At 66.2% G+C, this 57671-nt stretch carries 44 protein-coding genes, 3 tRNA genes and 1 pseudogene (2 of these 48 running past the window's edge); 31 read left to right on the forward strand and 17 right to left on the reverse strand.

The genetic code is table 11. The features are described from left to right. The 9 genes from dnaN to EGT50_RS11545 form a co-directional block, all read left to right on the forward strand. On the forward strand, window positions 1-1080 hold the 3' portion of the coding sequence (gene dnaN, locus EGT50_RS11505) for a DNA polymerase III subunit beta (RefSeq protein ID WP_127954617.1). Its footprint begins 105 nt before the window's first position; 1080 of the gene's 1185 nt are visible here — the last part of the coding sequence; the start codon falls outside the window, past its left edge; the stop codon is at window positions 1078-1080. 72 nt (window positions 1081-1152) lie between these two features. Continuing rightward, window positions 1153-2064, forward strand: coding sequence for a phosphogluconate dehydrogenase (NAD(+)-dependent, decarboxylating) (gene gnd / locus EGT50_RS11510; RefSeq protein ID WP_127954927.1), 912 nt, complete (start codon window positions 1153-1155; stop codon window positions 2062-2064). Window positions 2065-2074: 10 nt separating this feature from the next. Then, window positions 2075-3301 (forward strand): DNA replication/repair protein RecF, encoded by a 1227-nt coding sequence (recF, locus tag EGT50_RS11515; protein ID WP_127954620.1) that lies wholly within the window; start codon window positions 2075-2077, stop codon window positions 3299-3301. Then, window positions 3298-3864 (forward strand): DUF721 family protein, encoded by a 567-nt coding sequence (locus EGT50_RS11520; RefSeq protein ID WP_127954623.1) that lies wholly within the window; start codon window positions 3298-3300, stop codon window positions 3862-3864. The genes recF and EGT50_RS11520 overlap by 4 nt, the downstream gene beginning before the upstream one ends. Before the next feature lie 263 nt (window positions 3865-4127). Further along, window positions 4128-6170: a DNA topoisomerase (ATP-hydrolyzing) subunit B gene (gene gyrB / locus EGT50_RS11525; protein WP_127954626.1), complete on the forward strand. Its 2043-nt coding sequence runs from the start codon at window positions 4128-4130 to the stop codon at window positions 6168-6170. Between the two features lie 81 nt (window positions 6171-6251). Next, window positions 6252-8762, forward strand: coding sequence for a DNA gyrase subunit A (gene gyrA / locus EGT50_RS11530; protein WP_127954629.1), 2511 nt, complete (start codon window positions 6252-6254; stop codon window positions 8760-8762). Further along, window positions 8763-9983, forward strand: coding sequence for a DUF3566 domain-containing protein (locus tag EGT50_RS11535; RefSeq protein ID WP_127954636.1), 1221 nt, complete (start codon window positions 8763-8765; stop codon window positions 9981-9983). It abuts the gene before it with no gap. 75 nt (window positions 9984-10058) lie between these two features. Continuing rightward, window positions 10059-10132, forward strand: a tRNA-Ile gene (locus EGT50_RS11540). Between the two features lie 162 nt (window positions 10133-10294). Beyond that, window positions 10295-10367, forward strand: a tRNA-Ala gene (locus EGT50_RS11545). A gap of 184 nt (window positions 10368-10551) precedes the next feature. On the opposite strand, the gene EGT50_RS17340 is transcribed toward EGT50_RS11545, so the two are convergent. Beyond that, complete coding sequence (locus EGT50_RS17340) at window positions 10552-10680, reverse strand: hypothetical protein (protein WP_268960679.1); 129 nt, start codon at window positions 10678-10680, stop codon at window positions 10552-10554. Between the two features lie 134 nt (window positions 10681-10814). Further along, a complete protein-coding gene (locus EGT50_RS11550; protein ID WP_127954639.1) occupies window positions 10815-11189 on the reverse strand; it encodes a nuclear transport factor 2 family protein in 375 nt (124 codons plus the stop codon). 189 nt (window positions 11190-11378) lie between these two features. On the opposite strand from EGT50_RS11550, the gene EGT50_RS11555 reads away from it, so the two are divergent. Beyond that, window positions 11379-12002 carry a hypothetical protein gene (locus EGT50_RS11555; protein ID WP_127954642.1) on the forward strand — a complete coding sequence of 208 codons (624 nt, stop codon included), beginning with the start codon at window positions 11379-11381 and terminating at the stop codon, window positions 12000-12002. A 565-nt stretch (window positions 12003-12567) separates the two neighbouring features. Continuing rightward, entirely contained in the window at window positions 12568-13830 is a 1263-nt protein-coding gene (locus tag EGT50_RS11560; RefSeq protein WP_235870708.1) for a TetR/AcrR family transcriptional regulator, read from the forward strand. A 121-nt stretch (window positions 13831-13951) separates the two neighbouring features. On the opposite strand, the gene EGT50_RS11565 is transcribed toward EGT50_RS11560, so the two are convergent. Next, the gene (locus EGT50_RS11565; RefSeq protein ID WP_127954646.1) at window positions 13952-14128 is read right to left on the reverse strand and encodes a hypothetical protein; all 177 of its coding nucleotides are present in this window, start codon (window positions 14126-14128) and stop codon (window positions 13952-13954) included. Window positions 14129-14187: 59 nt separating this feature from the next. On the opposite strand from EGT50_RS11565, the gene EGT50_RS11570 reads away from it, so the two are divergent. Continuing rightward, window positions 14188-14709, forward strand: coding sequence for a peptidylprolyl isomerase (locus EGT50_RS11570; RefSeq protein ID WP_127954648.1), 522 nt, complete (start codon window positions 14188-14190; stop codon window positions 14707-14709). A gap of 10 nt (window positions 14710-14719) precedes the next feature. Beyond that, window positions 14720-15685 carry a rhomboid family intramembrane serine protease gene (locus EGT50_RS11575; protein WP_127954650.1) on the forward strand — a complete coding sequence of 322 codons (966 nt, stop codon included), beginning with the start codon at window positions 14720-14722 and terminating at the stop codon, window positions 15683-15685. A 13-nt stretch (window positions 15686-15698) separates the two neighbouring features. Here EGT50_RS11575 and EGT50_RS11580 read toward each other — a convergent pair whose 3' ends face one another. Then, on the reverse strand, window positions 15699-16169 hold the full coding sequence (locus EGT50_RS11580) for a PH domain-containing protein (protein ID WP_127954652.1): 471 nt from the start codon (window positions 16167-16169) through the stop codon (window positions 15699-15701). A gap of 108 nt (window positions 16170-16277) precedes the next feature. Then, on the reverse strand, window positions 16278-16541 hold the full coding sequence (gene crgA, locus EGT50_RS11585) for a cell division protein CrgA (protein WP_127954654.1): 264 nt from the start codon (window positions 16539-16541) through the stop codon (window positions 16278-16280). A gap of 227 nt (window positions 16542-16768) precedes the next feature. Here crgA and EGT50_RS11590 point away from each other — a divergent pair, with 227 nt between their 5' ends. Both EGT50_RS11590 and EGT50_RS11595 read left to right on the forward strand, forming a co-directional pair. Next, window positions 16769-17476, forward strand: a complete 708-nt coding sequence (locus EGT50_RS11590) for a DUF881 domain-containing protein (RefSeq protein WP_408014639.1) — start codon at window positions 16769-16771, stop codon at window positions 17474-17476. A gap of 44 nt (window positions 17477-17520) precedes the next feature. After that, window positions 17521-18186, forward strand: coding sequence for an aminodeoxychorismate/anthranilate synthase component II (locus tag EGT50_RS11595; RefSeq protein ID WP_127954656.1), 666 nt, complete (start codon window positions 17521-17523; stop codon window positions 18184-18186). Between the two features lie 83 nt (window positions 18187-18269). Here the strand turns inward: EGT50_RS11595 and pknB are convergent, their stop codons facing one another. The 7 genes from pknB to EGT50_RS11630 all read right to left on the reverse strand — a co-directional run bounded on the left by pknB (window position 18270) and on the right by EGT50_RS11630 (window position 27873). Next, window positions 18270-20207, reverse strand: coding sequence for a Stk1 family PASTA domain-containing Ser/Thr kinase (pknB, locus tag EGT50_RS11600; RefSeq protein WP_127954658.1), 1938 nt, complete (start codon window positions 20205-20207; stop codon window positions 18270-18272). After that, entirely contained in the window at window positions 20204-21574 is a 1371-nt protein-coding gene (locus EGT50_RS11605) for a serine/threonine-protein kinase (protein WP_127954660.1), read from the reverse strand. The genes pknB and EGT50_RS11605 overlap by 4 nt, the downstream gene beginning before the upstream one ends. 3 nt (window positions 21575-21577) lie before the next feature. Beyond that, entirely contained in the window at window positions 21578-23065 is a 1488-nt protein-coding gene (locus EGT50_RS11610; RefSeq protein ID WP_127954662.1) for a peptidoglycan D,D-transpeptidase FtsI family protein, read from the reverse strand. Next, window positions 23062-24498, reverse strand: a complete 1437-nt coding sequence (locus EGT50_RS11615) for an FtsW/RodA/SpoVE family cell cycle protein (RefSeq protein WP_127954664.1) — start codon at window positions 24496-24498, stop codon at window positions 23062-23064. Before EGT50_RS11615 ends, EGT50_RS11610 begins: the two co-directional genes overlap by 4 nt. Next, a complete protein-coding gene (locus EGT50_RS11620) occupies window positions 24498-25877 on the reverse strand; it encodes a PP2C family protein-serine/threonine phosphatase (RefSeq protein ID WP_127954666.1) in 1380 nt (459 codons plus the stop codon). Before EGT50_RS11620 ends, EGT50_RS11615 begins: the two co-directional genes overlap by 1 nt. Then, the gene (locus tag EGT50_RS11625; RefSeq protein ID WP_127954668.1) at window positions 25874-26338 is read right to left on the reverse strand and encodes an FHA domain-containing protein FhaB/FipA; all 465 of its coding nucleotides are present in this window, start codon (window positions 26336-26338) and stop codon (window positions 25874-25876) included. Before EGT50_RS11625 ends, EGT50_RS11620 begins: the two co-directional genes overlap by 4 nt. A gap of 167 nt (window positions 26339-26505) precedes the next feature. Then, entirely contained in the window at window positions 26506-27873 is a 1368-nt protein-coding gene (locus tag EGT50_RS11630; protein WP_127954670.1) for an FhaA domain-containing protein, read from the reverse strand. Window positions 27874-28059: 186 nt separating this feature from the next. Here EGT50_RS11630 and EGT50_RS11635 point away from each other — a divergent pair. The 8 genes from EGT50_RS11635 (at window position 28060) to EGT50_RS11670 (ending at window position 43414) form a co-directional block, all read left to right on the forward strand. Then, window positions 28060-28145, forward strand: a tRNA-Leu gene (locus tag EGT50_RS11635). A gap of 551 nt (window positions 28146-28696) precedes the next feature. Further along, on the forward strand, window positions 28697-33283 hold the full coding sequence (gene gltB, locus EGT50_RS11640) for a glutamate synthase large subunit (protein WP_127954671.1): 4587 nt from the start codon (window positions 28697-28699) through the stop codon (window positions 33281-33283). Continuing rightward, entirely contained in the window at window positions 33276-34742 is a 1467-nt protein-coding gene (locus EGT50_RS11645; RefSeq protein ID WP_127954673.1) for a glutamate synthase subunit beta, read from the forward strand. Before gltB ends, EGT50_RS11645 begins: the two co-directional genes overlap by 8 nt. 297 nt (window positions 34743-35039) lie before the next feature. Next, window positions 35040-36734 (forward strand): Ig-like domain-containing protein, encoded by a 1695-nt coding sequence (locus EGT50_RS11650; protein ID WP_127954675.1) that lies wholly within the window; start codon window positions 35040-35042, stop codon window positions 36732-36734. Window positions 36735-36766: 32 nt separating this feature from the next. Further along, complete coding sequence (locus EGT50_RS11655; protein WP_235870709.1) at window positions 36767-38482, forward strand: Ig-like domain-containing protein; 1716 nt, start codon at window positions 36767-36769, stop codon at window positions 38480-38482. A 220-nt stretch (window positions 38483-38702) separates the two neighbouring features. Further along, window positions 38703-40448 carry an Ig-like domain-containing protein gene (locus tag EGT50_RS11660; protein ID WP_127954679.1) on the forward strand — a complete coding sequence of 582 codons (1746 nt, stop codon included), beginning with the start codon at window positions 38703-38705 and terminating at the stop codon, window positions 40446-40448. Window positions 40449-40480: 32 nt separating this feature from the next. Then, complete coding sequence (locus tag EGT50_RS11665; RefSeq protein ID WP_235870710.1) at window positions 40481-42211, forward strand: Ig-like domain-containing protein; 1731 nt, start codon at window positions 40481-40483, stop codon at window positions 42209-42211. A gap of 288 nt (window positions 42212-42499) precedes the next feature. Continuing rightward, a complete protein-coding gene (locus tag EGT50_RS11670; protein ID WP_127954684.1) occupies window positions 42500-43414 on the forward strand; it encodes a cutinase family protein in 915 nt (304 codons plus the stop codon). 3 nt (window positions 43415-43417) lie between these two features. Here EGT50_RS11670 and EGT50_RS11675 read toward each other — a convergent pair whose 3' ends face one another. The 3 genes from EGT50_RS11675 to EGT50_RS11685 are packed head-to-tail and all read right to left on the reverse strand — an operon-like array spanning window position 43418 to window position 46533. Beyond that, window positions 43418-44221, reverse strand: coding sequence for an SDR family oxidoreductase (locus EGT50_RS11675; protein ID WP_127954686.1), 804 nt, complete (start codon window positions 44219-44221; stop codon window positions 43418-43420). After that, window positions 44218-45879 (reverse strand): FAD-binding dehydrogenase, encoded by a 1662-nt coding sequence (locus tag EGT50_RS11680; protein ID WP_127954688.1) that lies wholly within the window; start codon window positions 45877-45879, stop codon window positions 44218-44220. The genes EGT50_RS11675 and EGT50_RS11680 overlap by 4 nt, the downstream gene beginning before the upstream one ends. A gap of 3 nt (window positions 45880-45882) precedes the next feature. Further along, window positions 45883-46533 carry a TetR/AcrR family transcriptional regulator gene (locus tag EGT50_RS11685; RefSeq protein ID WP_127954690.1) on the reverse strand — a complete coding sequence of 217 codons (651 nt, stop codon included), beginning with the start codon at window positions 46531-46533 and terminating at the stop codon, window positions 45883-45885. Between the two features lie 99 nt (window positions 46534-46632). Here EGT50_RS11685 and EGT50_RS11690 point away from each other — a divergent pair, with 99 nt between their 5' ends. The 4 genes from EGT50_RS11690 (at window position 46633) to EGT50_RS11705 (ending at window position 49799) form a co-directional block, all read left to right on the forward strand. Next, window positions 46633-47112 (forward strand): hypothetical protein, encoded by a 480-nt coding sequence (locus EGT50_RS11690; protein WP_235870711.1) that lies wholly within the window; start codon window positions 46633-46635, stop codon window positions 47110-47112. Between the two features lie 57 nt (window positions 47113-47169). Continuing rightward, window positions 47170-47463 carry a putative quinol monooxygenase gene (locus tag EGT50_RS11695; protein WP_127954694.1) on the forward strand — a complete coding sequence of 98 codons (294 nt, stop codon included), beginning with the start codon at window positions 47170-47172 and terminating at the stop codon, window positions 47461-47463. Between the two features lie 149 nt (window positions 47464-47612). Next, window positions 47613-48116, forward strand: a complete 504-nt coding sequence (locus EGT50_RS11700) for a hypothetical protein (RefSeq protein ID WP_127954696.1) — start codon at window positions 47613-47615, stop codon at window positions 48114-48116. A 222-nt stretch (window positions 48117-48338) separates the two neighbouring features. After that, on the forward strand, window positions 48339-49799 hold the full coding sequence (locus tag EGT50_RS11705) for a multicopper oxidase family protein (RefSeq protein ID WP_164873395.1): 1461 nt from the start codon (window positions 48339-48341) through the stop codon (window positions 49797-49799). Between the two features lie 46 nt (window positions 49800-49845). Here EGT50_RS11705 and lysX read toward each other — a convergent pair whose 3' ends face one another. Further along, the gene (lysX, locus tag EGT50_RS11710; RefSeq protein ID WP_127954698.1) at window positions 49846-53211 is read right to left on the reverse strand and encodes a bifunctional lysylphosphatidylglycerol synthetase/lysine--tRNA ligase LysX; all 3366 of its coding nucleotides are present in this window, start codon (window positions 53209-53211) and stop codon (window positions 49846-49848) included. Between the two features lie 83 nt (window positions 53212-53294). On the opposite strand from lysX, the gene EGT50_RS11715 reads away from it, so the two are divergent. From EGT50_RS11715 to EGT50_RS11725, 3 genes and pseudogenes are all read left to right on the forward strand, one after another. Continuing rightward, complete coding sequence (locus EGT50_RS11715; protein ID WP_127954700.1) at window positions 53295-53525, forward strand: RNA-binding S4 domain-containing protein; 231 nt, start codon at window positions 53295-53297, stop codon at window positions 53523-53525. 128 nt (window positions 53526-53653) lie between these two features. After that, window positions 53654-55228: a molybdopterin-dependent oxidoreductase gene (locus EGT50_RS11720; RefSeq protein ID WP_235870712.1), complete on the forward strand. Its 1575-nt coding sequence runs from the start codon at window positions 53654-53656 to the stop codon at window positions 55226-55228. A 141-nt stretch (window positions 55229-55369) separates the two neighbouring features. Continuing rightward, a pseudogene (locus EGT50_RS11725) lies at window positions 55370-56337 on the forward strand (IS481 family transposase). Here the strand turns inward: EGT50_RS11725 and EGT50_RS11730 are convergent. Further along, the gene (locus tag EGT50_RS11730; RefSeq protein ID WP_127954703.1) at window positions 56334-57155 is read right to left on the reverse strand and encodes an SDR family NAD(P)-dependent oxidoreductase; all 822 of its coding nucleotides are present in this window, start codon (window positions 57153-57155) and stop codon (window positions 56334-56336) included. The pseudogene EGT50_RS11725 and the gene EGT50_RS11730 overlap by 4 nt on opposite strands. A gap of 100 nt (window positions 57156-57255) precedes the next feature. Here EGT50_RS11730 and EGT50_RS11735 point away from each other — a divergent pair, with 100 nt between their 5' ends. Continuing rightward, window positions 57256-57671, forward strand: the 5' portion of a protein-coding gene (locus EGT50_RS11735) for a MarR family winged helix-turn-helix transcriptional regulator (protein ID WP_127954705.1). The gene runs 4 nt beyond the window's last position; only the first 416 of its 420 coding nucleotides appear in the window; the start codon lies at window positions 57256-57258; its stop codon lies off the right edge, out of view.

The following is a 57671-nucleotide window of genomic DNA, read 5'->3' on the forward strand; positions in this document are numbered from 1 at the left end:
GGCGGTGTGCTGCTCGGCGCTGACGACCAAGGACTGACCGTCTCCGGCTTCGACTACGAGGTCTCCGCGCAGGTCCGCGTCTCCGCTGAGGTCGCTGGCCCCGGCCAGGTGCTCGTGTCCGGCAAACTGCTCGCTGACATCACTCGAGCGCTACCCAACAAGCCGGTCGATGTGACCGTCGACGGCACTCATGTGCTCATCACCTGCGGTAGCGCCAAGTTCTCGCTGCCGACCATGCCGGTCGAGGACTACCCACAGCTGCCCGCGATGCCGCAGCAGACCGGATCGCTGCCCGTGGATCTGTTCGCCGAGGCCGTCAGTCAGGTCGCCGTTGCCGCCGGCAAGGACGACACGCTGCCCATGCTCACCGGCATCCGCGTCGAGATCGAGGGCACCAATGTCGTGCTGGCCGCCACCGACCGATTCCGGCTCGCGGTTCGTCGACTCGAGTGGATGCCGACCGCGGGTGACACTTCGGCCGCGGTGCTGGTCCCGGCCAAGACACTGTCCGAGTCCGCGAAAACGCTCGGTGGAAGCACGCTCTCGCCGGTCGAACTGGCACTCGGCGCCGGTTCGACGGTGGGTACCGAGGGCATGCTCGGCATCGTCGCCGACGGCCGCCGCACCACGACGCGTCTGCTCGACGCCGAGTTCCCCAAGTTCCGTCAGTTGCTGCCGGCCGAGCACACCGCGATGGCGACCGTAGAGGTCGCACCGCTGGTCGAGGCGATCAAGCGCGTGGCTCTCGTCGCCGAGCGCGGCGCCCAGGTGCGACTCGAGTTCAACGAGGACGGCCTGCTGCTCTCGGCGGGCGGGGACGACGCCGGTCGCGCCGAGGAGTCCCTCGAGGCCGCCTTCCAGGGCGAGCCGCTGACGATCGCGTTCAACCCCGGCTACCTCATCGACGGTCTGACATCGCTGCATTCGGACCGTGTGTCCTTCGGCTTCACTACGTCGAGCCGACCTGCGGTGCTGCGTCCAGTCGGCGAGGAAGAGCCTGTGCAAGGCGAGTCCGGCACCTTCCCGGCCCCCGATAGCGAGTACACCTACCTGCTGATGCCGGTGCGTCTGCCGGGCTGACGGGCGTCGACCGCTATTTGGAGGAGGCCGCGAAGCCAGCTCGAATCACCACTAGTGGAGGGACATCTCACGATGCAGCTCGGACTGGTCGGACTCGGCAAGATGGGTTTCAACATGCGGGCCCGGCTGCGGGATCGGGGCCACGAGGTCGTCGGCTATGACCCTCGCCCCGAGGTCACGGATGTCGGTTCGCTCGCTGACCTGGTGGCGTCGCTGACCGCACCCCGGCTCGTGTGGGTGATGGTGCCGGCCGGGGAGATCACTCGGAACACGATCAGTGAACTGGCGTCCGTGCTCGAGTCCGGGGATCTGGTGATCGACGGCGGGAATTCCCCCTACACCGACGATCCCGGTCACGCGGACCTTCTCGCCGCGTCGGGCGTCGGCTATCTGGATTGCGGTGTCTCCGGTGGAATCTGGGGGCTCGCGGAGGGATACGGCTTGATGGTCGGAGGCTCGGACGCGGATGTCCGCCGGGCGATGCCGATCTTCGACGCACTGCGTCCCGAAGGCGAGCGTGCCGGAGGTTTCGTCCATGCCGGCCCGGTCGGGGCCGGTCACTACGCCAAGATGGTCCACAACGGCGTCGAGTACGGGCTCATGCAGGCGTACGCCGAGGGGTACGAACTCCTGGAGGCCGAGGACTTGGTCACCGACGTCCACGGCGTGCTGCAGGCCTGGACGCACGGCACCGTCGTGCGGTCCTGGCTGCTCGAGCTGCTGGTGAAGGCGCTTGCCGAGGATCCTGGGTTCGCGGAGATTTCCGGGTACACAGAGGATTCCGGTGAGGGACGGTGGACGGTGCGGGAAGCCCTGGACCACGCGGTTCCGGCGCCGGTCATCTCGGCGGCACTGTTCGCACGTTTCGCGTCACGACAGCCGGACGCGCCAGCGATGAGGGCCGTGTCGGCGCTGCGCAATCAGTTCGGCGGACATGCCGTCCGGCCAGCCGGCCAGTCTGATACCAACGGTCGGGAACGGTGACCGAAACCTAGTGTTCGTTCGCAAGTTCTCTCTCCGTGATTTCCGGTCGTGGGACGCCGTCACGGTCGATCTCGCGCCCGGCTGCACCGTGTTCGTCGGGCGCAACGGGCACGGCAAGACCAACCTGCTCGAGGCGCTGGGCTACCTGTCGACGCTGTCGTCGCACCGGGTGTCGAGCGACGCACCGCTGATCCGCGTGGGCGCGGCGCAGGCCTACGTGGGGGCGCTCGTGGTCAATCAGGGCCGAGAACTTGGCGTCGACATCGAGATCAATGACGGCAGGGCCAACCGCGCCAGGGTCAATCAGTCACCGACGGGGCGGCCGCGGGAGATCGTGGGCATCCTGCAGACGGTGCTGTTCGCGCCGGAGGATCTGTCACTGGTGCGCGGCGACCCGGGAGACCGCCGGCGCTTCCTCGACGAGTTGCTGATCACTCGGATCCCCCGCATGGCCGCGGTCCGGGCCGACTACGACAAGGTGCTCCGTCAGCGGTCGGCGCTGCTCAAGACCGCGAGTGGTGCGCTCCGTCGGGGATCCCGGTCGTCTGAAGGGGCGAGTGTTCTTGCAACGCTCGATGTCTGGGATGGCCACCTGGCTGCACACGGTGCCCAACTACTCGAGGCCCGTCTACGACTGGTGCACGACCTGGCCCCGCACCTGGAGACGTCGTACCGGTCGCTGGCTCCCGAGTCGCGTCCGGCGTCGGCACGCTATCGCAGCAGTCTGGGGACCTCGCTACCGCCCGAGCTCCTCGATCCGGCACGGAAGCCTCAGCGTGACGACGCCGCACTGCTGGAGGCGAGCTTCCTCCACGAACTGTCGGTGATGCGCTCGAGGGAGATCGAGCGCGGGGTGTGCCTGGTCGGCCCGCACCGAGACGACCTCGAACTGCACCTCGGCGATCAGCCTGCAAAAGGCTTTGCGAGTCATGGAGAATCGTGGTCGTTCACGCTATCGATGCGGTTGGGTGCGTTCTTCCTGTTGCGTGCGGACGGCGGTGACCCGGTCCTGATGCTCGACGACGTCTTCGCCGAGCTGGACGGCAAGCGTCGGACCGCGCTCGCGGAGGTTGCAGCCGGTGCCGAGCAGGTGCTCATCACCGCAGCGGTGCCGGAGGACGTGCCCGACGAGCTGTCGGCCACCAGGTTCGGTGTGGCGGCTCACGACACTGAGCGTGGACGGATCTCGCTGATCACCGGGATGGAAGGCCCCATCACCGTGGGAGGTGACCGATGACCGAAGAGCAGCCCGAGACGGAGGGCCCCGACTCGGAGGGCCCCGAGCTGAAAGGCGTAGACCTGGCCCGGCGCGCGCTTGAGGAGGCGCGGGCGGCCGCGAAGGCGAGCGGCAAGTCAGTGGGCCAGGGGAGGGCGTCGCCCCGCACCGGGGGCATTCGTGCCCTTCGGTCACGGCGCCGGTCGTGGTCTGGGTCGGGCCCCGACGATCGTGACCCACAGCCGTTCGGTGTGGTCGCCGGTGCTGTCGCCAAGCAACGCGGCTGGTCGGCGCGCGTGTCGGAGGGCACCGTGATGGGGCGGTGGGTGGACGTAGTGGGACCGGATATCGCATCCCACGCCGAGCCGACCGGCCTGCGGGACGGGGTGCTGAGCGTGTCGGCGGAGTCGACGGCGTGGGCGACGCAGCTGCGCATGATGCAGTCGGAAATCCTCCAGAAGATCGCTGCGGCGGTCGGGCAGGGCGTCGTGAAATCGCTGCGGATAACTGGCCCTACTGCGCCTAGCTGGCGTAAGGGCGAGCGGCACATCCCGGGTCGTGGCCCGCGTGATACCTACGGCTGATCCGGGCGAGCACAAGACAGCGCATCCGCGAGTGTCTCTCAAGCAATTCACTCGCCCCGGGCCGAGAAATCGCGCCTACGGGGCAGCCAGGGGTGTGTTAGGTGCCCTGTATGTCGTACCTACAAGTAAGATGGCCGGGTAACTAGCGGCGAATCTCGACACACCGCTCGCGGGGCGCGGTGGCCACACCGTCTGGCCACCCTCTTTCGAGGCGCAGTGTGGAGCCGTGTCGGCCCTGGACGGAGAAGGAGAGCTACCAACCCGTGGCTGCCCAGAAGTCAAACAAGAGCACTTCCAACAAGAACTACGGCGCTTCCTCCATCACTGTCCTAGAGGGGCTGGAAGCCGTCCGTAAACGACCGGGCATGTACATCGGTTCCACCGGTGAACGCGGCCTACACCACCTGATCTGGGAGGTCGTCGACAACTCGGTCGACGAGGCGATGGCCGGTCATGCGAGCAAGGTCGAGGTGACCATGCTCGAGGACGGCGGCATCCAGGTCGTCGACGACGGCCGTGGCATCCCGGTCGGGATGCACGCCTCCGGTGCCCCGACTGTCGAGGTCGTCATGACCCAGCTGCACGCCGGTGGCAAGTTCGACTCCGATGCGTACGCGGTATCCGGTGGTCTGCACGGTGTCGGTATCTCGGTCGTGAACGCGCTGTCCACCAAGGTCGAGGTCGAGATCATGCGCGACGGCTACAACTGGTCGCAGATATACGACTACGCCAAGCCGGGCGAGCTCGAGAAGGGTGCGCCGACGTCGGAGACCGGCACCACCGTCCGATTCTGGGCAGACCCGGCCATCTTCGAGACCACGATCTACAACTTCGAGACGGTCGCGCGTCGTCTGCAGGAAATGGCGTTCCTCAACAAGGGCCTGACCATCACCCTTACCGACGAGCGGGTCGCCGAGGAGGAGATCACCGACGAGGTCGTCAGCACGATGGCCGAGGCACCCAAGACAGCGACCGAGGCCGAGGCCGAGGCCGCCGCGCCGACACCCAAGGTCAAGTCCCGTGTGTACCACTACCCGGGCGGGCTCGAGGACTACGTCCGGTACATCAACCGCACCAAGCAGCCGATCCACAACTCGGTGGTCGGGGTCACCGCCAAGGGCACCGGCCACGAGCTCGAGATCGCGATGCAGTGGAACGCCGGCTACTCGGAGTCGGTGCACACCTTCGCGAACACCATCAACACCCATGAGGGTGGAACCCACGAGGAGGGCTTCCGTGCCGCGCTCACCTCGGTGGTGAAGAGGTACGCGAAGGAGAAGAAGCTCGTCAAGGACAAGGATCCGGAGCTCACCGGCGACGACATCCGTGAGGGGCTCGCCGCGATCATTTCCGTCAAGGTCGCCGAGCCGCAGTTTGAGGGGCAGACCAAGACCAAGCTCGGCAACACCGAGGTCAAGTCCTTCGTGCAGAAGGCGTGCAACGAGAACATTTCGCACTGGTTCGAGTCCAACCCCGCGGATGCCAAGACCATCGTGACCAAGGCGGTGTCGTCGGCCCAAGCGCGCACCGCGGCCCGCAAGGCGCGTGAGTTGGTCCGCCGCAAGAGCGCCACCGACATCGGGGGACTGCCCGGCAAGCTCGCCGACTGCCGATCGAATGATCCGAGCAAGTGCGAGATCTACATCGTCGAGGGTGATTCCGCCGGTGGTTCGGCCAAGTCCGGCCGCGACTCGATGTACCAGGCGATCCTGCCGCTGCGCGGCAAGATCATCAACGTCGAGAAGGCGCGTATCGACCGTGTTCTCAAGAACACCGAGGTCCAGTCGATCATTACGGCGTTCGGCACCGGCATCCACGACGAGTTCGACATCAACAAGCTGCGGTACCACAAGATCGTGCTGATGGCCGACGCCGACGTCGACGGCCAGCACATCGCGACGCTGCTGCTGACGCTGCTGTTCCGCTTCATGCGTCCGCTCGTCGAGCAGGGGTATGTGTATCTGGCGCAGCCGCCGCTGTACAAGCTCAAGTGGCAGAAGGGTGCCGCTCCGGAGTTCGCGTATTCCGATCGTGAGCGAGACGGTCTCCTCGAAACGGGTCTGGCCGCTGGCAAGAAGATCAACAAGGAGGACGGCATCCAGCGCTACAAGGGTCTGGGCGAGATGAACGCCAAGGAGCTGTGGGAGACCACGATGGATCCGACCGCCCGCGTGTTGCGCCAGGTCAGCCTTGACGACGCTGCGGCCGCCGACGAGCTGTTCAGCGTCCTCATGGGCGAGGACGTCGAGGCCCGTCGTAGCTTCATCACCCGCAACGCCAAGGACGTCCGCTTCCTCGACGTGTAGGGCGGCCGGGCCCGTGCACTCTTACGGACCGCTCGCACGGGCCCTCCCCGCTCGCGAAGTCTTTGATCAGAAAGTGAGCTCATGACCGACACGACGTTGCCCCCCGACGAGCCGTCGCACGACCGCATCGAACCGGTCGACATCCAGCACGAGATGCAGTCCAGCTACATCGATTACGCGATGAGCGTGATCGTGGGTCGGGCGCTGCCCGACGTGCGTGACGGCCTCAAGCCCGTTCACCGCCGCGTGTTGTACGCAATGTACGACAACGGCTACCGCCCGGACCGCGGGTACGTGAAGTCCGCCCGTCCGGTCGCGGACACCATGGGTAACTACCATCCGCACGGCGACTCCTCGATCTACGACACCCTTGTGCGTATGGCGCAGCCGTGGTCGCTGCGCTACCCGCTGGTCGACGGCCAGGGCAACTTCGGTTCCCGAGGCAACGACGGCGCGGCCGCGATGCGGTACACCGAGTGTCGACTCACGCCGCTCGCGATGGAGATGACGCGTGAAATTGACGAGGAGACAGTCGATTTCGCTCCGAATTACGACGGCAAGACGCAGGAGCCGACGGTCCTGCCGTCCCGCGTGCCGAACCTGCTGATCAACGGATCCGGCGGCATCGCCGTCGGTATGGCCACCAACATCCCGCCGCACAACCTCAACGAGGTCGCCGAGGCCATCTACTGGGCTCTCGACAACCACGAGGCCGACGAGGAGGCCACGCTCGAGGCCGTCATGGAGCGGGTCAAGGGACCGGATTTCCCGACCTCGGGCCTCATCGTGGGCGGACAGGGCATCCAGGATGCCTACCGCACCGGCCGTGGTTCGATCCGCATGCGCGGTGTCGTGGAGGTGGAAGAAGCCGATCGCGGCGCCACCCAGATCGTCATCACCGAGTTGCCGTACCAGGTCAACCCGGACAACCTGATCACGTCGATCGCCGAGCAGGTGCGCGACGGCAAGATCGCCGGCATCTCCAAGATCGAGGATCAGTCGTCCGACCGCGTGGGCATGCGCATCGTCGTCGTCGTCAAGCGCGACGCCGTCGCGAAGGTGGTGCTCAACAACCTGTACAAGCACTCGCAGCTGCAGACGAGCTTCGGTGCGAACATGCTGTCGATCGTCGACGGCGTGCCGCGCACCCTCCGGCTCGACCAGATGATCCGCCTGTACGTGACCCATCAGCTCGAGGTCATCGTCCGGCGCACCCGCTATCGGCTGCGTAAGAAGGAGGAGCGGGCCCACATCCTGCGCGGTCTGGTCAAGGCGCTCGACGCCCTCGACGAGGTCATCGCGCTGATCCGAGCGTCGCAGACCGTCGAAGACGCCCGGACAGGCCTGATCGAGCTGCTCGAGATAGACGAGGTCCAGGCGCAGGCCATCCTCGACATGCAGCTACGCAAACTGGCGGCCCTCGAGCGACAGAAGATCATCGATGAGCTGGCCGAGATCGAGCGCGAGATCGCCGACCTGAAGGACATCCTCGACAAGCCCGAGCGGCAGCGCGCGATCGTCCGCGACGAACTCACGGAGATCGTCGACAAGTACGGCGATGACCGGCGCACCCGGATCATCGCGGCCGACGGCGACGTCACCGACGAGGACCTCATCGCCCGCGAAGACGTGGTCGTCACGATTACCGAGACCGGGTACGCCAAGCGCACCAAGACCGACCTCTACCGCTCACAGAAGCGCGGTGGCAAGGGCGTCCAGGGCGCCGGCCTCAAGCAGGACGACCTGGTCAAGCACTTCTTCGTCAGCTCGACGCACGACTGGATCCTGTTCTTCACAACCAAGGGTCGGGTGTACCGCCTCAAGGCGTACGAGCTGCCCGAGGCCAACCGCACCGCCCGCGGCCAGCATGTCGCGAATCTGTTGGCGTTCCAAGCGGACGAGCGGATCGCGCAGATCATCCAGCTCAAGTCTTACGAGGATGCGCCGTACCTGGTCCTCGCGACCCGCAACGGCCTCGTCAAGAAGTCGAAGCTGACCGATTTCGACTCCAACCGCAGTGGCGGCATCGTCGCGGTCAATTTGCGCGGCGAAGACGAGCTGGTGGGCGCCGTGCTCTCTTCGGCCGACGACGATCTACTGCTCGTCTCGGCCAAGGGCCAGTCGATCCGCTTCTCCGCGACCGACGACGCGCTGCGCCCGATGGGCCGCGCGACGTCCGGTGTGCAGGGCATGCGGTTCAACCAGGACGACGAACTGCTGTCGCTCAACGTGGTACGCGACGGCACATACCTACTGGTGGCAACGTCCGGCGGGTACGCCAAGCGCACCCCCATCGAGGACTACGTCGCACAGGGTCGCGGTGGAAAGGGTGTTCTGACAATCCAGTACGACGCGAGACGTGGCACCCTGGTTGGTGCGGTCATCGTCGACGACGACGACGAGCTGTACGCGATCACCTCGGGTGGCGGCGTCATTCGCACCGCGGCCAGGCAGGTGCGCAAGGCCGGCCGACAAACGAAGGGCGTGCGCTTGATGAATCTCGGGGAGGGTGACACCCTGCTCGCGATCGCACGAAATGCAGACGAGCCAGAGGAAGGTGCTTCAGGTTCCGATGGAGCGAAGGAGTCGTAGTTGAGCACTCCCCAAAAGTCCGGTGAGCAAGACAGGGGCGACAAGCCGGACCAGCAGTCGGAGGAGTCCGTCGAGCCCCAGGCGTCGCAGCGTCCTGGCGACCAGGAGGCCGACGGGAAGCCGGGCCAGCAGTCGGAGGAGTCCGTCGAATCCCAGGCGTCGCAGCGTCCTGGCGACCAGGAGGCCGACGGGAAGCCGGGCCAGCAGTCGGAGGAGTCCGTCGAGGTGAACGACGGGAAGCCCGTCGCCGGTCCGGCAGACGTGGAGGCCGGTCCGGCCGACGTCGAGGACGGACCGGAACCGAAGCGCCCGCAGGCCGAGACGTCCGGGCAGCCGGCGCAACCTGAGGCGAAGGAGGCCGACGGAAATCGGCTGGGCCAGCCGGCTCCGGGCGGTCCGGCAGGAGGGCCCAAGCCTCCCGTCGTACCCTCCCAGCCGGGTACGAACGGTGCGGCGAAGCCGCCCGCCGAGACCCGGCCGGTCGTGACCGGCACGGCGGCACCGAAGCCTCCGTCGACGCCGGCACAGCCTGCGCCCGCCCAGACTGGCAGCGCCGACACGCCCATCGTTGCCGGCGCGGCCGCGCCCAAACAGCCGACTCCGGCACCCGGCGGCGGCGCCGAGACCGGAGGCAGGGGTGCGGCAAAGGCGGAAGCCAGGGCAGCTGCCCAAATGAAGGCTGCGGTCATCGACGGGCCGACCCGGAACATCGCGCGCACCGACTTGGCGAAGGACATGCCGGACCTGTCGTCGGTCAAGCATCCGGCGCCCAGTCGAGCCACAGCACCTACCGGATCCTCGGCGCCGGCCGGGGTAAGCAAGCCGACCGCAGCCCCGCGCACCGTCTCCGCGCCCGCGGAGGGGAAGAAGCTGCGAGCTACCGTTCAGGTGCGCCGCATCGACCCGTGGTCGACACTCAAAGTGTCGCTCGTGATCTCGATCGCGTTGTTCTTCGTGTGGATGGTGGCCGTCGGTCTCCTGTATCTCGTGCTTGACGGCATGGGTGTCTGGGACCGACTCAACACTGCCTTCAATTCGATCGTCACCGACGCGAGCAGTGGCGGACTCGTGACGTCCGGACAGGTGTTCGGTTACTCGGCCTTGATCGGGCTCATGAATATGGTGCTGTTGACAGCACTCGCGACAATTGGTTCGTTCATTTACAACCTATGCTCCGACTTGGTCGGCGGTGTGCAGGTTACGTTGGCGGACCCGGACTGATCAGGAGGAACAGTGCTCCGCCGGACTCGTTTTGGTGTCCACCGCTCCGGTGGGGTACTGTTCTGCCTGGTTCGAGGGCCTATAGCTCAGGCGGTTAGAGCGCTTCGCTGATAACGAAGAGGTCGGAGGTTCAAGTCCTCCTAGGCCCACTCCACGTGCCGACGAAGGGGTACCACATGAAGGTTGTCCTGATAGTAGGAGCCGGATTGCTGGTTGCGTTCGGAATCGCCAAGTTGCTCGACAAGCGACGCGGTACCGACGTCTGGCACGAGGTCACAAGTCGCTGATCCGGCTGCCGGAGCAGTGCAGACGGGGCCTTAGCTCAGTTGGTAGAGCGCTGCCTTTGCAAGGCAGATGTCAGGAGTTCGAATCTCCTAGGCTCCACAAGTTGATCCGCAGAACAGAGCCACTTACTCGGTAGCGAGTAGGTGGCTCTTTCTCGTACGTGTGCTTGGGCGCTCCGGTGGTTCGGATCGCCCGCTGCGACAGTGCCCCACCGCCGCGTGAGACGGTGGGGCACTGCTCCAGAATTTCGGAGTCCGCGCGAGCGCGCAGGCGATCTCTCAGATCACAGGATTGTGGCCACCAGGCTGATCAAGCCGAGAGCCGTGCCGATACCCGAAATTGCACTGCCGACGTTGCCGAGAAAATCAGCGGCCCGATCGATCTGATCGATTTGGTCTGGTGATGAGCCCATGGCTACTCCTCTTCGAGATGTGGTGGACGCGCTCCGCGCTATGGCAAGCTACCGCAGACCACCTCGATTTGCACCAATTCGTTATACGAGAGGGCTCGTGTTCGAGATTTCTCGAGGCTGCGATCAGACCCGGTTCAACCGGTGATCATGTCTTCCTGGGACCACACAGCACGCATGCTGAGGATCTTGCCGTCGTCGTCGAACTCCATGACGTCGATGGGCGCGATCTCGAACGTCTGGTCCCCCATCTTGGTGATCAGACGGAAATGGAACGCTGCCGTGTTGGCCGCGATGCGCAGGGTGACCAGCTCGGCCTCCTGCTCGAGCGGCTCGATGATCTGGTAGAACTCGCGGATCGACTCGCGGGTGGTGCGAACCGGGGTACCTACCGGATCCTCGACCGTGGCGCCCTCGGCATAGAGCGCCAGGATGTCGTCCGCGGTGCCTGTCGCCACGCCCTTGATGTAGCGCTCGACGGTATTCCGGATGCTTTCGGGTGACGCAGGCATTGTGACCCTCCATAGGTAGAACGTGTTTCAGTTGAGGGTATCCCAGTGACATTCCTCGGAACACACCCTTTCGGTACCCACTCATACCGCTCGTTCGGTGTGGGAATGGCCCCGAAAGTGGGTTGACATCACATCCTGTTGGCTAATGTGACGCAAGGCCCACTTCGACAAGTCATGTCGGGAGCTGCGATGAAGCTCGGGAAGATAGTCGCCACAGCCGCATTCGCCACGATGGCCGTCGCCGTGGGATCGGGAACCGCCTCCGCCGATCCCGCCGCGATCGTCGGCACCCCCTCCATGGCACAAGGCAGCGCGCAGGGAGTGGAATACGCCGCGACCGCAGAGCCGTCGAATGGAACGGTCACCACCGTGCTCGATACCGGAACATTCCGCATCGAGGCCGACGGCCGTCAGGTTTCCGTCGTGCGGAGCGATGGTGCCGTCGTCGGCGCGCTCCCGCTCAGCTATCGCCTCGACGGTCGGATGTTCCCCATCGCAGGCAGCGTAGGAAACGACGGTCGGACACTGACGTTGACGCCGCAGCAGAATCCGCTGCCTATTGAACAGGTTCGCATCGACGATCCAGCCGCACAGCAGAAGCTGATGGAAGAAGTACAGAAGAACCAGGCGGGCGCGATCATTGGCAACGTCGTCGGATCCATCGTCGGACTCGCTGTGGGTTGCGTCATCGGCGTCATCGGCGGCTGTATCCCGGGACTGATCGTGGGTGGCGTCGTCGGTGCGGTGATCGGAATGGACATCCAAGGTGGCCCGCCCATGCGAGAGGCCTTCTTTGAGTTCATAAGTCCGTGAAATCTGGCCTTCTTCGCCGCACATCCGTACTCGAGGGCGCCGATCGATGTGGAAGCAGGTGTATTCCAGCGAAAACGGGGACACGAACGTTCGATTGGCGCTCCAATGAACACGTGGGTGTGGACGAACTGCCACGCAGCAGACTCCGGAGGAGCTCTCGCGGAGTTACGGAGGGGCGCCACATCGGGATCGGCTCGGGCACCGTCGGTGCACTGAGGGTCGTGCTCACCCCGAACACCCGTGTCGGGCGAACCAAATCGAAGTTCCCACTCTACGCGCACGTGCGCTCAAATGATCCGGCTGAAGCGGGCTGCAGGATCGCGGCGAGGGGGCCCTAGTCCGGTGTTGCGACAGGGTGGTCGATCCAACCGACGTACGCTGTCTTCGATCGGGCTGACGTTCGGGGAGGTTGAGGTCGATCGCGGCATGTGGCAGGGGGTGCCGACATTGGTGCGTCCGTTGGTGATCGGGCGCGCCGAATACGGAAACCAGGCAGTGGGTGTCTGAGCACACGACGGACTGGTCTGACTAGGGGCCGTTTGGCCATAGAAGCAGGGGGATGGGAATGACTCGAATGGGAAGCGCCGCGTTGGCGCCCGACACTGGTAGGCGTGGCAAGCAGGACAAGCGCACCGAGATCCTCGCGGTGTCTTCGGATCTGTTCGCCGCCAAGGGATACACGGGCACGTCGATGCGGGACATTGCGGCTGACACCGGAATGCTGGCCGGCAGCCTCTACTACCACTTCGCTTCGAAGGAGGTGCTGGCCGCGACGATGGTCCGCGCGCTCCGTGACGACGTCGTGGCGGCCACACAGAGCCCTGAGGTTCCGACGGACTCGCCGCTGGATGCGATCCGCCGGTTCGCACGGAGGATCGCGGAGGTGTCCGCACGGCACCCTGGTGCACTGCAGGTGTGTCATGGCGTGCCGGAGATGCGAAACGCGGAACTGGAGACGCTACTCAGCTCCGAGCCGCGATGGTCGGACAAGAAGTGGCAAGCGTTGGTTGGCGACGCCGAGAATGCCAGTCTGGTTCGCCCCGAGGTAGATACGCGGATACTGCGTGAGGTCTTGCGGGTGGCGCTGACTTACAGTGCGACGGTTGCGCCGACCGGATCATCGGCCCGCAGGGTCGCGGATTGCATGGTGGACATGCTGTTCCACGGTCTCGCGACCAAGCCGGCGGATGATGACCTTTCCGACTCCGAGGCAGCTCGGGTTGCTCGTGAAGTGATCACCTCGTGGGATCGCGGAGACTCCAGAATGCTGTCCGACAGACGAGATCGCATTCTCGAGGCCGCCCGGCACGTCTTCGCCGAACGTGGCTGCGACGCCACGACCACTCGCGACATCGCGAACGCGGTCGGCTTGACCCAGGGCAGCCTCTACCACCACTTCGATTCTCGTGACGCGATTCTCGTCGCGATCCTCGAGGGGTTCTCGTCCCGCATGAGGGAGGCGCACGAGGCGATCGGGGCAGTAGCCGGCACCCCGCTCGAGACCATCGATGCGCTCATCCGGGTACGTACTGCTGCAGGCAAGCGCTTCGAACCCGAGGTGTCGATCCTCAAGTCGTGGGCGATGCTCGTCGCCACCGGAAAATTCGACTTCCTCGAGCAAGACCGTCGGAAGACGCACCGAGTGTGGGAACGGGCGTGCGCGGCGGGCGTGCGTGACGGCAGCATCACGATGCCCGCCTCGACCCGACTGGTGATTCAGTGCCTCGGGGAGATCCTGTGGTCCACCCATGCAGTGTCGCGGATCTCAACCGAACGCCTGACCAGGTACAACCTCGAGACCGTCCTGTGGGGCGCCTCACCGAAGTAGCGGAACCATAGGGGGAGGACGTCCGGGGCGTCCCCGATTCTGCTGGAGTAGCGGGTCGGGGATCTCCGGGCTACAGCTGAATCATGTATCACGGCAACGGCATTCACCGTCCCGCGGAGGGCTACTGCGGTCGTGGATCCTTCAGTGACGGCGGACGCGGCGCCACCGGCGGCATCTCGGGGCGCCGTGTGAGTGCGATCGCCGCGGCACCGGCCGCGGCTACGGCGACACCGACGCCGATCAGCACTCGGCGACCTGCCGACGTCGGGGTAACAGCACTCTTGGTGGTACGCGTCATGACATCACTTTTGCACACGTCGTGGGCGGGGCGACCGAGGGCAGTGGCACGATAGAGGGGTGACTTCACAGACTGCTACCGCAACGCTGCACACCAACCGTGGCGACATCAAGATCGCGCTGTTCGGTAACCATGCGCCGAAGACCGTCGAGAACTTCGTCGGCCTCGCGAACGGCTCAAAGGAGTACACCACGCAGAACGCAAAGGGAGGCGCCGACGGCCCGTTCTACGACGGCGCAATCTTCCATCGGGTCATCGACGGCTTCATGATCCAGGGCGGCGACCCGACCGGTACCGGCCGCGGGGGTCCGGGCTACAAGTTTGCCGACGAGTTCCACCCGGAGTTGCAGTTCGATCGCGGCTATCTGCTGGCGATGGCGAACGCCGGCCCGGGCACCAACGGCTCGCAGTTCTTCATCACCGTCGGCCCGACGCCGCATCTCAACCGGCGCCACACCATCTTCGGTGAGGTGCAGGACGAGGACTCGAAGAAGGTTGTCGACGCCATCGCGACCACAGCAACGGACCGGGCCGACCGCCCGGTCGACGACGTCGTGATCAACAGCATCACCATCGCGTAAGGACTCACGGATGACGAACCCCGGCTGGGGTGGTGCGGCTAGCGAGGGCACCCCGCCACCTCAGTCGAGGTGCGCGCGCCACCCAGATCGCCCCACCGTACTTTCCTGTAGCCGATGCGGGCGTCCCGCCTGCCCGGACTGCCTGCGCTCGGCGCCTGTCGGGCATCAATGCGTCGACTGCGTCGCGGCCGGACGGCGGGACAGGCCGTCGGCGCGCACTGTCGCCGGCGCGACGATGCGTTCCGGGTCCCCGATGCCGGTCGTCACGTATGCGCTGATTGCGCTGAACGTACTTTTCTTCGCGGTCACCGCCATCCAGGCGGGATCCCTGATGAACAACGGCGCGGGCGTCGTCAACCGGTTCACCGGCGCGGCCACGTTCGACTCGTCGCTGTTCGGCCACTTGGTTCTCGACCCGCTCGCCGTCGCGCAGGGGGAGTGGTACCGCATTGTAGGGAGCGGATTCCTGCACTTCGGTCTCATCCACCTGGCCATCAACATGTTGGTGCTGTGGATTCTCGGCCGCGACACCGAGATGGTCCTTGGCCGCAGCCGCTATCTCGCGGTCTATCTCGTCGCGTTACTCGGTGGCTCGGCGTCGGCGCTGGCCTTCGAATCCCTCGGGGCTTTCACCGCCGGTGCCTCCGGTGCCATCTTCGGCATCATGGGTGCGCAGGCAGTCCTGCTCGTTCGAATGCGCCGCAGCGCCGGGCCGGTCCTGACGATCATCGGCTTCAACATCGTCATCAGTCTCACCGTGCCCGGTATCTCGCTGTGGGGACACCTCGGCGGGCTTGTCGCCGGTGCCGCCGCGACTGCGGTATTGGTGTACGCACCCACCGGGCAGCGAACGCCCGCCGACGTCGCACGCGCGCGGCAACTCGGCTGGGCTGGAATCGCCGCCATCGGCGTTCTAGTCGTCGGCGTCATCGCGTTGCGGGTTGTCGGCCTGCGCGATCAGCTGAACATCGCCTGACCGGCCCAGGCCCTCACCTCTCCTGGGGGATTAGTCCACGCACGGACAGGGCGTCGAACACCGCCGTCGGGTCGGTGCCCAGGTCCCATCGTCCGAAGATCAGGAGTCGCTCGGTGCCATCAGGGTCGATGGCGTCGATCTCGAGCATCGGCACCCGCCTGCCCAGCCGCGGATACCGAACGATCCGGATCCGAGCGATGTCGCCGCGGGCGTAGACGCGCGGTCCCCGCAAGCGCGTGGCGGTGATCGCTGGTTCGCCCCCGGCGTCCACGATCGCGAGTTTCGGACGCTGACGGGCAGCGAGTCCTGCGAGGACGAACAGGGCCAGCGACGCCAGAATCGCCAGGAACCGCCCCGGCGCATCGACGTCTAGCAGCAGCGCGCCGGCGAGCATTGCGACGCCGCCGACCGTCAGTGCCGCTACTGCACTGAGGGGAGTGGACCACTCCAGTGATGGTTCGTGATCCACTTCATCCTCAGGCATGTGCACAGCCTTCCTTGGTTATCCACAGGTGTTATCAACGCTGGGGATGAATGACATGTGTGTAATTGCAGAACTGTGCGTAACGCGGGATGGTCGCGAAACGGCAGGTCAGCGCCATCGCATGGTCATGATCAGGCCCACGATCATGAATCCGAAGCCGATGGCGAAGTTGTAGGACCCGAGGCTGTTCATCCACGCGAGGTTTTCGCCGGCCAAGTAGAACACAATGATCCACAGCAGGCCGAGGAGCATCAAACCGAGCATCACCGAGATGTACAGCGTGCTGGACGGGCCGGCCTTGATCTTGACCGGGGTGCGGTTCGCCGGGTTGATCGTGTAGTCGGTCTTCTTCCTGACCTTCGACTTAGGCATGACGTCCTTGTTCTCGTGTGGATGTTCTTGTGTGGATGGGGAACGTGGTCGGGTACCCGTACCGGGCGGACAGGGTACATTCGCACTGTCTGTCGTGAATTACACGCTATCTCAAACAAGCGCAGCCAGGACCGGTCGCGTACCAATAGTCCGTCGTGGGGGTGGTCAACGTGCCGGACGTCGAATCGCAACCCGAGGCCGCGAACCCGAAGTTCGGCTTCTGGCCGGTGTCCGTACTCGTGGTCTGCCTGGTCGTTGGACTGCTGCTGGCGACGACGCGGCAGGTGTCCCACGGCGACGAGCTGCGAGCGGCCGATTCGACCCGCCTGTCCGACCTCGTCCGCGGCGCGCAGGACGATGTCGACGATGCCGCAGCCATCCACGACAGCCTCTCCGCCCGGGTACAGGAACTCCAGGAGACTGCTGCCGGCACGGACAGCCGGGTCGCCGAGGTACTGGCCGACAGCCGTGAACTCGCCGATACCTTGGGCCTGACCTCGCTCAGTGGGCCCGGTGTCGTCGTCACCCTGACGGATGCGCCGCGGGACGCGGACGGCAACTACCCCGCAGGTGCGTCGCCCGACGATCTCGTCGTGCACCAGCGGGATGTGCAGAGCGTCCTCAACGCGCTGTGGACCGGCGGGGCTGAGGCGATCGCCATGCAGGACCAGCGGCTCGTGAACACATCCGCGCCGCGATGCATCGGCAATACCCTGCTGCTACACGGACGCACCTACAGTCCGCCGTATGTGGTGACGGCAATAGGTGACCCCGCTCGTCTCGTGGCGACTCTCGCCAATGAGCCCGGGATCAAGACGTACAAGCAGTACGCCGTCCGGTACGGCCTCGGATACACCCAGCAGGAATCGGACCGCCTGGCCGTTCCCGCCTACACCGGCCAGTTGCACACGGAGCACGCGGACGCGGGCGCCTGATCCCGACGCACCGTGCAGGGTCCCGCAGGCACTACCCTCGTCACATGCGCATTCTGGTCGTCGACAACTACGACAGCTTCGTGTTCAACCTGGTCCAGTACCTGGGCCAACTCGGAACGCACGCCGAAGTGTGGCGCAATGACGACCCCCGACTGACCGGGGCTGATGCGATCGCGGTCGCCGCGGACGAATTCGACGGCATCCTGCTCAGCCCTGGACCGGGCACCCCACAGCGCGCCGGCGCGACGATGCCGCTGGTCGGCGCGTGCGCCATCGCGAAGACCCCGCTGCTCGGTGTGTGCCTGGGACACCAGGCGATCGGCGCCGCGTTCGGTGCCACCGTCGACCGAGCACCCGAACTGCTGCACGGCAAGACGAGCATCGTCCACCACAACGACGGAGGGGTCCTCGCCGGACTGCCCGATCCGTTCACGGCCACCCGCTACCACTCGCTGACGGTTCTCGAGAACACCATCCCTGGCGAATTGGAGGTCATCGCCCACACCGACAGCGGCATCGTGATGGCGATGCGGCACCGTGAGCTGCCCATCCACGGCGTGCAGTTCCACCCGGAGTCGGTACTCACCCAGGGCGGTCACCGAATGCTCGCGAACTGGCTCGGGGTGTGCGGGCAGGCGCCGGCCGAGACTCTCGTGGCGGCACTCGAAGACGAGGTCGCCCGGTCGCTCGGAGATTCACTCGTTCGCTGACGTTTGCTGATCAGACCGCTGAGCGGGTCCCCGGCACGCGGGGACCCGCTCAGCGCTTTCTGTCGTTGCGGCTTCTGGGGCGCCTAGCGCGGAATTCCCAGCTCACCCACCATCACCTGCAAAGTAGCGTCCTTCGCCACCTCGGTGCCTGCCGTCTGCTGCTGAGCGGTGATCTTGCCCACCTCAGAGGGGTCGAGCGTCGGGTCATCCCTCTCGGTCAGCCGGCTCGACGACCCCGTCCAACCGGCCTGGCGTAGGGCCTGCAGTGCCTCCGACCTCGACATCCCGCTCAGGTTGGGCATCTCGAACAGCTCGCTGTTCGACACCCGGATCTGGATTGTGTCGCCCTTCGCGGCATCTTCACCGCCTTCCGGAGAAGTCGAGACCACCTGGCCTTCGGGCTTGCTCGAGTCGATCTCCTCGACCTCCACCTTGAAACCCGCGCCTTCGATATTGGGCTGCGCGACCTCGAGGGACTGACCCACAACGTTGGGAACCCGCACTTGCTCGGGGCCCTCGCCGAGGGTGATCGCCACAGTCGAGTCCAAGCTGACCCTCGCGCCAGCAGCCGGAGCCTGCTCGGTCACCTTGTCCACCTCGTCCTCCTCGGACGGGCCTCGGGCGACTTCGGGTTCGAGGCGCAAACCGGCGGCACCGAGAGCCTTCTCGGCTTCTTCCTGCGTCAAGCCGTCAAGCCTGGGCACCTGCACCTGCTCGGGGCCCGACGACACCAGCAGGGTGACCCTGGCCTGCTCGTCCACCGAGGTGCCGGCCGACGGGTTGGTCCCGATGACGTTGCCAACGGCGACCACAGGGTCGGGTCTCGACTGGATGGTCGAATCGAGGGATACGTTGCGCAGCTCTGCCACGGCCTCCTGCTGGCTGAGACCCGCGACGTTCGGGATGGGCACCTTCGACGGCGTAGACAAGTACGACATGGCGAAGGCGCCGACGATGCCGACTACCACGAGCGCCGCGACCGCGAGGAGCACGTTGCGGGCCGTGTGGCTCTTCTTCGGCGGCTTCTTCGGCGGCACGATCGTCTCGGGAGTGGCGGTCACGGTCGCCGTGCCGGCCGGTTCGGGTCGGTAGCCGGAGGCGGTATTCGCGGTACCGTCGTCGACGGTGCCGAACATCGTGGTGCGTTCCTCGTCGGTCAACACCATCGGCGCGCTCGGCCGCTGGCCGCTCAATACGCGCACCAGATCGCTGCGCATCTCGGCGGCGCTCTGGTAGCGGTTGGCCGGGTTCTTACTCATCGCCTTCAGAATCACCGCATCCAGCGCCTCCGGAATCGCCGGATTCACATGTGACGGCACCCGGGGATCCTCCCGGACGTGTTGGTATGCCACCGCGACTGGAGAATCGCCCTGGAACGGAGGCTCACCCGTAAGCACCTCGTACAGCACGCAGCCCAGCGAGTAGACGTCCGAGCGGGCATCCACCTGGTCGCCGCGGGCCTGCTCCGGCGACAGGTACTGTGCCGTGCCGATTACCGCGGCGGTCTGAGTCATCGAGCTCGAGCCGTCCGCGATGGCCCGCGCGATACCGAAGTCCATCACCTTCACCGCGCCGGCGCGGTTGATCATGATGTTGGCGGGCTTCATGTCCCGGTGCACGATGCCGTGGCGATGACTGAAGTCGAGCGCCGCGCACACGTCGGCGATGATCTCGATCGCCCGTCGCGGCGCCAACGGACCCTCGGTGCGGACGATGTCACGCAGTGTCTCGCCGTCGACGTATTCCATCACGATGTACGGCAGCGGCCCCGCGTCCGTCTCGGCCTCGCCGGTGTCGTAGACCGCGACGATTGCCGGATGGTTCAGCGCGGCCGCGTTCTGAGCCTCGCGCCGGAAACGTAGGTAGAACGTGGGGTCGCGGGCCAGGTCGGCGCGCAACACCTTGATCGCGACGTCGCGGCTCAGCCGCAGGTCTCGCCCGAGATGTACCTCGGACATGCCGCCGAAGCCCAGAATCTCGCCCAGCTCGTACCGGGAGGAGAGGTTACGCGGCGTCGTCATGGTTGTCCTTGCGGGGCTGTGGTGGTCGTGGTCGTGGTGGGTTCGGTCGTCGTGGTGGTGGTCGTGGTCGGTTCAGTGGTCGTGGTCGTGGTGGGTTCGGTCGTCGTGGTGGTGGTCGTGGTCGGGGTGGGTTCGGTTGTCGTGGTCGTAGCCGGCGGCGGTGTCGTCGTGGTCGTCGTCGGCTCGATTGTGGTGACCGTCGCCCGCTCCGTCGCCTCCGGGGTGGTTGTCGTTACAGGCGCCGGCAAGGTCGTCGTCACGGCAGGCAGACCGGGCGGTTCACTCGATCCATCATTATTGAGCAGCACGAGGCCGGCCGTGGTCGCTGCCGCGAGTGCAAGAAGGCTACCGCCAGCCCAGGCGATCGCCCTCTGGCCGGGTGTCCAGCCGGAACCGCCGTCGTCCTGCGGCTGATCCGGGTCATCGCCGTCGCCGTGGTCTTGCGTCGGCATCATCGCAGTCGGCGCACCCGGCGGGACCGGCAGGTTCCCTCGCGTCGCACCAGCCGCCGCCCGGCCGGGCGGCGGCGGACGGCGCCCGGCCCGAACAGCCGCGACGGCGTCGGCGAACTCACCGCCGCTGGCGTAGCGGCTGGCGGGGTCCTTCGTCAACGTGATCTCTATGAGTTCACGAATCGGCGCGGGCAGATCGGCGGGCAGCGGCTCCGGCGGATCCTGCACGTGCTTCATCGCTACCGTGATGGTTCCGCCGCGGCCGAACGGGCGACTGCCCGACAACACCTCGTAGCCTACGACACCGAGCGAGTACACGTCGCTCGCCGCGGTGGCCTCCTGGCCAAGCGCCTGTTCGGGGGCGATGTACTGCGCGGTGCCCATCACCACGCCGGTCCGGGTGACGGGGGATGCGTCGACCGCCTTCGCGATACCGAAATCGGTGATCTTCACCTGCCCTGTGGGGGTGATGAGGATGTTGCCGGGCTTGACGTCCCGGTGCACGACACCCGCCGAATGTGCGACCTGCAGGGCGCGTCCGGTCTGCTCGAGCATGTCCAGGGAATGCTCGATCGACAGCCGGCCCACGCGCGCGAGCACCGCGTTGAGCGGCTCGCCCGACACCAACTCCATCACCAGATAGGCGGTGGGTGCGCCGGACGTGTCAGTGGTCTCGCCGTAGTCGTAGACGCCCGCGATGCCGGGGTGGTTGAGCTGGGCGGTGGTGCGGGCCTCGGTGCGGAATCGCTCCAGGAATTCCGGATCCGATGAGAGTTCGGCTTTGAGGACCTTCACGGCGACCCGGCGGTCGAGACGGCTGTCGGTTGCCTCCCACACCTGGCCCATGCCGCCGGTCGCGATCAGCCGTTGCAGGCGGTAGCGGCCGCCGATTACCGATCCGTTGGTCAACGACATGCCTTACCCCCTCTGCAATCCGGCCGCGATGACAGCTCGTCCGATCGGGGCTGCGACCGACCCGCCGGTGGCGGCGAGTGCACGGTCGCCACCGTCCTCGACGATGACTGCGATTGCGACAGTCGGGTTCTGGGCCGGCGCGAACGCGATGTACCAGGCATGCGGCGGCGTGTTCTGTGGATCGGTCCCGTGCTCCGCGGTGCCGGTCTTGGACGCGATCTGCACACCCGGGATCGCGCCGGCGCCGGCCGTGTTGTTCTCGGACCCGATCATCAGCTGGGTCAACGTCGCTGCCACGTCTGGCGACACCGCGCGCCCGAGTGGTGTGGGCGTGGTGGTAGAGAGATTGGACAGGTCCGGACCTTGTAGTTGCGACACCAGATGCGGCTCCATGTGTACGCCGCCGTTGGCGACGGTCGCGGCGATCTCCGCGTTCTGCAGCGGGGTCAGCGCGACATCCCGCTGGCCGATGCTCGACTGGCCGAGGGCGGCGGCGTCGGGAATGGAACCGATGGTGCTGTTCGCGACCGGGATCGGGATGGCGGGTGCGTCGGGACCGATGCCGAATGCCCGCGCTTGCTCGGTCAGTGCGTCTGTTCCGGTCCGGATGCCGAGCTCGACGAATGCGGTGTTGCACGAACGCGCGAACGCTTCGCGCAGCGACGCCGTCTCACCAGTGCCGCAGGCGGAGCCGTTGTAGTTCTCGAGCGTGGTCGTCGTGCCGGGCAGCGTGATGGTCGGTGCCGCGGTGAGCTGCTCGTCCGGGTTGGCGCCGTTCTCCAGCGCCGCGGCGGTGACGACAACCTTGAATGTCGACCCCGGCGGGTACGTCGCGGACACCGCCCTGTTGAGCATTGGCTTGTCCGGATCGGCGTTGAGTTCATCCCATGCCGCCGATGTCGCGGCGCCGTCGTGTCCGGACAGCAGGTTGGGGTCGTAGCTGGGGGTACTGGCCATCGCGAGGATGTTCCCGGTGCTCGGCTCGATCGCGACGACCGAACCGGTGTAGCCCTTCGCGGTCAACTGATCGTACGCAACCTGCTGCATCACCGGGTTGATCGTGGTGATGACGTTGCCGCCGCGGGGATCGCGGCCCGCCACCATGTCGAAGAATCGTTTGCTGAACAGTCGGTTGTCGGAGCCATTGAGGATCGGATCCTCGGTCCTCTCGACCCCCGCGCTGCCGTACAGCATCGAGTAGAAGCCCGTGACCGGTGCGTTCGCGAGCGGGCTCGACGGCGCCTGGGGGGCTGGCGGATACACCCGCAGGTACTTGTAGCGGTCGTCGGTCGGCTCCGACACGGCGAGCACCTGACCGTCGGCGGAGATCTGGCCTCGCTGGCGCGAGTACTCGTCGAGCAGCACACGTGAGTTGCGTGGATCGTGCCGCAGGTCGTCGGCTTTGATGACCTGCACATACGTGGCGTTGGCAACCAGCGCTGCGACCATCACCATGACGGCCAGAGCGACGCGGCGAAGGGATGTGTTCATTGGCGGCCCAACATTTCCGTCGGGGCCTCCGCGATGCGGGTCGGGCCCTTCTTCTTCGGGACCGCGGGGGTGCGGGCGGCGTCGGAGATCTTCATGAGCAGCGCGAGGAGCAGGTAGTTCGCGAGCAGGGACGACCCACCGTACGACATGAACGGAGTGGTGAGACCGGTGAGGGGGATCAGCTTGGTGACACCGCCGACGACCACGAACACCTGGATCGCAATTGTGAATGACAGGCCGGCGGCGAGCAGCTTGCCGAAGCTGTCACGAACCGCCACAGCGGTCCGCAGCCCACGCACCACGAGGATCAGGAACAGCATCAGCACCGCCGCCAGACCGATCAGGCCCAGCTCCTCACCGATGGTGGCCACGATGAAGTCGGTCTTTGCGAACGGAACCTGTGATGGGCGTCCGCTGCCCAGGCCGGTGCCGGCGACGCCGCCGGTCGCCAGGCCGAACAGCGACTGCGAGATCTGGTAGCCGGTGTCCTGGTAGTCGCTGAGCGGGTCGATCCAGGTGTCCACTCGCACCCGGACATGGCCGAACCCTTGATACGCGAAGAAGAACCCGATGATCAGCAGTACGCCACCGATCAGCAGCCAACCCACACGCTCGGTCGCGATATACAGCATCACCAGCACGGTGCCGAAGATGAGCAGCGACATGCCCAGGTCCTTCTCGAACACCATGATGCCGACCGAGACGATCCACGCCACGAGGATCGGGCCGAGGTCGCGGGCGCGGGGGAGGTCCATGCCGAAGAAGTGCCGACCGGCAGTGGTGAACAGGTCACGTTTGGCGACGAGCACCGCCGCGAAGAAGATGATCAGCAGGATCTTCGCGAACTCGGCCGGCTGGATACTGAAACCAGGAAACCTGATCCAGATCTTGGCGCCGTTGACCTCGGAGAAGCGAGACGGGAGCAGTGCGGGGATCGCGAGTAGCACCAGACCCGCCAAGCCCACCGTGTAGCTGTAGCGGGCGAGTAGGCGGTAGTCGCGTAGCACTGCCAGCACAGTGACGAATCCGACGAGTGCGAGCGCCGTCCACAGCACCTGTTGGTTGGCGTCCGGAGCCGGAATCGGGAGACCCTGGAGAACTGCGGCGTCGGCGTCGGCGATGTCGAGCCGATGAATCAGGACCAGGCCGAGCCCGTTGAGCAGGGCCACGATCGGCAGCAGCAATGGGTCCGCGTAGGGCGCGAAGCGACGCACTGCGAGGTGCGCTACCAGGAACATCACCGCGAACGCCAGACCGTACTTCACGAGATCCCATGTGATGGCTTGTTCCTGGCTGGCCTCGACCAGTATCAGCGACATCGTCGTGACAGCGATCGCGAAGCAAAGCAGGACCAGTTCCGTGTTCCGCCGGTTGGGCTGGGCAGGGGCGGCGGCGAAACCACCGACCGGGGTGGGGAACGGTGCTTCGGACATCAGCTACCGATCCTGCAGTTCTGGCCGGGGATCTGTTCGACCTGAGTCGGCATCGGCATGGCCGGCGCGAGCGGGCCCCCGGTCGTCGCATCGGGCGAGGGCTCGACTTCCGGTGTCGTCGGTGCGCACACCGGCAACAGGTCATTCGCAGCGAGGCGGCGCATCTGCGCGGTGGCTTCGATCTCCGTACCCGACGGCAAACCGGTACGCACCTGCTCGCGCGCCGACGGGGCCAGATCCTGCACCATCAACACCTGGCACCAGTTCGGGAGTTGGCCGGCTTCCACGACGATCAACGAGGCGTCGTCGCTGATGCAACCGACGAGCGCGGCTTCCTGCAGTGAGTAGCCAAGGACTGACCCGGGTATCCCACGCAGGACTGTGACCCGGTCGTCGTAGGCGCCGACGTAATAGTTCTTGCGGATCATTTCCCGGCCCACGAACAGACCGGCGGCCACCACAACGATCAACCCGAGCGCAACCAACGTCGCCCACCGCAGCCGGTGCGACTTCTTGGGCGCCTCTTCGGGGACGGGTTCCAACTCTCGGGGTTCGGGCGGTGGTCGCATCGCTGCGGCACGGCCCGCTGCGGTGTTCGGCGGCGGCGGGTCCTCCTCCCCGCGGGAGGCGGCACCGCCTACGATCGGATGGCTTTGGCCGTAGTCGAGGTCGATGACGTCGGCGACGACGACCGTGACGTTGTCGGGTCCGCCGCCGCGCAGCGCCAATTCGATGAGCCGGTCAGCGCAATCGTCATGCGTGCCTTCACGCATCGTGTCCGCGATCGTCTCGTCGCTGACGACGTCGGACAGCCCGTCCGAGCAGAGCAGGTAGCGGTCACCGGCTCGGGCTTCACGCATCGTCAGTGTCGGCTCGACCTCGGTGCCGGTGAGCGCCCGCATGATCAGTGACCGCTGCGGGTGCGTGTGCGCCTGCTCGGCGGTGATGCGGCCCTCGTCGACCAAGGACTGGACGAACGTGTCGTCGCGGGTGATCTGGGTGATCTGGTCGTCACGCAGCAGGTATGCCCGCGAGTCACCGACGTGGACCAGGCCCAGTTTGCTGCCCGCGAACAGTATTGCCGTCAGTGTCGTGCCCATGCCATCGAGCTCGGGGTCTTCCTCGACGTGATCGGCGATGGTCGCATTGCCCTCACGGGTGGCGGCGTCCAGCTTGCCGAGCAGGTCTTCGCCGGGCTCGTCGTCGTCGAGATGCGCCAGTGCGGCAATCATCAACTGCGAGGCGACTTCGCCGGCCGCGTGGCCACCCATGCCGTCGGCAAGCGCAAGCAAACGCGCCCCCGCGTACACGGAGTCTTCGTTGTTGGCGCGGACGAGGCCGCGGTCGCTGCGGGCCGCGTAGCGCAGAACCAGGGTCACGGTCGGAGCTCGATCACAGTCTTGCCGACGCGCACCGGTGTGCCGAGCGGAACGCGGACAGCTGTGGTGACCTTGTCGCGGTCCAGGTACGTGCCGTTGGTCGAGCCGAGGTCCTCGACGTACCAGTCGGCGCCGCGCTGGGACAGACGTGCATGGCGCGTCGACGCGTAGTCGTCGGTGAGTACCAGCGTCGAATCGTCGGCCCGACCGATCAGGACCGGTTGGGTGCCCAGGGTGATGCGGGTCCCGGCGAGCGCGCCTTGCGTCACCACCAGGTGTTTCGCAACCTTCTGCTTGCCGAGCGACGATAGCATCGACGATCGGCGCTGGTACCGGGTTGCCACTCGGCCGCCGGTGCCCGCGTAGATGTCGCTGCGCAGTGTGCGAATCACTGCCCACACGAAGAGCCAGAGCAACAGCAGGAAGCCGGCTCGCGTCAGTTGGAGAATCAGTCCCTGCACTGCTCGACACCTCCTTCGGGGGCAGGGCCGCGCGCTTGCGTGGCCGGGGCTTACTCAGCTCGCTTGCATCATATGTGGGAATTCACTGGCAGTGATCATGACCTACCGTCGCGCCCGGTGTTCCGGGCGACGGTCTCGTGTGGCGGCTCGATTGGCCTGTGGTGTCGTCAGAGGATGCGTACCAGGATTTCGGAGTGGCCGACGCGGATCACATCACCGTCGGCGAGCTGCCAGTCCTGCACCGGTGCACCGTTGACCGTGGTGCCGTTGGTGGAACCGAGATCGGCGAGCATCGCCATCTGACCGTCCCAGCGGACGTCGAGGTGGCGGCGTGAGACGCCGGTATCCGGCAGTCGGAATTGTGCCTCCTGCCCGCGTCCGATGACGTTGCTGCCCTCGCGCAACTGGTAGTAACGGCCGCTGCCGTCTTCGAGTTGCAACGTCGCGGTGAAGGTACGACCCGCATCGGGGGCGTAGCCGGCCTGGTAGCCCTGGTCGTACCCCTGCCTGCCGTACGCCGGGTTGTACCCGCCCTGGTCGTACCCCTGCTGGTAGTCGCTCTGCCGGTAGTCGGCGTAGCCCTGCTGGTCGTAGCCCTGTTGGTCGTCGCCCTGCCGGTAGTCGGCATAGCTCTGTTGGTCGTAGCCCTGCTGGTCGTAGCGCCCCTGATAGCCCTGCTGGTCGTAGCCCTGCTGGTCGTAACCCTGCTGGTCGTAACCCTGCTGGTCGTAACCCTGCTGGTCGTAACCCTGCTGGTTGTAGTCCCGGTGGTACCCGGGGTACTGGCCTGGGTATGGCTGCTGGGCGTCGTAGTGCTGATAGTCCTGCTGCTGGTAATCGGACTGGTAGCCGCCCTGCTGCGGGTAGCCGGCGTCCTGCGGGTAGCCGCCCTGCTGCCCCGCGCCGTACGACTGGTCGAAGCGAGGCTGCTGCGCGTAGCCCGGTGGGTAGTCCTGCTGGTACCCCTGTGTCGGTTCGGGACCCGGGTGCGCGTTGCCGTTGCGTGGCTGCTCGTGCTCCTGGGTGCGATCCCGGGGGTCGCGGCCAGGTTCGTATCCGGAGTTCTGCGTCATGGGGCCTGCTCCTGGGGTCGGTGAATCGGGGACTGGGGTACGTCTCGCGCGGGGATCTGGTCCTGGCGCGCCGACCGTACCGCGACTCGCGTCCGGATCGACCGATCCCCTGGTTCGAAACTGCCCGGTATGTAGCGTCGTCGACGGTTCGAAACGGATGTCGATGTCACCGTACGTCTGCCACCCCTGGTCACGAATGTATCCCTCGAGGTGTCGGGCGAAGGACTTCGCAGTCAGTTCATGATCCGATGCCAGCTTCTCGTGATCGGACTCGTTGATCGTGATCACGTAGCTGTTGGGTACGAGTTGGTGGCCCCCGTCGAGTCGCTGAACGCGGTCAGCAGCTTCTTGCTGCAGCGCAGCCTCTACTTCTCGAGGTACCACGCCCCCGCCGAAGACTCGCGCGAAGGCATCACCAACAGCACCTTGAAGCTTGCGCTCGAAGCGTTGAACGATCCCCACGGCATGAACCTTGCTGTTGTCTTTCGCGGTCAATCTGCGTGTCGCGGCGTGGCCGCTTGCCTCTGCATGATATCTGGACAGCACCACCGCGGGGGTTCGGTCGCGTGCCGGACCCCCTTCCTCCGTGCCCAGCCTGCGCGAATCGTCGTCCTGGTGAGCTGCGTGCTAATGTTTGCGGCGTCGCTCGGGCGAGTGGCGGAATGGCAGACGCGCTGGCTTCAGGTGCCAGTGTCCTTCGGGACGTGGGGGTTCAAGTCCCCCTTCGCCCACCACACATACTGAGGCCGCGGGTTCTCCGGAACACCGCGGCCTCAGTCGTTTCGTCACTCGTGATGAGCCTGGCCGCCCATTCCTTCGGGCTCCGTGCGGGATTCAGCCGGCGTCGACTAGGAATGGGGCATACGGCCCGAAACAAACCCGACACCGCAGCGACATCCGACCGCAGCACCGCGGTGAAACGATCGCGTCCGTGCCGTGACTCGCCACGCCCTTCGCCCGTGTAACACAGCTCCAAGCTGTGACGTGCGTCTGCATTCCCCCTGCGTGAGGGGATAAACACAAAGGTCACGGCTTGGAGAGGGAAAGCTGGCTTGCGCTGCTCCTAGGGGTGTGAATTAACCTTCTCACAACACGCTGGACTCACAAGCGTCTGAAATGCCCAGAGCAACGTTGCCGGGGCAGACCTCAGTCCAGCACGGAGGCTCAACGGAGAGCCCCTCTCGGTCGGTGCCGAACACAACGTCGTGTCGGCACATGCTCTGCAGTTGGATGACCATCAGTGCCGCTGGTCGTCGGTGCATCTACGCATACGAAGGCAGTAGGTATGAAGCATCTTCCCGGGCCCCAGGGGCTCTATCACCCGGCAAACGAACACGACGCCTGTGGCGTCGCTTTCGTCGTCGACATGCACGGTCGTCGTAGTCGGGACATCGTCGAAAAGGCGATCACGGCGCTCGTCAACCTCGAGCACCGCGGTGCCGCGGGTTCCGAGCCCAACACCGGTGATGGCGCCGGGATCCTGCTGCAGGTCCCGGACCGCTTTCTGCGCGCCGTCGTCGACTTCGAGCTGCCTGCCGAGGGCGCGTACGCCACGGGTATCGCGTTCCTTCCCCAGGGTGAGGCCGCCGCGGACGAGGCCGCCTCGAGTGTCGAGAAGATCGTCGCCGAGGAGGGCCTGACGGTTCTGGGCTGGCGCGGGGTCCCCACCGACGATTCGTCGCTCGGCACGCTCGCGCGTGACGCGATGCCGACGTTCCGTCAGGTGTTCATCGGCTCGATCGACGACTCGGTCACCGGGATGGACCTCGAGCGTCGTGCGTACGTTGTCCGCAAGCGCGTCGAGCACGAGCTCGGTAACCGCGGCGCCGGCGCGGACGGCCCGGGCCGCGAGACGGTGTACTTCCCGAGCCTGTCCGGACAGACCTTCGTCTACAAGGGCATGCTCACGACGCCGCAGCTCAAGGGCTTCTACCTCGACCTGCAGGACGACCGCCTCGAGAGTGCGCTGGGCCTGGTCCACTCGCGTTTCTCGACCAACACGTTCCCGTCGTGGCCGCTGGCGCACCCGTTCCGCCGCGTCGCCCACAACGGCGAGATCAACACCGTCAGTGGCAACGAGAACTGGATGCGGGCCCGCGAGGCGCTCATCGAGTCCGATGTGTTCGGTGAGGGCGCGGTCGAGAAGATCTTCCCGGTCTGCACTCCCGGCGCGTCCGACACCGCCCGCTTCGACGAGGTGCTCGAGATGCTGCACCTCGGCGGCCGTAGCCTGCCGCACGCCGTGCTGATGATGATCCCGGAAGCCTGGGAGCGCCACGAGAGCATGGATCCGGCCCGCAGGGCGTTCTACGAGTACCACTCGACGCTCATGGAGCCGTGGGACGGTCCGGCATCGGTGTGCTTCACCGACGGCACCGTCGTCGGCGCCGTGCTCGACCGAAACGGCCTGCGCCCGTCGCGTGTTTGGGTCACCGAGGACGGCTTGGTCGTCATGGCATCCGAGGTCGGTGTCCTCGACATCGCCCCCGAGAAGATCGTGCGCCGCATGCGTATGCAGCCCGGCCGCATGTTCCTGGTCGACACCGCCCAGGGCCGCATCATCTCGGACGACGAGATCAAGTCGGAGCTCGCCGCCGAGCACCCCTACCAGCAGTGGCTCGACGAGAACTTGGTCCGGATCGAGGACCTGCCCGAGAACAAGTACACGTACATGACCCACGACCGGGTCGTGCTGCGTCAGCAGATCTTCGGTTTCACCACCGAGGAGGTGAACCTCCTCGTCAAGCCGATGGCCGCCAGCGGTATCGAGGCGCTGGGCTCGATGGGCACCGACACGCCGATCGCGGTCCTCTCGGCACGCCCGAGGATGCTGTTCGACTACTTCCAGCAGCTGTTCGCGCAGGTGACCAACCCGCCGCTCGACGCGATCCGCGAGGAGATCGTCACCAGCCTGGGCGGCACGCTCGGACCGGAGTCCGACCTGCTCCACCCGTCGGCCGAGTCGTGCCACCAGATCGCGCTGTCGCAGCCGATCCTGCACAACGACGACCTGTCGAAGCTGATCCACGTCAACGACAACGGCCAGTACCCACACTTCCGCAGCGTCATCGTCCGTGGCCTGTACCCCGTCGCACAGGGCGGAGAGGGGCTGCGCAAGGCGCTGGACACGGTGCGAGAGAAGGTCTCCGAGGCGATCGCCGGCGGTGCCCGGATCATCGTGCTGTCGGACCGTGAGTCCAACGAGAAGTACGCGCCGATCCCGTCGCTGCTGCTCACCTCGGCGGTGCACCACCACCTGGTGCGTGAGAAGACCCGCACCAAGGTCGGCCTGATCGTCGAGGCCGGTGACGCCCGCGAGGTCCACCACATGGCTGCGCTGCTCGGCTTCGGTGCCGGCGCGGTCAACCCGTACATGGCTTTCGAGACGATCGACGAGTTGCTGCGCGGCAACCAGTTGCCGGGGGTGACGCTCGACAAGGCCGTCGCGAACTACATCAAGGCCGCAGGCAAGGGCGTGCTCAAGGTGATGTCCAAGATGGGCATTTCGACGCTCGCGTCGTACACCGGCGCCCAGCTGTTCCAGGTCATCGGACTTTCGCAGGAGCTCGTCGACGAGTACTTCAGTGGCCTGCGCTCCAACCTGGACGGCATCGGCCTCGACGAGATCGCAGCGGATGTCGCCGCGCGCCACGCCAAGGCGTACCTGGACCGTCCCGAGCTGCGGGCGCACCGTGAGCTCGAGGTGGGCGGCGAGTACCAGTGGCGTCGCGAGGGCGAGTACCACCTGTTCAACCCGGACACGGTGTTCAAGCTGCAGCACTCCACTCGCACCGGCCAGTACGAGATCTTCAAGGAGTACACGAAGCTCGTCGACGACCAGTCGGAACGTTTGGCGTCGCTGCGTGGCCTGTTCAAGTTCAAGACCGGTGTGCGCGAGCCCATCTCGATCGACGATGTGGAACCCGCCAGCGAGATCGTCAAGCGCTTCTCGACCGGAGCGATGAGCTACGGCTCGATCTCGGCGGAGTCCCACGAGACGCTCGCGATCGCGATGAACCGTCTCGGTGGCCGATCGAATTCCGGTGAAGGCGGCGAGCACCCGTCGCGGTTCACGCCGGACGAGAACGGTGACTCGCGCCGGTCGGCGATCAAGCAGGTCGCGTCGGGCCGCTTCGGTGTCACGTCGCACTACCTGAGCAACTGCACCGACATCCAGATCAAGATGGCGCAGGGTGCGAAGCCGGGTGAGGGTGGCCAGTTGCCGCCGCACAAGGTGTACCCGTGGGTTGCCGAGGTGCGTGGCTCAACCCCGGGCGTCGGCCTCATTTCGCCTCCGCCGCACCACGACATCTACTCGATCGAGGATCTGGCACAGCTGATCCACGACCTGAAGAATGCCAATCCCGCGGCCCGCATCCACGTCAAGCTGGTCTCGGAGCTCGGTGTCGGCACCGTTGCCGCGGGTGTGTCGAAGGCCCACGCCGACGTGGTCCTGATCTCCGGTCACGACGGTGGTACGGGTGCGTCGCCGCTGACCTCGCTCAAGCATGCGGGGGCCCCGTGGGAGATCGGCCTGGCCGAGACCCAGCAGACGCTGCTGCTCAACGGGCTTCGTGACCGCATCGTGGTCCAGGTCGACGGTCAGATGAAGACCGGCCGCGACGTCATGATCGCGGCACTCCTCGGCGGTGAAGAGTTCGGTTTCGCGACCGCGCCGCTGGTGGTCTCGGGCTGCATCATGATGCGTGTGTGCCACCTGGACACCTGCCCGGTTGGTGTGGCGACGCAGAACCCGGTGCTACGCAAGCGCTTCACCGGTAAGCCCGAGTTCGTCGAGACCTTCTTCATGTTCATCGCCGAGGAGGTGCGTGAGCTGCTCGCCGAGCTGGGCTTCCGCACACTGCAGGAGGCCGTCGGCCAAGTCGATCTCCTCGACACCACCGAGGCGATCGAGCACTGGAAGGCGTCCAAGCTGGACCTGTCGCCGATCCTGCACAAGGTCGAGTCCGCGTTCGCGGACCAGGACCTGTACTGCTCGGGTACGCAGGAGCACGGCCTCGAGAAGGCGCTCGATCAGCAGCTCATCCAGCAGGCGCGTCCGGCCCTCGACAAGGGCGAGGCCATCGCGTTCGAGTCGGAGATCACCAACGTCAACCGAACTGTCGGCACCATGCTCGGCCACGAGTTGACGAAGGCTTACGGTGCGGAAGGCCTGCCGGACAACACGATCGACATCACCTTCACGGGTTCGGCCGGCAACAGTTTCGGTGCGTTCGTGCCCAAGGGCATGATGATGCGGTTGCACGGTGATGCCAACGACTTCGTCGGCAAGGGGCTGTCCGGTGGGCGGATCATCGTCCGCCCGCCGCTGCAGACGGCCGAGGGTTTCGTACCCGAGGAGAACATCATCGGCGGCAACGTGATCTTGTTCGGTGCCACCAAGGGTGAGGTCCTCATCCGCGGCATCGTCGGTGAACGTTTCGCAGTCCGCAACTCCGGCGCCACCGCTGTCGTCGAGGGTGTGGGCGATCACGGTTGCGAGTACATGACCGGCGGAAAGGTGGTCATTCTCGGCAAGACCGGACGCAACTTCGGTGCCGGCATGTCCGGCGGTGTTGCGTTCATCTTCAACCCGGACCGTGATTTCGGGGCCAACCTCAACACCGAGTTGGTCGATCTCGAGGATCTCAGCGTCGAGGACTTCGAGTGGCTGAAGGGCGCCATCGAGCGCCACCGTGACGAGACCGGATCCGAGGTTGCGGCTCGGATCCTCGCCGACTGGTCCCACCAGAAGGCACATTTCGCGAAGGTCATGCCGCGCGACTACAAGAAGGTTCTCGTCGCTATCGAGACCGCGAAGAAGAACGGAACGAACGTGGACGACGCAATCATGGAGGCAGCTCGTGGGTGATCCAAGCGGCTTTCTGAAGCACACGTCGCGCGAGCTGCCCATCCGCCGTCCGGTGCCGCTGCGCCTGATGGACTGGAAGGAAGTCTACGAAGACTTCAGCCCTGAGACCCTTCGGACCCAGGCCAGTCGATGCATGGACTGCGGTGTCCCGTTCTGCCACAACGGTTGCCCGCTCGGAAACCTCATCCCCGAGTGGAACGACCTGATCTTCAAGGGTCAGTGGCGCGAGGGCATCGATCGGCTGCACGCGACCAACAACTTCCCCGAGTTCACCGGTCGACTGTGCCCGGCGCCGTGTGAGGCGTCGTGTGTGCTCGGCATCAACCAGGACCCGGTCACCATCAAGCAGGTCGAGGTCGAGATCATCGACCGCGCCTTCGACGAGGGTTGGGTCCAGCCGGTGCGCGCGTCGCACATCACCGGAAAGAAGGTTGCCGTCGTCGGCTCCGGGCCGGCGGGTCTGGCTGCCGCACAGCAGCTCACGCGCGCCGGCCACTCGGTGACGGTCTTCGAGCGCGACGACCGCATCGGCGGTCTGCTCCGCTACGGCATCCCCGAGTTCAAGATGGAGAAGCGCCACATCGACCGCCGTCTGGCGCAGATGGAGGCCGAGGGCACGGTGTTCCGCACCGGCGTCAACGTCGGTGTCGACGTCACCGCCGAGCAGCTGCGCGAGCAGTTCGACGCGGTCGTCCTCGCCGGTGGTGCCACCGAGGCGCGCGACCTGCCGATCCCGGGGCGCGAGCTCGAGGGCATCCACCAGGCGATGGAGTACCTGCCTATCGCGAACCGCGTGCAGCTGGGTGACATGTCGGAGCCCACGATCACGGCGAAGGGCAAGAAGGTCGTCATCATCGGTGGCGGTGACACCGGTGCCGACTGCCTCGGTACCGCGCACCGCCAGGGTGCCGAGAGCGTGCACCAGTTCGAGATCATGCCGCGGCCGCCGGAAGAGCGTGCCGATTCCACTCCGTGGCCGACGTACCCGCTGATGTACCGCGTCTCGTCCGCACACGAGGAAGGTGGCGAGCGCGTCTTCGCGGTCAACACCGAGGAGTTCATCGGCCGAACGGACGAGCAAGGGCGACAGGTAGTTGCCGGACTCGAGGCGCACGAGGTCAAGATGGTCAGCGGCCGCTTCGAGAAGGTCGAGGGCACCGACTTCGAGCTCGAGGCCGACATCGTCTTCCTGGCGATGGGCTTCGTCGGCCCAGAGAAGCCGGGACTGCTCACCGACCTGGGTGTCGACCTCACCGAGCGCGGAAACGTGGCTCGTTCGTCCGGGTGGGAGACCAACGTTCCCGGTGTGTTCGTTGCCGGCGACATGGGCCGCGGTCAGTCGCTGATCGTGTGGGCCATTGCCGAGGGCCGCTCCTGCGCGGCCGCAGTCGACAACTTCCTGGAGGGCTCGACGGCGCTACCCACGCCGATCGTGCCGACCAGCGCTCCGCAGCGCTGATCACGGCGGGGGCCGCCAGCGTCGTCCCCGCACTTCTCGCGGATCCGAAAGGCTCCGTTTCACGCTTCGCCTCGCGTGAAACGGGGCCTTTCCCCATTCCCATGAGATTCCCATGAGCTCTTCTTGAACAAACGCCCAGAAAACCCTTCTGCAACGATCCTGCAACGGATAGAGTGCAGCCTTGTGTGATGCATCACCACGCCAGCCCGCCGGGTCGGGAAGGCGGGTTCCCAAGGAGGATTAGTGTTTTCGTCTACCCTTCGCAGAGTCGCGAGTCCGGTACTCGCTGCAGGTTCTGTGATCGCAGTGTTACTCGGTGCCGGTGTCGGCACCGCCGCGGCATCTGAACCGCCGCCGTCGAGCAATACCTACAACGAGGACCAGTTGGGGGTGACGAAGGAGGTCGTCGGCAGCAATGTGGTGCACCCCGGTGACGTCGTCACCTACAAGACAACGGTCAGGCACCGCAACAACGGCATCCGGTTGTCGATCTCCGAGATCCGTGACATCCCCCCGGCCGGGTTCGAGCTGATCCGCAACAGTGTGAAGGTCACGTACGTCAACTGGACCGACAAGTACAACATCGCCTACAACTCCGACGGCGGTATGACCGTTACGTGCAAGGACCGGTGCACCTTCCTGGTCGGTGGTTTCGACCTCGTCGACGGCGAGACGGTGGTCGTCGAGGCGTCCTACCGGGTGCCGGCCAATGCGCAGTTCGGGGACTACGACAGCGGCACGCTGGTCGGAGTGAGGACCTGGGGAGACCCCCACCGCGGCGGTAACCCGTTCGGTGTGTTTGTGCGGGTCGAGGATCCGAACGTGAACACGACGACGACGCTGGATGCGCCGGCGGCGGCGAAGACCGGTGAGCCGGCCACGCTGACGGCCACCCTGGATCCGTCGAACGCGGACGGCCGGGTGCAGTTCAAGGACGGTGGCGCCGATATCGGTTCGCCGGTCGATGTGGTGGGCGGTGTCGCGACACTGTCGCACACGTTCGACACGGTCGGCGCGCACGAGATCACCGCGAACTTCCTGGCGGACTCGGGCTTCTACGACTCGACGTCGGCGCCGGCGACGGTGGATGTGACCGCCGATACCTCCACGGCGCTGCAGGTTCCGGCTACCGCCTTGGTCGGTGAGGACGTGACCGCGACGGCATCGATCACTCCGGATACGGCCACGGGCCGGGTGCAGTTCAAGGTCGACGGCGAGAACTACGGTCAGCCGGTCGCTGTCGTGGACGGCGCGGCGAGCCTCACCCGTTCCTTCCCGGAGGCCTTGTCACACAGCATCACCGCCGAATTCGCCGGCACCGGTGGCTACCTCAACTCCGTTTCCTCGCCCGCCGAGATCACCGTCAACGATCCCGACTGGGGCACCACCACCACGGTCGTCGAGCCGGTGACCGCGGTGACCGGCACGCCGGTCAACCTGTCGGCGACGGTGCTGCCGATCCCGTCCGGTGGTGACGTGCGGTTCCTGGTCGACGGTGTCGAGGTCGGGACCGCGCCGGTGGGTACCGCCGACGGTGTCGCGGTGCTGCCGCACACCTTCGAGGTCGCGGGCACGGCGAACGTGGTCGCCGAGTTCACCGGCACCGCCGGGTTCGAGCCGTCGGCGTCGGCCGGATTCACTGTCACCGTCACCGATCCCGAGCCTGCGCGCACGGAGACCCGGACCCTGCTCGAGGTGAGCGGTAAGACCGCGGTCGGCCAGCAGGTGACATTCACCGCGACCGTCGATCCCGGCACCGCCGATGGCACGGTCGAGTTCCGCTCGGGGACCACGGTGCTGGGCACCGCCGAGGTCGTCGACGGTGTCGCGACGCTGACCCACAGCTTCGACGTGGTCGGCACCCACGCGGTGACGGCGAGCTTCGTCGGCGGTCCGGACTTCGCGGACTCGGTGTCGGGCCCGACGGTCCTCACCGTCGGTGAGGATTCCGGACCGGGCCCGCTGGGCTCGCTCGAGGGACTCTTCGGCTGAGTATCCGAAACCACCATCAATCAGGAGAAATTGTGCAGCAGAGCAGAATTCGCCGGCTCGCCGCTCCGATCGGTATCGGAGCTCTGGTCGCCGGCCTCACCATGACGGGCGGAATACCCGCTCAAGCAGCACCGGTAACGACCACCTTCAAGACCACCTGCCAGGTGACACCGTCGGCGGTGGCGGGTCCTGTCACGGAATCACAGGAAGCCTCGGCAACCATCGATGCGCCGGCCAGCGTCGACGCCGGTGAGGACTTCGAGATCGCCGTCCAGCCGGGGCCGGTCGGCTTCCCCGACTCGGCGTCGGGCGCATCGATCCAGAACGTCTCTCGTATCAAGCTAGACATAGAAATTCCGGAGAACGCGGAGTATCTGGGTGCCGAGGTGGTGCCAGGTACGTCGGTGGGACTGAGCGGCGTCGCCCCGAACGTCCTGCGGATCAACGACAGTGGACAGGTGGATCCGAACGGTCCCTACCTGCGACTGTCCGGCAACAACGAGGTCATCGGTAACAGCCCGTCGTCGAGCATCAACAGCGAGGGCGGCATCAAGGTCGTCGCGACCGGCAAGAACATCGATGGCAGCACCAACCCCGACGGCTACACCTACTTCCAGCTCCCGCAGGTCAAGGTTCTGTTAAAGGCCGGCGAGTCGGGTGCAGTCGACCTCAAGCTGCGTTCCAGCGGGGGTGCAGGAAATTTCAACGACGACAAGAACTTCCTGACGTTCCTTCCCAAGGCGAGCCTCATCATCACCGCATGGGCACCGACGCGATGCAGCCCGCGCGACAGTGCGGGCGGCCCGCTGAACGAGGGTGCGGGCCCGCTGGCATCGGTGCAGATCATCGAGGCGGACAAGGAGACCACCACGACGATCTCGGGTCCGGATGCGGCGAAGAACGGCGCCCCGGTCACCTTGACCGCGAACATCGACCCGGCGCCGTCGGGTGGCACCGTCGAGTTCTCTGACTGGGGCACCCCGATCGGGGAGGCCGACGTGGTCGACGGTTCGGCGTCGATTGAGCACACGTTCGACTCCGATGGCGATCACTCGATCACGGCCGTGTTCTCCGGCAGCGACGGCTTCATCGGCTCCACCTCGGCGCCGAAGACGATCAACGTCAGCACCGACGACGTCGCCACCAGCATCGCGATCGTCTCGCCGGACAAGGCGTACGTGGACCAGGACGTGAACCTGTCCGCGCAGGTGACCCCTGCCGTGCAGGGTGGCACGGTCGAGTTCGTCGTCGACGGTCAGACCCTGACCGCCGAGGTCGGCGCCGACGGTGCGGCGATCGCGCCGTACACGTTCACCAACACCGGTACGCACCGGGTGATCGCTCGCTACTCCGGCACCGATGGCTTCGCTGGATCTGTGTCGCCGGCCTTCCCGGTGAGCGTGACCAACGCGCCGCCGGAGGACGTGCTCACCACGACCACGCTGGATCCGGTCGGCACGGTGACTCCGGGCAGCCCGGTTGTTCTGGTCGCGACCGTCGATCCGGCGAACGCGAACGGTAAGGTCCAGTTCAAGCTCGGTAACGCGCCGCTCGGTGCGCCGGTCGACGTTGTCGACGGCGTCGCGACGCTGCCGACGACGTTCTTGAACGCCGGAACCTACAGTGTCACAGCCGAATTCGTTGCATTCGCTGGATTCGTCGATTCGGCTTCGGAGCCACAGGAATTGACGGTGCCCGAGCCACCAACGACCAGCCCGTTCGGCAGCCTCGAGGGATTCGGTTCCTGAGCATTCAGTTCCTGAGCACGGATAGCTGCCACAAGCAGCACTGACCCCGGGGGTGTCATCGCAGACTGCGGTGACACCCCCGGTGTCTCATGGTCGGACGTCTAACTGAACGGATGACCAGAAAACGCCTTTGCAACGAACTTGCAAAGGCTAGGGTGCAGCTTTGTGTGATGCATACAACACCGCCGGGTCGGGAGGCGGGTTCCCCCAAGGAGGATGAGTGTTTTCGTCAACCCTGCGCAGAGTCGCGAGTCCGGTACTCGCCGCAGGCTCTGTGATCGCATTGATACTCGGTGCCGGTGTCGGCACCGCCGCGGCCGCGCCGCCGCCGCCTTCGAGCAATTCCCAGGACACGGGCAGGTTGTTGCTGACGAAGGAGGTAGTCGGCAGCAATGTGGTGAACCCCGGTGACATCGTCACCTACAAGACAACGGTCAGGAAGCACAACGACGACCAGGTCCGGTTGTCGATCGCCCATCTGCGGGACATGCCCCCGGCTGGGTTCGAGCTGATCCGCAGCAGTGTGAAGGTCACGTACACCACGTGGACCGACAAGCACAACATCGCCTACAACTCCGACGGCGGCGTGACCGCGACGTGCAAGGACCGGTGCACCTTCCTGGTCGGTGGTTTCGACCTCGAGAACAACGAGACGCTGACCCTCGAGGCGTCCTACCGGGTGCCGGCCAATGCGCAGTTCGGAGACTACGACTCCGGCGCATTCGCCGAGGTCCGGGTGTGGGACGACGCGGGCAGCAACCCGTTCGGTGTGTGGGTGCGGGTCGAGGATCCGACCGTGAACACGACGACGACGCTGGATGCGCCGGCGGCGGCGAAGACCGGTGAGCCGGCCACGCTGACGGCCACCCTGGATCCGTCGAACGCGGACGGCCGGGTGCAGTTCAAGGACGGTGGCGCCGATATCGGTTCGCCGGTCGATGTGGTGGGCGGTGTCGCGACACTGTCGCACACGTTCGACACGGTCGGCGCGCACGAGATCACCGCGAACTTCCTGGCGGACTCGGGCTTCTACGACTCGACGTCGGCGCCGGCGACGGTGGATGTGACCGCCGATACCTCCACGGCGCTGCAGGTTCCGGCTACCGCCTTGGTCGGTGAGGACGTGACCGCGACGGCATCGATCACTCCGGATACGGCCACGGGCCGGGTGCAGTTCAAGGTCGACGGCGAGAACTACGGTCAGCCGGTCGCTGTCGTGGACGGCGCGGCGAGCCTCACCCGTTCCTTCCCGGAGGCCTTGTCACACAGCATCACCGCCGAATTCGCCGGCACCGGTGGCTACCTCAACTCCGTTTCCTCGCCCGCCGAGATCACCGTCAACGATCCCGACTGGGGCACCACCACCACGGTCGTCGAGCCGGTGACCGCGGTGACCGGCACGCCGGTCAACCTGTCGGCGACGGTGCTGCCGATCCCGTCCGGTGGTGACGTGCGGTTCCTGGTCGACGGTGTCGAGGTCGGGACCGCGCCGGTGGGTACCGCCGACGGTGTCGCGGTGCTGCCGCACACCTTCGAGGTCGCGGGCACGGCGAACGTGGTCGCCGAGTTCACCGGCACCGCCGGGTTCGAGCCGTCGGCGTCGGCCGGATTCACTGTCACCGTCACCGATCCCGAGCCTGCGCGCACGGAGACCCGGACCCTGCTCGAGGTGAGCGGTAAGACCGCGGTCGGCCAGCAGGTGACATTCACCGCGACCGTCGATCCCGGCACCGCCGATGGCACGGTCGAGTTCCGCTCGGGGACCACGGTGCTGGGCACCGCCGAGGTCGTCGACGGTGTCGCGACGCTGACCCACAGCTTCGACGTGGTCGGCACCCACGCGGTGACGGCGAGCTTCGTCGGCGGTCCGGACTTCGCGGACTCGGTGTCGGGCCCGACGGTCCTCACCGTCGGTGAGGATTCCGGACCGGGCCCGCTGGGCTCGCTCGAGGGACTCTTCGGCTGAGTATCCGAAACCACCATCAATCAGGAGAAATTGTGCAGCAGAGCAGAATTCGCCGGCTCGCCGCTCCGATCGGTATCGGAGCTCTGGTCGCCGGCCTCACCATGACGGGCGGAATACCCGCTCAAGCAGCACCGATAACGACGTCGTTCAAGACGGCATGTCTCGCCACACCGAATACTTCGTTGGCTGGTCCGGAGGCGCTCGTGGAGACCGGTTCGGTCATCGTCGACGCGCCGGCCAGTGTCAACGCCGGTGAGGAGTTCGACGTCACCATCCAGCCCGGGCCGATCGGCTTCCCGAGAGACGTGTCGATTGCAACCATCTCGGACGTCTCTCGGGTCAAGATCGACGTCGATGTTCCGCAGAACGCGGAGTTGGTAAGCGCCGAGGTCGTGCCGTTCACGTCAGTGGGGCTGAGCGGCGTCGCCCCGAACGTCCTGCGGGTCGACAGCAACGGGAACGTGGATCCGAACGGCTCCCTCCTGCGGCTGTCCGGCAACAACGAGGTCATCGGGAACGGCCCGTCGTCGAGCACCACCAGTACGGGCGGAATCAGGGTCGTCGCGACTGGAAAGGATATCGACGGCAACCCCACCTCCAACGGCTACACCTACTTCCAGCTCCCGCAGGTCAAGGCACGATTGAAGGCTGGCGACTCGGGCACCGTCGAGCTCAAGCTGCGCACCAGCGGTGCCGCAGGGAACTGGAACGACAACAAGAACTTCCTGACGTTCACGGCGAAGCTATCCGCGCCACTGGTCGGCACCGTGTGGGCGCCGACCCGTTGCACCCCGCGGAATGCTGCGAACGCGGGTTCACCCCTCAATGAGGGTGCGGGCCCGCTGGCATCGGTGCCGATCATCGAGGCTGACAGGGAGACCACCACGACGATCTCGGGTCCGGACGCGGCGAAGATCGACGCCCCGGTCACCCTGACCGCGAACATCGACCCGGCGCCGTCGGGTGGCACAGTGGAGTTCCTGGACTGGGGCACCCCGATCGGTGAGGCCGACGTGGTCGACGGTTCGGCGTCGATCGAGCACGCATTCGACTCCGAGGGCGATCACTCGATCACGGCCGTGTTCTCCGGCAGCGACGGCTTCACCGGATCCACCTCGGGGCCGAAGACGATCAACGTCAGCACCGACAACGTTGCCACCAGCATCGCGGTGGAGTCGCCGGACAAGGCGTACGTGGGCCAGGACGTGAACCTGTCCGCGCAGGTGACCCCTGCCGTGCAGGGTGGCACGGTCGAGTTCGTCGTCGACGGTCAGACCCTGACCGCCGAGGTCGGCTCGGATGGTGCGGCAATCGCGCCGTACACGTTCACCAGCACTGGTACGCACCGGGTGATCGCGCGGTACTCGGGTACCGATGGCTTCTTGGGATCGGTCTCGCCGGCCTTCCCGGTGAGCGTGACCAATGCGCCGCCGGCCGACGTGCTCACCACGACCACGCTGGCTCCGGTCGGTACGGTGCCCAACGGCAGCCCGGTGACGCTGGTCGCGACCGTCGATCCGGCGAACGCGAACGGCAAGGTCCAGTTCAAGCTCGGTAACGCGCCGCTCGGTGCGCCGGTCGACGTCGTCGACGGCGTCGCGACGCTACCGACGACGTTCTTGAACGCCGGAACCTACAGTGTCACCGCCGAATTCGTCGCATCCGCCGGGTTCGTCGATTCGGCTTCGGAGCCACAGGAACTGGTGGTGCCCGAGCCACCGACGACCAACCCGTTCGGTAGCCTCGAGGGATTCGGTTCCTGATCCTCCGGTTCCCGATCGCTGATAGCTGCCACAAGCAGCACTGACAACACCGGTGGGGTGTCACCGCGGACTGCGGCGACACCCCACCGGTGTGTTGTTCTCGGGAGGAGGGAAGTACGTTTCGCCCACCCCTGGGTAACGTACGTTTACCGAACGTGCATCGTCGCGCAACGTGGACCTGCCAACATACGATATGTTGCGTCTGTCGCAGGCGTTGTCACAGTAGGGACGTTACGGCCGTGGTCAGGGAAGTGACCACGTCGATCGAGCGAGTGGGGTGCGGTGTCGATGCGTGTGAAGAGGGTTCTGTCCGGGTTTGGGGCTTGTGTCGTAACGGTTTTCGGTTCCGTGGTCGCGGTCGGAGCGGGGACGGCTCAGGCCGCGCCGGCATGCCCGGACCTGCACGTCGTCGCCATCCCGGGGACCTGGGAGACCACGACCGATCCGGGTGCGCATCGCGGTCCGGGCATGCTCGGTGCGGTCACCGATCCTCTGCCTGACTCGGTAGGCGTCGATTACGTCACCTATGCGGCGACGGCGTTCCCGTGGGAGACCGAGGTGTACGGGGCGTCGAAACGGCAGGCCGTCGACAACGCCCGCGGGATCATCGCGGACGTTGCGCAGCGTTGCGACAACACGAACTTCGCACTCGTGGGCTACAGCCAGGGTGCGGATGCGGCAGGCGATCTGGCCGCCGAGATCGGTACCGGTCTGGGCGTGGTGCCGTCGTCGCGGATGGTTGCGGTGGGACTGCTGTCCGACCCCCGCCGGTCGGAGGGCGACACGTTGATCGGACCGCCGGTGGTGGGCAATGGTTCGGGCGGACCACGCATCGGGGGCTTCGGAATGGTCACGCCGCAGACCCGCACCTTCTGCGTGGCCGGGGACCTGTACTGCTCCACCCCCAAAGACGACTTCGTCACCCGGCTGGCCGGGTTCTTGGCGCAGAATTCGTCACCGGTGGCGCCGTTGACCGGGAAGACCATGCAGGAGGCGATGGTGATCGCGGATGATCTCATGGCGGCCGGCGGGATGTCGGCCCTGGACGCGCAGTCGTCGGACGGCGCCAACCAGGACCGCGTCGACAGGCTCAGCGAGTTCTATGGGTCCCAGGTCCATCAGGATTACCGGCAGTACGTCGTCGACGAAAACGGGGCGACCGCGACGTCGTGGCTGGCGAACTGGCTGAACTCCCTCGCCTGAGGCTCACTTCAACCCGTGGAACCTCGCCATCATCTTCTCCACGGCCGTTCGTGGGGCGAGCCGGCGGGCGGTGAACACCAGCGGTGCCTTGTTCCCGACCGCGTACAGGGGTTTCGGCTTGTTCGCCTCGATGGCCTTGACCACTAGTGCAGCGACCCGGTCGGGCCGGATGCCGAGGTCTTCGTTGCGCCGCATCCCTTTCGAGACGATCGCGTAGTCGGCCGTGTACGGCGAATCGTCGCCGATGTACCGGGTGCGGCGGTCACCGATGCCGGTGGCGATGGTCCCAGGTTCGACCGTGGTGAGCCACACGCCGAACGGACTCAGCTCGCGCCTGGCGGCCGTCGCGAATCCTTTCAGCGCGCATTTCGAGGCCACGTAAGACGACCGGAACGCCAGCGGGAAGCTCGCGAGCATGGAACCCACCATCACCACGCGGCCGTAGCCGCGCTCGCGCATGCCCGGCAGGAGCAGCTGCGTCAACTGCACTGCGCCGAGTACGTTCACCCGGAAGAGCCGATCCATGGCGTCCAGTGGCAACTCCTCGAGTGGACCCATCTGACTCTCGCCCGCGTTGTTGACGAGGATGTCGACGTCGCCGACGGTTCGCGCGCACGCCTCGATACTCGACCGGTCCATGAGGTCGAGCGCCACGTACTCGACTCCTGCAATCCGCGAACTATCTTGCAGTGCATCGGGGTTGCGCGTGGTCCCCAGGACGCGATAGCCGCGAGTGGCCAGCGCACGGGCCACCTCGAGGCCGATACCCGACGACGCGCCCGTCACGAGCGCGGTACGGCCGCTCATCGGAGGCTCCGGCCCAGTGCGCGTCCGGCCGCCCGGCCCGAGAATATGCAGCCGCCGAGGAACGTGCCCTCGAGCGCGTTGTAGCCGTGCACACCACCACCGCCGAAGCCCGCGACCTCACCGGCGGCGTACAGGCCCTCGAAGACGGTGCCGTCAGGGCGGATCACCTGTGAGTCCAGGTTGGTCTCGAGCCCACCGAGAGTCTTGCGGGTGAGTAGATTGAGGCGCACCGCGATCAGCGGTCCATGCGCCGGGTCCAACAGGCGGTGTGGCTTGGCGACGCGGATCACCTTGTCCGCGCGATAGGTTCGCGCATTGCGGATCGCCATTATCTGCATGTCCTTGGAGAAGGTGTTCTCGATCTCGCGGTCGCGGGCGACGATCTCGCGCTCCACCTGCTCGTAGTCGAGCTTCGCGTCGGGTGTCAGGGCATTCATGCCGTCGACCAGGTCGCGCAGGTTGTCGCGGACAATGAAGTCCTCGCCGTGGCGCTTGAACGCTTCCACCGGTCCGGGTGCTCCCTTTTTCACGCGGCCGAGCAGCAGCTTCAAGTCCTTGCCGGTCATATCGGGATTCTGTTCGGAACCCGAGAGCGCGAACTCCTTCTCGATGATCGACTGTGTTAGGACGAACCAGGTGTGGTCGTGTCCGGTACCCAGGATGTGCTCGAGGGTCGCGAGGGTGTCGAAGCCGGGGAACAGCGGCACCGGCAGGCGCTTTCCGGTGGCATCGAGCCACAGCGACGACGGACCCGGGATGATTCGGATGGCGTGGTTGGGCCAGATCGGGTCCCAGTTGACGATGCCCTCGGTGTAGTGCCACATCCGATCACGGTTGACGATGTTGCCGCCGGCGTTCTCGGTGATCTCGAGCATCCTGCCGTCGACGTGCGCGGGCACACCGGTGATCATCCGCTCGGGTGCGCGACCCAGCCGCTCGACCGGCCAGTTCTTGCGCACCAGTTCGGGATTGCCGCCGATGCCACCGGACGTGACGACGACCGCTTGTGCGCGCATCTCGAATTCGCCTGCAGGCGTGCGCGACGACTTGACACCGCGCGGCTCGTTCGACGCTTCGAGCACGGTGCCGCGCACCCCCACGACGGCACCGCCCTCGACGATCAACTCGTCGACCTGGTGCCGGTACCGGAAGGTGACCTGGCCGCGGCTGGCCGCGTCGAGCACCGGGTCGCGGAACACCCGGACCACCTCGGGGCCGGTGCCCCAGGTGATGTGGAAGCGGGGCACGGAGTTTCCGTGGCCGGAGGCGAGGCCGCCGCCGCGTTCGGCCCAGCCGACGTTCGGCATGACGCGTAGCCCGAGGTCGTGGAGGTAGGCGCGCTTCTCGCCGGCGGCGAAGTCCACGTATGCCTCGGCCCATTGGCGCGGCCAGTGGTCCTCGCGATCACGGTCGAAACCGGCGCTGCCGAGCCAGTCCTGCAGGGCCAAGTCACGGGAGTCCTTGATGCCCATGCGGCGCTGCTCGGGGCTGTCGACGAAGAACAGCCCGCCGAGCGACCAGAACGCCTGTCCACCGAGGTTTTCTACGTTCTCCTGCTCGACGACGAGGACCTTGCGGCCGGCCTTGACCAGTTCGTGGGTCGCGACCAGACCTGCCAGTCCCGCTCCTACGACGATGACGTCGGCTTGTTCTGCCACGGCCTATCTCCTGTCCGTATCGGTGCTGCTGTAATTGCTGACGACGGTGACGAACAGGCGCTGGCGCGCTTGCCGGACCGTCTCGTTTCCGGGTTCCATCAGGATCTGCACGGTGGTGCCGTCGTGGAGCGCGACCAGGGCGCGGCCGAGGGCTTCGCGGTCGGTGACCCGGCGTCCCACGGTGGCGAGGGCGTCCTCGACGATCGGCAGGATCGTGTGCAAGATGGCGTCCTCGCGTGCCGCCATCACACGTTTGAGGGCGGGGTTCCGCAGCGCGTGGGCGGTGAACTCCGCGGTGATCCGGTACCACGCGTCGTCCACGGGGATTGCCGCGAGCACGAGTTCGACCGCGGTCTCGACCGTCGTGGGCCTCGGTTGTACGCCGGAATCGGCGAGAGAGGCGCGGATGTTGTCGAGCATGCGAGCCGACTGACGTTCCCACATCGCGAGGAAGAGTTCGTCGAGCGAGGTGAAGTTCGAGTAGAACGCGCCGCGCGTGTAGCCGGCCCGTTCGCAGACCTGCTCGACGGTGGAACGGCCGAATCCCTCCTCGGCGAACACCTCGCCGGCGGCGTCGAGGAGGCGCTGGCGCGTCTCCGCGCGGCGTTTCGTGACACGTCTCGGGCGGGGTGCATCCGTCGTCAGGTCGGACATGTGTGCTGGTCACCCCTCTTTCCGGTGTCGCGGGCCATCCGATACGAAACTGTATCCGATGTTGCGGCGCGTAGTGTCGCGAATGTGCAGGTCTGGTACGTGAGTTACGGATCGAACATGTCCCGGGCGCGGCTCGAGTGTTACCTGCGCGGTGGGCGCCCGGTCGGTGGTTCGTGGGCGTATCCCGGGGCGCGAGATCCCCGCGGGCCCTCGGCCCGCATCCCGCTGCGCCTGCCCGGCACCGTCTACTTCGCGGGTGAATCGCGCGTGTGGGGCGGCGGACGCGCGTTCTACGATCCCGACCTGCCCGGCGATACCGCCGCGTGCGCCTACCTCGTGAGTGTCGAGCAATTCGACGACATCCATGCACAGGAACCGTCGTGCTACGACCGCATCCTCCACGTGGGTGCTCGCGACGGCGTACCGATGTCGACGTTCACTTCTGCTGCTTGTGGCGCCGACGTGGTCCGGACCGAACCGTCGGACGCCTATCTGGCAACGATGGCGACGGGTCTCGGTGAGGTATTCGGCTGGAGTTCGGAGCGGGCACAGGCCTACCTGCGGCGTTTGTCTCATTGAACCGGGGTACCGTTGGGGATGCCGCGTACTGTGGCGGCGCTCACAGAAGGGAATTCGATGTCGAATCTGCATGTCGTAGCGACCATTCCGGCCAAGCCCGGCTCCGAGGACACAGTGCGTACCGCACTTACCACTCTGGTGGACGCCAGTCGCAGAGAGGATGGCTGCGTGTCCTACGACCTGTACGAGTCGACGTCGACGCCGGGCACGTTCGTCGTCGTCGAGGTGTGGACGGACCAGCACGCCCTCGATGCCCATATAAAGATGCCTCATTTCCAGGAGGCCGCATCGACGTTCGGTGCGCACCTCGCCGGGGCCCCGGGTATTCACCCGCTGCGCCCGATTGCCTGACCACGGGGCCCGCGGGGGGGCGTGCGCCGCCCTCCGGCGCCCCCGGTGGACGCTCGTAGGAGCGACGAGCATCACTCCGTTGAGCATTGGTGTGACACACCCCTGGGGGGTACGATTCGGGCGGTTGTCTACTGCTGAAGGATCCCGTGATGAGCTTCCTGTCACCTTTGATCAGGAGCTGGCGCCGTGCGGTGATCTGCTTGGTGCTCTTGACGGGCTTGCTGACAATGCACGGCCTCGCCAACGCCGCGACCAATACCGCCGGCGGGACGAATGTATGCCCAGGGGCCAGCACCGTGCTGCCGATCCCCGGACCCGACTCATCCAGCGGGACGGCGTTGCCCAAGAAGGCGGCGGTGGACTCGGAGACGGCGTACCTGGAGAAGGAGCATCCGTCCACCTCGCCTCGATCCATCAGTCAGGGCGCCGGACCAGCAACTGCCATGGAGATGTCGGGCGAGAGCTGCGTGGCAACCCTTCCGCGCCAGGCTGCCGCGGTCAGTCCCCTGATGCTCGGTTTCCTTGTCCTGGTCGCGCTCGGAGCGAGCGCAGAATCGGCAAAGGGCCAGGCCAGGACGCACCCGGAAACCCGGCGGGGGCCTCCATCCTCCGGAGTCGACGTCCTACGCCTGAAGTGTGTCCTACGAACGTGATTCGACCCACCCGTACCTCCACTTTCGTGCCGGTACGGACTCGAAGCACGTTCCACCCATGCTGCACTTCCTCTGGCTGCAGCACACACTTCTGGAGAGAGTTCCTTGAATACCTTCGCTAACATCGGCCCCGCCCTCAGCAGGCGCAAATTCCTCGGCGCTACAGCACTGGGGTTCGGCGGTCTGGCATTGACCGCATGCAGTACGAACACCTCAACCTCGATGAGCACCACCGCTTCCGGTGTCGACGAGAGCGCGATCCTCGCGGCCGAGGCGAAACGACCGCACACCGGACGAACGGTGGCCGCCGAGCTCACCGCCCACCGCACCGACATCGATCTCGGCGGCAAAACGGTACGCACCTTGGCCTACGGGGATTCCGTGCCCGCCCCTGCGATCCGCGCGAACATCGGGGATGAGCTCGCTGTGACCGTGCACAACAGAATGTCCGACACGACCTCGCTGCACTGGCACGGCATCGCGTTGCGCAACGACATGGACGGCGCCGCTCCCGCGACCCCCGACATCGCGGCAGGGGAGTCGTTCACCTATAAGTTCTCGGTGCCGCATTCGGGCACGTACTGGGCGCATCCTCACGTGGGCATGCAGACCGATTACGGCCTCTACGTCCCAGTGATCGTCGATGATCCGAACGAACCCCTGGACTACGACGCCGAATGGGTCGTCACCCTCGACGACTGGATCGACGGCATGGGCGCCGATCCGGAGCAGATCCTCGACGACCTTCGTTCAGGTGGAATGGGCGAGATGGGGCACGATTCCATGCCGGGCATGGACATGCCGGGTATGGACATGCCTGGTATGGGCGCGGTCGAGCACTCCGACGAGGAAGGGTCCGGGAAAGGTTCGAGCGAACTGCTCGGAGGTGACCCAGGTGATGTCATCTACCCCACCTATCTGATCAACGGCAGGATGCCATCCGCTCCCACCTCGTTCGATGCCAAGCCAGGCCAGAGGGTCCGGATCCGGTTCATCAACGCCGGGGCCGACACCGCCTTCCGTGTGGCCCTCGGTGGGCACCGCATGACAGTGACGCACACCGACGGCTTCCCGGTCGTTCCCACCGAGGTCGATGCCGTGTTGATCGGGATGGCGGAACGGTACGACGTTATTGTGACAGTGGGAGAGGGCGTTTTCCCACTGGTCGCTTCGGCCGAAGGAAAGAACGCGCAGGCTTTCGCGCTCCTTCGTAGCGGTCCCGGATCCGCACCCGGCCCGGATGTGCGCCCACGTGAACTGGATGGGCGCGTCGGCACCGTCGACATGTTCACCGCCACAGGCGAAGTGATGCTCCCGCAGGGTCCGCCGGACGTGGATCTCAGCGCAGAGCTCGGCGGAGACATGATGAGCTATCGATGGACCATCAACGGCCGCACCTACGACCAGACGGAGCCCTTGACCGTCAAGGAGGGGCAGCGGGCGCGGCTCACCTTCACGAACAAGACGATGATGTGGCACCCGATGCACCTGCACGGACACACTTTTCAGGTGGTGAACCCCGACGGCACCCCGGGTGCTCGTAAGGACACTGTCAACGTGCTGCCGATGCAAAGCGTGGCCGTCGACCTCGTGGCCGACAATCCCGGTGACTGGATGCTCCATTGTCACAACGGGTATCACCTGGAAGCGGGGATGATGACCCGACTCGACTACCGATCCTGACAGGGAACCGAACCGGTCGAAGAGCCCCTCCCCGACGCTCGTCCGCCTAAGGGTTTCGGGGCTTGACGAACGGGAACGCGAGTGACTCGCGGATGCTGCCGCCGGTGATCAGCATGACGATTCGGTCGACGCCCAGGCCGAGTCCGCCGGTCGGCGGCATCCCGTGCTCGAGAGCCTGCAGGAAGTCTTCGTCGAGTTCCATGGCCTCCGGGGCGCCGCCGGCCGCGAGCAGGGACTGCCCCGTCAGCCGCCGCCGCTGTTCGATCGGATCGGTCAACTCGCTGTAGGCGGTGCCCAGCTCCGTTCCCCACGCCACCAGGTCCCACTTAGCGGCGACGCCGGTGAGCGTGGGGTGCGGACGGGTCAGGGGCGAGATCGATATCGGGAAGTTGGTGTAGAACGTCGGGAACTCGGTGTGCGCCTCGACCAACTGTTCGTACAGTTCGTGGGCGACGGCGCCCGAGTCCCAGCGCTTCCGGTACTCGACCTTGTTGGCGTCGCACAGCTTTCGCAGGTCGTCGAGCGGGGTCTGGGGGGTGATGTCGATTCCGAGTTTCTCGGAGATCGCTCCGTGCATCGTCTTGACGGGCCACTCGCCGGAGATGTCGACCTCCGTGAGTTCGCCGTCCGCGCCGGGCCGCATCACAGTCTGGCTGCCGTGGGCGGCGACGGCGGCGCCCTGGATCAGCTCCCGGCACAGCACCATCATGCGTTCGTGGTCGCTGTGCGCCTCGTACGCCTCGAGGATCGTGAACTCCGGGTTGTGCTTGAAGTCGACACCCTCGTTGCGGAAGACGCGGCCGATCTCGAACACCTTCTCCACGCCCGCCACACACAGCCGCTTGAGGAAGAGTTCGGGTGCGATGCGTAGGTACAGGTCCAGGTCGTACGCGTTGATGTGGGTGACGAACGGGGCCGCGTTGGCGCCGCCGTGGGTGCGCTGCAGGACCGGCGTCTCGACCTCGAGGTAACCGCGGTCGGTAAGCGAGTCGCGCAGCGATCGCACGATCGCGGTGCGCGCGGCGAGCAGACGGCGTGACTCTGGGTTGATCGCGAGATCGACGTAGCGCTGGCGCACCTTCGTCTCGGCGTCGGTGAGCCCCTTCCACTTGTCCGGCAGCGGGTGGAGGCACTTGCCGTTCATCCGCCAGTCCGTCGCGAGCACTGACAGCTCGCCTCGGCGGCTGCGACCGATGGTCCCGCTGACCTCCATGAGGTCGCCGAGGTCGAACTCGGTGGAGAAGGCGTCCAGCCGGTCCCCGACGGCGGTGCGGTCGATGAGTATCTGGATCTCGCCCGACCAGTCCCGCAGCACCGCGAACGCGATCCCGCCGTAAGTGCGGATCCGTAACAGTCGCCCCGCGATTCGTACGTGTGTGCCCTCGGGTGAGGCCGCCGCGGCGGCGACCGTGTGGGTCGGGGGACTGGCCGGCGGGTACGCGTCGATGCCGGCCTCGGTGAGCCGGGCGAGCTTGTCCAGTCGCACCCGCACCTGCTCGGGACGATGCGGTCCGGTCGGCTCCTCTGCGGTCGAGAGGTCACGGGAGGTGGGCGGCAGGGCCCCCTCGGCAACGTCCGGTGCACTGCCGTCGGCGTGCAGAATTCCGGAGCCCGCCAGCGCATTCGGCACGGCGGCCCGGCGACCGGTGTGGGTGGGCGCGTTCGCCCGGTGACCGAAAGTGGGCAGCGTGAGGAAACCCTCGGCGATGATCGACGCGATGCCGACGCGCGGCAGGTGACGGTTGTCGTCGAAGCACAGGTAGCGCGGCGTCCATTCCGGCTGGTACTTCACATTCGACCGGTACAGGGCCTCGAGCTGCCACCAGCGGGAGAAGAACAGCAGTATCGATCGCCAGATCCGGAGGACCGGGCCGGCACCGAGACGGGCTCCCTCCTCGAATGTCGAGCGGAACGTTGCGAAGTTCAGCGATACCCGGGCGACGCCGAACTCGGCGGCGTGGGTCGCGAGTTCGCTGACCATCAACTCGACAACGCCGTTGGGGGCCTTAGGATTCCGGCGCATCAGATCCAGCGAGACGCCGTTGGGTCCCCACGGCACGAACGACAGCATGCCCAGCACCGCGCCGTCCGCCGCGATCGCCTCGACCAGTAGGCAGTCGCCGTCGAGTGGATCGCCGAGCCGGCCGAGTGCCATCGAGAAGCCCCGCTCGGTTTCGGTGTCACGCCACTTGTCGGCCCGGGAGATGACCTCGGCCAGCTGGTCCGGTGGGATGTCGCGGTGGCGTCGGACGCGGACGGTCGCACCCTCCTTGCGGAGGCGGTGGACCGCTTGCCGCACTTGCCGCATCTCGCGGCCGTTCAGCGTGAAGTCCCGGGTCTCGAGGATCGCCTCGTCACCGAGTTCCAGAACCGACAGTCCCGCGCGTTGGTACGCGGTCGCGCCCGCTTCGCTCGCACCGAGCACCGCGGGCGCCCAGCCGTACTTGGAGCACAGGGCGAGCCAGGCGTCGATCGCGTGCGGCCACGCCTCCGGGTTCCCGATCGGGTCGCCGCTCGCCAGGCAAACCCCCACCTCCACGCGATACGTCACCGCGGCCTTGCCGCTGGGGGCGAAAATGACGGCCTTGTCGCGTCGGGTCGCGAAGTACCCGAGGGAATCGCTCGCGCCGAAGGGCTCGAGCAGACCGCGCAGGGCGGACTCGTCGTTGCCGGTCAGGGCGTTCGAGACCCGCTGCGACCGGAAGAGGGTGATCACCGCGGCCAACAGCGCGATTGCGCCGAAGAGCCCCAGGAGAATGTCGACGATCACGTCTGGGTGACCGTCGAACTGTTCGCTGCCGATCGCGACGAGTGCGATCACACGGTTGAGGGCCCACAGGAACCGCTCGTCCGGAGGCAGCGTGCCTGGGAACAGTTCGACGAGCCCCCAGCCGAGCAGGGTGCCGACCGCGAGCCCGACCAGCAGTACGGACAGTGCCTTCCAGCCCGCGCCATGACGGACCCGCGTGTAGAACTGCTTGCGGGAGGCGATGAGAACGCCCACCACGGCCACCTGAACCAGGCAGGCGATCGCGGAGTTGACGTTCCTGTCGGTCACCGCGTCGATCGCGTTGAGGACCGCGAATGCGGCCATGTAGGCGGTCAGCAGCCACCACGCGATGCGTTTGCGACTCGCGAGGGCCGCTGCGACCAGACCGACCACAACCGCCCACGACAGGCTCGTATCGGGTGCGGCGAAGTAGTAGTCGTCGACGTAGACGCGGGGGGTATGGAGGAGATTCCGGAGCACGGGCGACAGGCTCCACAGGAAGACCAGGACGGAGAACACCCCCAGCACCAGACCCGCGACGTGCGGAACCTCCGCGAGACGCCCGCGTCCGACCGGGACGGCGGTGCTGTCGTGCTCTCGCTTGTCCGCCGTCTCTGCCGGGAGCCCGCTGCCCGAGGCCATAGAGTCCTCTCCGTCCTGGTGGTGCGTCTGATTCCAGTGTGAGGCGTCGAACAGAGGTTTGGGCCGAGGAGGATGATGGGGGCATGTCTGACGCTGTGGACCAGGTCCCGATCCGTGACGAGTCGATCCGCCTGGGTCAGTTCCTCAAGCTCGCGAATCTCATCGAGTCGGGAGCCGAGGCCAAGGGCGTCATCGCTGACGGTCTGGTCAGCGTCAACGGTGAAGTAGAGACTCGACGCGGTCGGCAGCTGCACGGCGGCGACCTCGTCGAGATCGGCGGCATGTCCGCGCGGGTCGCGGCCCCGACCTCGTAGTTTCCGTATGTCCATATCCGGCGTTCGGTGTCATCCGGGTTTTGGCCACGGACCCATCCGATCGCCGCACTGCGCCGAATCTTTCGAGTGCCTTGAAGGAGTAGGACTTCGGAAGGAATGGGCGGAACGTGACGACTGAGCAATTCGCGAACCCTCGGGCGGGATGGCGCGGCAGGCACCTGGCGGCGCGAGCCGCGTCGGGGGTGCTGGCGGCGGCCCTGGTGCTGGGTGTGGGGGAACTGATGTCGGTGCCGGTTGGCGGCGCGTCCTCGCCGTTCTTCGCGGTTGGCGGCACCACCGTTGACCGGAGCCCGGCGTGGGCGCGTGAATTCGCCATCAGCACGTTCGGCACGAACGACAAACCCGCCCTCTTCATCGGCATGAGCATCCTCATCGTCGTGTTCGCGGCGATCGCCGGCATCGTCGAACAACGTAGGCGGCCTTACGGCAGCGCCATTCTCGTCGGACTCGGCGCGATCGGGGTGTACGCGGCGGTGAATCGTCCCGATGCCACGGCCACGTACGCCGTCCCGACGATCGTCGGTGTCCTCGCGGGGGTGCTGGCTCTCCGCCTACTCACCGCGCAGCTATGGGAGCCGGAGACCGGCGACCCGCGCGAGCATAGCGGCATCTCCCGCAGAACCTTCCTCGGGCTGGCCGCGACCACGGCGGCGGTCGCCGCCGCGGCGGGCGTTGTGGGACGTCAGCTCGCGGAGAGGGTTGCCGGTGCGGTGCGCAATCGCAGCGCCTTTACCGTGCCCACCGTGGCCGCGGCGGACTCGGCACCCGCGATCGCGGCCGGTACCGACATCGCGGTCCCCGGCGCGACGCCCTTCCTGACCGCGAACGACGACTTCTACCGCATCGATACCGCGCTGCAGGTCCCCATGCTGACCACCGACGACTGGCGGTTGCGGATCCACGGCATGGTGGACCGCGAGATCACGCTCACCTGGGACGACCTGATGTCCCGCACCCCGATCGAACGAACGATCACCCTCACCTGCGTCTCCAACGAGGTCGGCGGCGACCTGGCCGGCAACGCGACCTGGATCGGCTATCCCATCAAGGACCTGCTCGACGAGGTGGGTGTGCCTCCCGACGCGGACATGCTCCTGTCGGGTAGCCACGACGGCTTCACCGCCGGCACGCCCATCGAGGTCCTCCGTGACGGTCGGGACGCGATACTGGCCGTCGCTATGAACGGTAGGCCGCTGCCCTTCGACCACGGCTACCCGGTCCGGCAGGTGGTTCCCGGTCTGTACGGGTACGTCTCGGCGACCAAGTGGGTCGTCGACTGGGAGCTGACCCGATTCGACCAGGCCCAGGCGTACTGGACGCGACGCGGCTGGGCCGAGCGGGGGCCGATCAAGACCGCGTCGCGGATCGACGTGCCCGCCGCGTTCGCGAGACTCGACGCCGGTCCGGTTCTCGTCGCCGGGACGGCATGGGCGCAGCACCGCGGCATCGAAAAGGTCGAGGTCCGGGTCGACGGCGGCCCGTGGCAGACCGCGACCTTGGCCCCGCAGTACACCGTCGACACGTGGCGGCAGTGGACGTGGCAGTGGGAGGCGACTCCCGGCGCTCATACTCTCCAGGTGCGTGCCACCGACCTCGACGGCGTGACCCAGACCGAGGTGCAGACAGGGCCCGTCCCCGACGGTGCCACGGGATGGCACTCGCTGTCGGTGACGGTGTCGTGACGCGGATCGTCACCGGCTACCGGGACGTGCGCTAGTTGTAGTTCCCAGGCAGGTTGTGAACGGCGTGGCGTGGCGGAGTAGGTGAGGACCTCCGGTATCGGTGTGGTTACCACACACACGCCGACAAATCGGAGGTCCTCGATGACACACGCTAATGCCTTCCTGACTCCTCGTGGACGATTGACCCTCGCCGAACTCGTCGTCATCGACGGCTGGTCGGTGGCGCGGGTATCCGAACGGTTCCAGTGCTCGAAGGCGACGGCGACGAAATGGGTGGACCGCTACCGTGCCGGCGACCGGTCGATGCGGGATCGATCTTCACGCCCACACCGGTGTCCACACCGGACACCGACCCGTACCGAGCGCCGGATCGTCGGGCTGCGGTTCACTCGCAGGTGGGGGCCACACCGGATCGCGTACCACCTGCACCTGGCCCGTTCCACCGTCGAGGCCGTGCTGCGCCGGTACCGGATGCCCCGGCTCGCTCACCTCGATCAGGCCACCGGCCTGCCCGTGCGCCGGGAGCCCGCTCGACGCTACGAGCACGCCGAGCCCGGAGATCTGGTCCACGTGGACATCAAGAAACTCGGCCGGATCCCTCACGGCGGCGGTCACCGTAAACTCGGCCGCGCAGCAGGACGCAAGAACCGCTCCGGCAGGGGGTACGTGTCCCTGCACCACGCGATCGACGACCATTCCCGGCTCGCCTACTCGGAAATCCTTGGTGACGAGACGAAGGAGACCGCGGCCGGCTTCTGGACCCGGGCGAAAGCCTTCTTCGCCGCCCACCACATCACTGTCACCCTGGTGTTGACCGACAATGGATCCTGTTACCGCTCACACGCATTCGCTGCCGCACTCGGGCCGACGTCGCGCACAAGCGGACCCGCCCGTACCGACCGCAGACCAACGGGAAGGTGGAGCGTTTCAATCGCACCCTCGCCGCCGAGTGGGCGTATGCCGACACCTACCGCAGCGACGAGGCACGTTCATCGACATACCAAGCCTGGATCCATCACTACAATCGCCACCGACCCCACACCGGGATCGGCGGCAAGTCACCCATCGAACGTGTCGGCGTTCACAACGTCCCCAGGAATTACAGCTAGGCGATCCATGAGCCGGTCAGCCCCTGCACCACCGCACCGTCGAGGTCCGCGAGCTTCACTCCGGCGAAAGCACGTGCAGCGTCGGAGGTCAGCACTCGGAAGGCGGGCCGCTCTGCCGCCAGCACCTCGACCAACTGGCCGGCCACGTCCTGTGGAGTTTGGGCGTTGGCGAAGACACCGCTGGTGTGGGCCAGGTAGGCGGTGAGTGCGGGCGCGTACGGTCCGGCCTGCTCGATCACGGCATCGATGACACCGACATTGCTGACGAATTCGCTGGCCACCGCACCCGGCTCGACCACGCTGATCGCCACACCGACGGTCGCCGCGACCGGCGCCAGCGACTCCATGAACCCCTCGACCGCGAACTTGGCCGCGCAGTAGGCCTCATTGAACGGCTGCCCCACCACACCGCCGACGCTGGTGACGGTCACCACCCGCCCCTTACTCACGCGCAGCAGTGGCAGTGCCGCCTTGGTGACGGTAAGGACACCGAAGAAGTTGACCTCCATCACGGCGCGCACGTCGTCTAAACTCTCCTGCTCGAGCGTGCCGAGGTGACCCGCACCGGCGTTGTTCACCAGCGCGTCGAGACGATCCAGCCCGGCCAGGCACTCCGCGACCGAAGCCGGGTCAGTCACATCCAAGGCCCTCACATCGACGGACACCCCAGCCTGCTCGGCTGCCGCCAGCAACGCGGTCGCCTTGGTGGTGTCGCGCATGGTGGCCACCACATGCCAGCCGCTCTGCGCGGCGGCGACGGCGGTGGCCAGGCCGATTCCGGAGGAGGTGCCGGTGATCAGGACGGTCTTGCTGCTCATCTTCTCAACCCTTCATTGCTTATCGTTCATAGCTATTATGCACCATAACTATGTTTTGTAAAATTCCGTTCTGTCAAGCATCTTGGTAGGCATGGACCCCATGGAAAGCAGTTCGGATGATCCAGTCGACGATGTCGTGGGCCTGTTCGCCGCAATCAACCGCCGCTACGCGCAGGAGTCAGAAACCGCCGCCGCCGTACATGACCTAACCCCATTGCAGGTCAAGGCACTACTCGCCGCAGAAGCACCGGTCCCGATGCGCCACATCGCTAACCGCCTGCACGCGGAACCCTCCAACGTCACCACCATCATCGATCGATTGGAGTCACGCGGCCTGGTCGAGCGCCGCCCCGCCTCGGGCGACCGCCGCATCAAACTCGTCGCCGCCACCCCGGCCGGGCTCGCCGTCGCGGCTGACCTCCGCGCTCGTATGCCCTTCGCCGCGGCCCCGCTGGCCCGACTCGCCACCGAGCAACGCCAGTCCCTGCGCGAACTACTGCAACTCGTCCTGAACGC

Source organism: Rhodococcus xishaensis, from assembly GCF_004011825.1.
In the GTDB taxonomy this organism is placed as follows: Bacteria; Actinomycetota; Actinomycetes; order Mycobacteriales; family Mycobacteriaceae; genus Prescottella; species Prescottella xishaensis.

Coding starts and splice junctions, on each gene's coding strand:
- gnd (WP_127954927.1), top strand. CDS start 1,153: ATGCAGCTCGGACTGGTCGGACTCGGCAAGATGGGTTTCAACATGCGG.
- EGT50_RS11520 (WP_127954623.1), top strand. CDS start 3,298: ATGACCGAAGAGCAGCCCGAGACGGAGGGCCCCGACTCGGAGGGCCCC.
- gyrA (WP_127954629.1), top strand. CDS start 6,252: ATGACCGACACGACGTTGCCCCCCGACGAGCCGTCGCACGACCGCATC.
- EGT50_RS17340 (WP_268960679.1), bottom strand. CDS start 10,680: ATGGGCTCATCACCAGACCAAATCGATCAGATCGATCGGGCCGCTGAT.
- EGT50_RS11550 (WP_127954639.1), bottom strand. CDS start 11,189: ATGCCTGCGTCACCCGAAAGCATCCGGAATACCGTCGAGCGCTACATC.
- EGT50_RS11555 (WP_127954642.1), top strand. CDS start 11,379: ATGAAGCTCGGGAAGATAGTCGCCACAGCCGCATTCGCCACGATGGCC.
- EGT50_RS11560 (WP_235870708.1), top strand. CDS start 12,568: ATGACTCGAATGGGAAGCGCCGCGTTGGCGCCCGACACTGGTAGGCGT.
- EGT50_RS11565 (WP_127954646.1), bottom strand. CDS start 14,128: ATGACGCGTACCACCAAGAGTGCTGTTACCCCGACGTCGGCAGGTCGC.
- EGT50_RS11575 (WP_127954650.1), top strand. CDS start 14,720: ATGACGAACCCCGGCTGGGGTGGTGCGGCTAGCGAGGGCACCCCGCCA.
- EGT50_RS11580 (WP_127954652.1), bottom strand. CDS start 16,169: ATGCCTGAGGATGAAGTGGATCACGAACCATCACTGGAGTGGTCCACT.
- crgA (WP_127954654.1), bottom strand. CDS start 16,541: ATGCCTAAGTCGAAGGTCAGGAAGAAGACCGACTACACGATCAACCCG.
- EGT50_RS11595 (WP_127954656.1), top strand. CDS start 17,521: ATGCGCATTCTGGTCGTCGACAACTACGACAGCTTCGTGTTCAACCTG.
- pknB (WP_127954658.1), bottom strand. CDS start 20,207: ATGACGACGCCGCGTAACCTCTCCTCCCGGTACGAGCTGGGCGAGATT.
- EGT50_RS11605 (WP_127954660.1), bottom strand. CDS start 21,574: ATGTCGTTGACCAACGGATCGGTAATCGGCGGCCGCTACCGCCTGCAA.
- EGT50_RS11610 (WP_127954662.1), bottom strand. CDS start 23,065: ATGAACACATCCCTTCGCCGCGTCGCTCTGGCCGTCATGGTGATGGTC.
- EGT50_RS11615 (WP_127954664.1), bottom strand. CDS start 24,498: ATGTCCGAAGCACCGTTCCCCACCCCGGTCGGTGGTTTCGCCGCCGCC.
- gltB (WP_127954671.1), top strand. CDS start 28,697: ATGAAGCATCTTCCCGGGCCCCAGGGGCTCTATCACCCGGCAAACGAA.
- EGT50_RS11670 (WP_127954684.1), top strand. CDS start 42,500: ATGCGTGTGAAGAGGGTTCTGTCCGGGTTTGGGGCTTGTGTCGTAACG.
- EGT50_RS11675 (WP_127954686.1), bottom strand. CDS start 44,221: ATGAGCGGCCGTACCGCGCTCGTGACGGGCGCGTCGTCGGGTATCGGC.
- EGT50_RS11685 (WP_127954690.1), bottom strand. CDS start 46,533: ATGTCCGACCTGACGACGGATGCACCCCGCCCGAGACGTGTCACGAAA.
- EGT50_RS11695 (WP_127954694.1), top strand. CDS start 47,170: ATGTCGAATCTGCATGTCGTAGCGACCATTCCGGCCAAGCCCGGCTCC.
- EGT50_RS11700 (WP_127954696.1), top strand. CDS start 47,613: ATGAGCTTCCTGTCACCTTTGATCAGGAGCTGGCGCCGTGCGGTGATC.
- EGT50_RS11705 (WP_164873395.1), top strand. CDS start 48,339: ATGAGCACCACCGCTTCCGGTGTCGACGAGAGCGCGATCCTCGCGGCC.
- lysX (WP_127954698.1), bottom strand. CDS start 53,211: ATGGCCTCGGGCAGCGGGCTCCCGGCAGAGACGGCGGACAAGCGAGAG.
- EGT50_RS11715 (WP_127954700.1), top strand. CDS start 53,295: ATGTCTGACGCTGTGGACCAGGTCCCGATCCGTGACGAGTCGATCCGC.
- EGT50_RS11730 (WP_127954703.1), bottom strand. CDS start 57,155: ATGAGCAGCAAGACCGTCCTGATCACCGGCACCTCCTCCGGAATCGGC.